The sequence below is a fragment of the Pseudomonas sp. HY2-MNA-CIBAN-0224 genome, from assembly GCF_040310285.1.
In the GTDB taxonomy this organism is placed as follows: domain Bacteria; phylum Pseudomonadota; class Gammaproteobacteria; order Pseudomonadales; family Pseudomonadaceae; genus Aquipseudomonas; species Aquipseudomonas helleri.
On sequence record NZ_JBEOPQ010000022.1, the window covers coordinates 1 to 55,961 of the forward strand.

55 protein-coding genes (1 of these 55 running past the window's edge) are annotated in these 55,961 nt (G+C 57.3%); 28 read left to right on the forward strand and 27 right to left on the reverse strand.

What is annotated here, in order from left to right; all coding sequences use genetic code 11:
• Positions 1–176: 176 nt before the first annotated feature.
• A complete protein-coding gene (gene nfuA / locus AAEZ03_RS12340; RefSeq protein WP_019409695.1) occupies positions 177–761 on the reverse strand; it encodes a Fe-S biogenesis protein NfuA in 585 nt (194 codons plus the stop codon).
• A 112-nt stretch (positions 762–873) separates the two neighbouring features.
• Positions 874–3,171, reverse strand: coding sequence for a fatty acid cis/trans isomerase (locus tag AAEZ03_RS12345; protein ID WP_314915262.1), 2,298 nt, complete (start codon positions 3,169–3,171; stop codon positions 874–876).
• A gap of 151 nt (positions 3,172–3,322) precedes the next feature.
• Here AAEZ03_RS12345 and metH point away from each other — a divergent pair, with 151 nt between their 5' ends.
• Complete coding sequence (metH, locus tag AAEZ03_RS12350) at positions 3,323–7,033, forward strand: methionine synthase (RefSeq protein WP_350578950.1); 3,711 nt, start codon at positions 3,323–3,325, stop codon at positions 7,031–7,033.
• A 122-nt stretch (positions 7,034–7,155) separates the two neighbouring features.
• Here the strand turns inward: metH and gorA are convergent, their stop codons facing one another.
• Both gorA and galU read right to left on the reverse strand, forming a co-directional pair.
• A complete protein-coding gene (gorA, locus tag AAEZ03_RS12355; protein ID WP_350578953.1) occupies positions 7,156–8,514 on the reverse strand; it encodes a glutathione-disulfide reductase in 1,359 nt (452 codons plus the stop codon).
• A 135-nt stretch (positions 8,515–8,649) separates the two neighbouring features.
• Positions 8,650–9,489, reverse strand: a complete 840-nt coding sequence (gene galU / locus AAEZ03_RS12360) for a UTP--glucose-1-phosphate uridylyltransferase GalU (protein ID WP_048373375.1) — start codon at positions 9,487–9,489, stop codon at positions 8,650–8,652.
• 283 nt (positions 9,490–9,772) lie between these two features.
• Between galU and AAEZ03_RS12365 the strand changes: the two genes are divergently transcribed.
• The gene (locus tag AAEZ03_RS12365) at positions 9,773–9,958 is read left to right on the forward strand and encodes a hypothetical protein (protein ID WP_123749316.1); all 186 of its coding nucleotides are present in this window, start codon (positions 9,773–9,775) and stop codon (positions 9,956–9,958) included.
• 38 nt (positions 9,959–9,996) lie between these two features.
• Here AAEZ03_RS12365 and AAEZ03_RS12370 read toward each other — a convergent pair whose 3' ends face one another.
• The 3 genes from AAEZ03_RS12370 to AAEZ03_RS12380 form a co-directional block, all read right to left on the reverse strand.
• Positions 9,997–10,914, reverse strand: a complete 918-nt coding sequence (locus AAEZ03_RS12370; protein ID WP_502947924.1) for a c-type cytochrome — start codon at positions 10,912–10,914, stop codon at positions 9,997–9,999.
• Between the two features lie 5 nt (positions 10,915–10,919).
• Positions 10,920–11,570: a c-type cytochrome gene (locus AAEZ03_RS12375; RefSeq protein WP_350578959.1), complete on the reverse strand. Its 651-nt coding sequence runs from the start codon at positions 11,568–11,570 to the stop codon at positions 10,920–10,922.
• Between the two features lie 184 nt (positions 11,571–11,754).
• Entirely contained in the window at positions 11,755–12,108 is a 354-nt protein-coding gene (locus AAEZ03_RS12380; RefSeq protein WP_123749319.1) for a hypothetical protein, read from the reverse strand.
• A gap of 211 nt (positions 12,109–12,319) precedes the next feature.
• Here AAEZ03_RS12380 and AAEZ03_RS12385 point away from each other — a divergent pair, with 211 nt between their 5' ends.
• From AAEZ03_RS12385 to modC, 6 genes are all read left to right on the forward strand, one after another.
• On the forward strand, positions 12,320–12,622 hold the full coding sequence (locus AAEZ03_RS12385; protein ID WP_048373382.1) for a DUF1883 domain-containing protein: 303 nt from the start codon (positions 12,320–12,322) through the stop codon (positions 12,620–12,622).
• 30 nt (positions 12,623–12,652) lie between these two features.
• Positions 12,653–12,817 (forward strand): hypothetical protein, encoded by a 165-nt coding sequence (locus tag AAEZ03_RS12390; RefSeq protein WP_088500292.1) that lies wholly within the window; start codon positions 12,653–12,655, stop codon positions 12,815–12,817.
• A gap of 5 nt (positions 12,818–12,822) precedes the next feature.
• Positions 12,823–13,479, forward strand: coding sequence for a DNA oxidative demethylase AlkB (gene alkB, locus AAEZ03_RS12395; protein WP_350578964.1), 657 nt, complete (start codon positions 12,823–12,825; stop codon positions 13,477–13,479).
• Between the two features lie 113 nt (positions 13,480–13,592).
• A complete protein-coding gene (gene modA / locus AAEZ03_RS12400; protein WP_123749321.1) occupies positions 13,593–14,360 on the forward strand; it encodes a molybdate ABC transporter substrate-binding protein in 768 nt (255 codons plus the stop codon).
• Positions 14,361–15,041, forward strand: a complete 681-nt coding sequence (modB, locus tag AAEZ03_RS12405) for a molybdate ABC transporter permease subunit (RefSeq protein ID WP_048373386.1) — start codon at positions 14,361–14,363, stop codon at positions 15,039–15,041.
• Between the two features lie 2 nt (positions 15,042–15,043).
• Entirely contained in the window at positions 15,044–16,132 is a 1,089-nt protein-coding gene (gene modC / locus AAEZ03_RS12410; RefSeq protein WP_278938751.1) for a molybdenum ABC transporter ATP-binding protein, read from the forward strand.
• Here modC and AAEZ03_RS12415 read toward each other — a convergent pair.
• Positions 16,124–17,482: a Wzz/FepE/Etk N-terminal domain-containing protein gene (locus AAEZ03_RS12415; RefSeq protein WP_278938752.1), complete on the reverse strand. Its 1,359-nt coding sequence runs from the start codon at positions 17,480–17,482 to the stop codon at positions 16,124–16,126. The genes modC and AAEZ03_RS12415 overlap by 9 nt on opposite strands.
• 295 nt (positions 17,483–17,777) lie before the next feature.
• On the opposite strand from AAEZ03_RS12415, the gene AAEZ03_RS12420 reads away from it, so the two are divergent.
• Positions 17,778–18,713 (forward strand): LysR family transcriptional regulator, encoded by a 936-nt coding sequence (locus AAEZ03_RS12420; RefSeq protein WP_123749324.1) that lies wholly within the window; start codon positions 17,778–17,780, stop codon positions 18,711–18,713.
• A gap of 57 nt (positions 18,714–18,770) precedes the next feature.
• On the opposite strand, the gene AAEZ03_RS12425 is transcribed toward AAEZ03_RS12420, so the two are convergent.
• Positions 18,771–19,253: a GNAT family N-acetyltransferase gene (locus tag AAEZ03_RS12425; RefSeq protein WP_278938753.1), complete on the reverse strand. Its 483-nt coding sequence runs from the start codon at positions 19,251–19,253 to the stop codon at positions 18,771–18,773.
• Positions 19,254–19,321: 68 nt separating this feature from the next.
• The gene (locus AAEZ03_RS12430) at positions 19,322–19,948 is read right to left on the reverse strand and encodes a helix-turn-helix transcriptional regulator (protein ID WP_218576892.1); all 627 of its coding nucleotides are present in this window, start codon (positions 19,946–19,948) and stop codon (positions 19,322–19,324) included.
• A gap of 128 nt (positions 19,949–20,076) precedes the next feature.
• On the opposite strand from AAEZ03_RS12430, the gene AAEZ03_RS12435 reads away from it, so the two are divergent.
• From AAEZ03_RS12435 to AAEZ03_RS12450, 4 genes are all read left to right on the forward strand, one after another.
• Positions 20,077–21,474, forward strand: coding sequence for an MFS transporter (locus AAEZ03_RS12435; protein ID WP_350578972.1), 1,398 nt, complete (start codon positions 20,077–20,079; stop codon positions 21,472–21,474).
• Between the two features lie 237 nt (positions 21,475–21,711).
• Positions 21,712–22,875, forward strand: a complete 1,164-nt coding sequence (locus AAEZ03_RS12440) for a GGDEF domain-containing protein (protein ID WP_123749328.1) — start codon at positions 21,712–21,714, stop codon at positions 22,873–22,875.
• A 550-nt stretch (positions 22,876–23,425) separates the two neighbouring features.
• Complete coding sequence (locus tag AAEZ03_RS12445) at positions 23,426–25,825, forward strand: membrane-bound PQQ-dependent dehydrogenase, glucose/quinate/shikimate family (RefSeq protein WP_350578976.1); 2,400 nt, start codon at positions 23,426–23,428, stop codon at positions 25,823–25,825.
• 105 nt (positions 25,826–25,930) lie between these two features.
• Positions 25,931–26,221 carry a hypothetical protein gene (locus AAEZ03_RS12450; protein ID WP_278938757.1) on the forward strand — a complete coding sequence of 97 codons (291 nt, stop codon included), beginning with the start codon at positions 25,931–25,933 and terminating at the stop codon, positions 26,219–26,221.
• A gap of 54 nt (positions 26,222–26,275) precedes the next feature.
• Here the strand turns inward: AAEZ03_RS12450 and AAEZ03_RS12455 are convergent, their stop codons facing one another.
• Positions 26,276–26,449, reverse strand: a complete 174-nt coding sequence (locus AAEZ03_RS12455) for a GrpB family protein (RefSeq protein ID WP_350579072.1) — start codon at positions 26,447–26,449, stop codon at positions 26,276–26,278.
• A 133-nt stretch (positions 26,450–26,582) separates the two neighbouring features.
• On the opposite strand from AAEZ03_RS12455, the gene AAEZ03_RS12460 reads away from it, so the two are divergent.
• Positions 26,583–26,984, forward strand: a complete 402-nt coding sequence (locus AAEZ03_RS12460; RefSeq protein ID WP_350578979.1) for a GFA family protein — start codon at positions 26,583–26,585, stop codon at positions 26,982–26,984.
• A gap of 17 nt (positions 26,985–27,001) precedes the next feature.
• Positions 27,002–28,084 carry an NAD(P)/FAD-dependent oxidoreductase gene (locus AAEZ03_RS12465; RefSeq protein WP_123749333.1) on the forward strand — a complete coding sequence of 361 codons (1,083 nt, stop codon included), beginning with the start codon at positions 27,002–27,004 and terminating at the stop codon, positions 28,082–28,084.
• Positions 28,085–28,505: 421 nt separating this feature from the next.
• Here AAEZ03_RS12465 and AAEZ03_RS12470 read toward each other — a convergent pair whose 3' ends face one another.
• On the reverse strand, positions 28,506–29,717 hold the full coding sequence (locus AAEZ03_RS12470) for a YeeE/YedE family protein (protein ID WP_278938758.1): 1,212 nt from the start codon (positions 29,715–29,717) through the stop codon (positions 28,506–28,508).
• Positions 29,718–29,944: 227 nt separating this feature from the next.
• On the opposite strand from AAEZ03_RS12470, the gene AAEZ03_RS12475 reads away from it, so the two are divergent.
• Positions 29,945–32,182: a TonB-dependent siderophore receptor gene (locus AAEZ03_RS12475; protein WP_350578984.1), complete on the forward strand. Its 2,238-nt coding sequence runs from the start codon at positions 29,945–29,947 to the stop codon at positions 32,180–32,182.
• Between the two features lie 103 nt (positions 32,183–32,285).
• On the opposite strand, the gene AAEZ03_RS12480 is transcribed toward AAEZ03_RS12475, so the two are convergent.
• On the reverse strand, positions 32,286–33,131 hold the full coding sequence (locus AAEZ03_RS12480; RefSeq protein ID WP_350578987.1) for an SDR family NAD(P)-dependent oxidoreductase: 846 nt from the start codon (positions 33,129–33,131) through the stop codon (positions 32,286–32,288).
• A 120-nt stretch (positions 33,132–33,251) separates the two neighbouring features.
• On the opposite strand from AAEZ03_RS12480, the gene AAEZ03_RS12485 reads away from it, so the two are divergent.
• Entirely contained in the window at positions 33,252–34,223 is a 972-nt protein-coding gene (locus tag AAEZ03_RS12485) for a LysR family transcriptional regulator (RefSeq protein ID WP_350578990.1), read from the forward strand.
• Here AAEZ03_RS12485 and AAEZ03_RS12490 read toward each other — a convergent pair.
• The 3 genes from AAEZ03_RS12490 to AAEZ03_RS12500 are packed head-to-tail and all read right to left on the reverse strand — an operon-like array spanning position 34,153 to position 36,496.
• Complete coding sequence (locus AAEZ03_RS12490; protein ID WP_350578992.1) at positions 34,153–35,367, reverse strand: CynX/NimT family MFS transporter; 1,215 nt, start codon at positions 35,365–35,367, stop codon at positions 34,153–34,155. The two genes, AAEZ03_RS12485 and AAEZ03_RS12490, sit on opposite strands and share 71 nt — an antisense overlap.
• Entirely contained in the window at positions 35,354–35,815 is a 462-nt protein-coding gene (locus tag AAEZ03_RS12495; protein ID WP_350578994.1) for a nucleoside deaminase, read from the reverse strand. Before AAEZ03_RS12495 ends, AAEZ03_RS12490 begins: the two co-directional genes overlap by 14 nt.
• 21 nt (positions 35,816–35,836) lie before the next feature.
• The gene (locus tag AAEZ03_RS12500) at positions 35,837–36,496 is read right to left on the reverse strand and encodes an ankyrin repeat domain-containing protein (RefSeq protein WP_502947923.1); all 660 of its coding nucleotides are present in this window, start codon (positions 36,494–36,496) and stop codon (positions 35,837–35,839) included.
• A gap of 110 nt (positions 36,497–36,606) precedes the next feature.
• On the opposite strand from AAEZ03_RS12500, the gene AAEZ03_RS12505 reads away from it, so the two are divergent.
• A complete protein-coding gene (locus AAEZ03_RS12505) occupies positions 36,607–37,464 on the forward strand; it encodes a LysR family transcriptional regulator (RefSeq protein WP_350578996.1) in 858 nt (285 codons plus the stop codon).
• Positions 37,465–37,521: 57 nt separating this feature from the next.
• Here the strand turns inward: AAEZ03_RS12505 and AAEZ03_RS12510 are convergent, their stop codons facing one another.
• From AAEZ03_RS12510 to AAEZ03_RS12530, 5 genes are all read right to left on the reverse strand, one after another.
• Complete coding sequence (locus tag AAEZ03_RS12510; protein ID WP_350578999.1) at positions 37,522–38,199, reverse strand: DUF421 domain-containing protein; 678 nt, start codon at positions 38,197–38,199, stop codon at positions 37,522–37,524.
• Between the two features lie 76 nt (positions 38,200–38,275).
• Positions 38,276–38,623, reverse strand: a complete 348-nt coding sequence (locus AAEZ03_RS12515; protein ID WP_350579002.1) for a hypothetical protein — start codon at positions 38,621–38,623, stop codon at positions 38,276–38,278.
• A gap of 278 nt (positions 38,624–38,901) precedes the next feature.
• Positions 38,902–39,063 carry a DUF2986 domain-containing protein gene (locus tag AAEZ03_RS12520; protein ID WP_082148799.1) on the reverse strand — a complete coding sequence of 54 codons (162 nt, stop codon included), beginning with the start codon at positions 39,061–39,063 and terminating at the stop codon, positions 38,902–38,904.
• 108 nt (positions 39,064–39,171) lie between these two features.
• Positions 39,172–39,528 (reverse strand): VOC family protein, encoded by a 357-nt coding sequence (locus AAEZ03_RS12525; protein WP_153434398.1) that lies wholly within the window; start codon positions 39,526–39,528, stop codon positions 39,172–39,174.
• 49 nt (positions 39,529–39,577) lie between these two features.
• Entirely contained in the window at positions 39,578–40,930 is a 1,353-nt protein-coding gene (locus tag AAEZ03_RS12530; RefSeq protein ID WP_502947925.1) for a CoA transferase, read from the reverse strand.
• Between the two features lie 108 nt (positions 40,931–41,038).
• Here AAEZ03_RS12530 and AAEZ03_RS12535 point away from each other — a divergent pair, with 108 nt between their 5' ends.
• The 6 genes from AAEZ03_RS12535 (at position 41,039) to AAEZ03_RS12560 (ending at position 46,053) form a co-directional block, all read left to right on the forward strand.
• Positions 41,039–42,193, forward strand: coding sequence for a citrate synthase (locus AAEZ03_RS12535; protein ID WP_350579008.1), 1,155 nt, complete (start codon positions 41,039–41,041; stop codon positions 42,191–42,193).
• A 201-nt stretch (positions 42,194–42,394) separates the two neighbouring features.
• A complete protein-coding gene (locus AAEZ03_RS12540; RefSeq protein WP_350579010.1) occupies positions 42,395–42,742 on the forward strand; it encodes a metalloregulator ArsR/SmtB family transcription factor in 348 nt (115 codons plus the stop codon).
• Between the two features lie 18 nt (positions 42,743–42,760).
• On the forward strand, positions 42,761–44,044 hold the full coding sequence (locus AAEZ03_RS12545) for an arsenic transporter (RefSeq protein WP_350579012.1): 1,284 nt from the start codon (positions 42,761–42,763) through the stop codon (positions 44,042–44,044).
• 27 nt (positions 44,045–44,071) lie between these two features.
• Positions 44,072–44,542, forward strand: a complete 471-nt coding sequence (locus AAEZ03_RS12550) for an arsenate reductase ArsC (RefSeq protein ID WP_350579015.1) — start codon at positions 44,072–44,074, stop codon at positions 44,540–44,542.
• Positions 44,543–44,553: 11 nt separating this feature from the next.
• Positions 44,554–45,246: an arsenical resistance protein ArsH gene (arsH, locus tag AAEZ03_RS12555; protein ID WP_350579018.1), complete on the forward strand. Its 693-nt coding sequence runs from the start codon at positions 44,554–44,556 to the stop codon at positions 45,244–45,246.
• 111 nt (positions 45,247–45,357) lie between these two features.
• Positions 45,358–46,053 (forward strand): tRNA (adenine(22)-N(1))-methyltransferase, encoded by a 696-nt coding sequence (locus AAEZ03_RS12560; RefSeq protein WP_350579021.1) that lies wholly within the window; start codon positions 45,358–45,360, stop codon positions 46,051–46,053.
• 3 nt (positions 46,054–46,056) lie between these two features.
• Here AAEZ03_RS12560 and yghU read toward each other — a convergent pair whose 3' ends face one another.
• Entirely contained in the window at positions 46,057–46,896 is an 840-nt protein-coding gene (gene yghU / locus AAEZ03_RS12565; RefSeq protein WP_350579024.1) for a glutathione-dependent disulfide-bond oxidoreductase, read from the reverse strand.
• 138 nt (positions 46,897–47,034) lie between these two features.
• Complete coding sequence (locus AAEZ03_RS12570) at positions 47,035–47,922, reverse strand: serine hydrolase domain-containing protein (protein WP_350579076.1); 888 nt, start codon at positions 47,920–47,922, stop codon at positions 47,035–47,037.
• Between the two features lie 256 nt (positions 47,923–48,178).
• On the opposite strand from AAEZ03_RS12570, the gene AAEZ03_RS12575 reads away from it, so the two are divergent.
• Positions 48,179–49,744 carry a cryptochrome/photolyase family protein gene (locus tag AAEZ03_RS12575; RefSeq protein WP_350579027.1) on the forward strand — a complete coding sequence of 522 codons (1,566 nt, stop codon included), beginning with the start codon at positions 48,179–48,181 and terminating at the stop codon, positions 49,742–49,744.
• Entirely contained in the window at positions 49,741–49,887 is a 147-nt protein-coding gene (locus AAEZ03_RS12580; RefSeq protein ID WP_350579030.1) for a DUF2256 domain-containing protein, read from the forward strand. The genes AAEZ03_RS12575 and AAEZ03_RS12580 overlap by 4 nt, the downstream gene beginning before the upstream one ends.
• A 101-nt stretch (positions 49,888–49,988) precedes the next feature.
• On the opposite strand, the gene AAEZ03_RS12585 is transcribed toward AAEZ03_RS12580, so the two are convergent.
• Complete coding sequence (locus AAEZ03_RS12585) at positions 49,989–51,659, reverse strand: M24 family metallopeptidase (RefSeq protein WP_350579033.1); 1,671 nt, start codon at positions 51,657–51,659, stop codon at positions 49,989–49,991.
• 77 nt (positions 51,660–51,736) lie between these two features.
• Between AAEZ03_RS12585 and pdxR the strand changes: the two genes are divergently transcribed.
• Entirely contained in the window at positions 51,737–53,227 is a 1,491-nt protein-coding gene (gene pdxR, locus AAEZ03_RS12590; RefSeq protein ID WP_350579036.1) for a MocR-like pyridoxine biosynthesis transcription factor PdxR, read from the forward strand.
• A 7-nt stretch (positions 53,228–53,234) separates the two neighbouring features.
• Here the strand turns inward: pdxR and AAEZ03_RS12595 are convergent, their stop codons facing one another.
• Positions 53,235–53,684: a winged helix-turn-helix transcriptional regulator gene (locus AAEZ03_RS12595; protein WP_350579039.1), complete on the reverse strand. Its 450-nt coding sequence runs from the start codon at positions 53,682–53,684 to the stop codon at positions 53,235–53,237.
• A gap of 121 nt (positions 53,685–53,805) precedes the next feature.
• On the opposite strand from AAEZ03_RS12595, the gene AAEZ03_RS12600 reads away from it, so the two are divergent.
• The gene (locus AAEZ03_RS12600) at positions 53,806–55,032 is read left to right on the forward strand and encodes an MFS transporter (RefSeq protein WP_350579042.1); all 1,227 of its coding nucleotides are present in this window, start codon (positions 53,806–53,808) and stop codon (positions 55,030–55,032) included.
• On the opposite strand, the gene AAEZ03_RS12605 is transcribed toward AAEZ03_RS12600, so the two are convergent.
• Both AAEZ03_RS12605 and AAEZ03_RS12610 read right to left on the reverse strand, forming a co-directional pair.
• On the reverse strand, positions 55,020–55,562 hold the full coding sequence (locus AAEZ03_RS12605) for a dihydrofolate reductase family protein (protein ID WP_278938782.1): 543 nt from the start codon (positions 55,560–55,562) through the stop codon (positions 55,020–55,022). The genes AAEZ03_RS12600 and AAEZ03_RS12605 overlap by 13 nt on opposite strands.
• An 85-nt stretch (positions 55,563–55,647) precedes the next feature.
• Positions 55,648–55,961: the 3' portion of a RidA family protein gene (locus tag AAEZ03_RS12610; RefSeq protein ID WP_350579045.1), read on the reverse strand. Its footprint extends 97 nt past the window's final position; the window shows 314 of its 411 coding nt (coding positions 98–411); its start codon lies off the right edge, out of view — the gene reads right to left on this strand; its stop codon occupies positions 55,648–55,650.

A 55,961-nucleotide genomic window follows, 5' to 3' on the forward strand; every position in this document is an offset into this window, starting at 1 on the left:
CCGGCAGGCGCCGTGACCGTCCAGCGGTTGTAAGAAGCGCCCACTCCTCGCGATTTTTTAAACATTAAAAGATCGCGAGGCAAGCTCGCTCCTACAAAGAAAAGGCATAAAAAAACGGTGCTCACGGGGCACCGTTTTTTTATTCACGTCGCAGCGAACACCTTGTTACTGATCACTCAGTAGTAGGCGTTTTCTTTCTGCGAGTGGTCGGTCACGTCGCGCACACCCTTAAGCTCGGGCACGCGCTCAAGCAAGGTGCGCTCAATGCCTTCGCGCAGGGTCACGTCTGCCTGGCCGCAGCCCTGGCAGCCACCACCGAACTTGAGCACGGCAATACCGTCTTCAACCACTTCGATCAGGCTGACCTGGCCACCGTGGCTCGCCAAACCGGGATTGATCTCGGTTTGCAGGTAGTAGTTGATACGCTCGTTGATCGGGCTATCAGCGTTAACCATCGGCACTTTGGCGTTCGGCGCCTTGATGGTCAGTTGGCCACCCATGCGGTCTGTGGCGTAGTCCACCACCGCATCTTCAAGGAACGCTTCGCTGAACGAATCGATCCAGGCCGTGAAACTCTTCAGGCCAATGGCAGTATCTTCAGGCTTCACTTCATTGGGCTTGCAGTAGGCTATACAGGTTTCAGCGTACTGGGTGCCCGGCTGGGTGATAAAGACGCGGATGCCGATACCCGGGGTGTTCTGCTTGGACAGCAGATCAGCCAAGTAATCGTGGGCGGCGTCGGTAATCGTTATGGCGCTCATGGAATCTCCTCGCAGACATGGGGGGCAGTTTACGCCAATCGGCGCGCCTGACAAAGTCCTAGTGTTTTTGTCAGGCAATCTGCCCTCTCTTGTTAAATTATTACCGGCCGCATTACAGGTTTTCGTAGCGATTCATGTCCAAAACACCCGCTTCAACCGGATCGGTCTCATTGATGTACTCGCCAATATCATGGAAGTACTGCCAAAACTGCGGGTTGCTGCGGCGAACGCCCCAACGCTCGACGATGGCCTCAAAGGTTTTCTGATCTTTGGATTGCTCCATGGCTTCAACAAACGCCTCAACATCAGCCGCCGGAATGTTGAACATGAAGTTCGGGTAACTGCTGAGCACTCCCGGGAAAATAGTCAGCGTGTCCAGCCCGGGTTGCAGGCGGTAGGCCTCGCCGAGCATAAAGGCCACGTTGCTGTGGGCGCGGTTGCGCAACATGCTGTACATCTCGCGGTCACCGTTGTTGCCTTCAATGCGCAGCATGGTCGCTTCTGGCAATTGATTGATGACCGCCAGCCCCGCTGCCGGACGCGCAGTCAAGCGGCTGAGTGATTGCTCGGCGAACTGGAACTCCTGTGCAATATCAGGTCGCGAGCAATAAGCGCCGGTGCAACGGTTGATCGGATCCGGGTTGGCATTCAAGGTGCCAGCGCGGTCAATCAACTTGAGAGCAAAGTCACGCTTTGGATCAGTCGGGTCGAGGATCATGCCGGTTGGCGTGCTGGTGTCGATTTTTTCGTAATCCAGCCACATCTTGATCTTGCCGCTGTTCTGGTACCAGTCACTGAGAATGCTGGCGCGCGAGTCTGCCGGCATCAGGCGCAAAAAGTTGGCCTCAGCACCGTTACGGATCAAGTCAAAGTACAACCGCGTCTGAGCCTGATGCGAGACGTTGCCGAACACATCAAAATTGACCGCCAATTGATAGTAGGTGCGCTCCAGTAACGGGAAGTCGAACAACCACATTGTCTGCGGCACTTCACCGATCAAGCCCTTGGTGACACTGGCGCTGTCAAAGTGCCGGAAGATCGTCAGCAGCGCATTGTCATTGCCCGCCCACAGGGTTGCCCAGCTGGGAGGTGGCATGTCAGCGTAAGCATCTTGACGCAGTTTTACGTATTCATTGCGCTTGTCACGGAAGCTGTGCCACAGCGAAAGAACACTGCCGACGTCATCGTTCTGCCCCGGCATCGCCAGCAACGGCGTTGCTTCGCCCCGATAGGCCGCATCGGTGATATAGCGGTCATGGGCAGGCTCCTGGAACAGCGCCCAGAAGTTGTCACGGATCACGTCCGTGGCAATTTGCCCGCGGCACACCGGCCCGCGAATAAAGGTGCGCACAAAGTACTCGGCGTTATCGAGCATGAACTGATAACGCGCCACGGCCGGGATCGCTTCAAAGGTTTCAAACGGGTTGGCGCGGCTGCGCGGCCCGTAACCCGGCAGCGAAGTGGCATGCCAGTCGCCGCTATAAAACAGCTGCTTGACCCGCTCAAGTTTTTGCTTGCCCATCGGGTAAGTGATGTGGGTTTTGTGCACGATCACGCCTTGTACCGGCATTAACCGGTAATAGAACGTGGTGCCCGGATCATCATTTGGACGGCGGGTGGCGATCAGGTCAATCGGTTGGCCGCTCGGCGTGCGCGAACGCACCCACTGGAAGAAATGCCCTGGCACGCCGTTGTCAAAATACGTATGGGCGAGGAACAAGTGTTCGAACAGCCAGCGCCCGACCAACGCCTCTGTTGAGCCCGGACGATTGAGCAGCGCTTCCCATTCGGCAATCTGCGCCGCTTCACCTGCGCTTGGCTTGATAGCGTGCTGGTCAACCGGTGCGCCTTGCTTGAGCCAGGTCTGCACGGTTTGGTATTGCTTGTCGGTGAGGCCGGTGACGGCCAGGGGCATGCCTTCTTTAGGGTGTTTTTGGGCGTAGGCATCGAACTCGCCCGGCGCGGGGCATGAGTTATCTCGGTTCAGCCCCAGGACGATTTCTTCTGGCAACTTGGCATTGGGCGTCAGCGGGGTGTTATGGCCCAGCTCAAGCATCCGCTCCATCAAGGCCGCTTGCGCGCCTTGCGCATCGAGCACCGAGTAAAAACCTTTGCGGCGCCACTCATCCGGGCCGCTGGCATCGTAGAAAATCCGCGTGGGTGCAACCGGTGTAGTGCGGTCCCCTTTATAGACAGGCACTTTACTGGCGCCACGGGTTGCCCCCTCGGCACTGCCCAGGTTGAGCTGGCAGGCTGCGTCGTTGCACGCATGGCAGGCAACGCATTTTTCGGTAAGGATCGGCTGTATGTCCCGTGTGTAGGATATAGCCGGACTCGCCAGCGGGGCTTGTCCCAGCGCTGTACTACACACCACCAGCGTCACGGCGCCGGTGAGTAGGCGAAAAAACATGTGCCATTGTCCTGATATTGAAATGTCGCGATTCTACCCGTGCTACACGCCTTTCAACATGAGCTGAATTCATGCAAATCTTCCGGCGCTCAAATTAGGCGCAGGTTTGTTATGATTTGCCATCTTTTGCATGGCTCTAACAGGTAGTCCTATGTCTGACCGCAGCGCTCGTATTCAAGCACTTCAGCAAGCCCTCAAAGAGCGCATTCTGATTCTCGATGGCGGCATGGGTACTATGATCCAAAGCTACCGCCTTGAGGAACACGACTATCGTGGCACGCGTTTTGCCGATTGGCCGAGCGACGTCAAAGGCAACAACGACCTTTTGGTCATCACTCGCCCGGATGTCATTGGCTCGATTGAAAAAGCCTACCTGGATGCCGGTGCCGACATTCTCGAAACCAACACCTTTAACGCCACTCAGGTTTCCCAAGCCGACTACGGCATGCAGGCCCTCGCCTACGAGCTAAACGTAGAAGGTGCCCGGCTTGCGCGCAAGGTGGCCGACGCCAAGACCCTCGAAACCCCGGACAAACCGCGTTTCGTTGCGGGCGTGCTCGGCCCGACCAGCCGTACCTGTTCGCTGTCGCCAGACGTCAACAACCCCGGCTACCGCAACGTTACCTTCGATGAACTGGTGGAAAACTATACCGAGGCTACCAAGGGCCTGATCGAAGGCGGCGCCGACCTGATCCTGATCGAGACCATTTTCGACACCTTGAATGCCAAGGCCGCGATCTTCGCCGTGCAAGGCGTGTTCGAAGAGCTGGGCTTTGAGCTACCGATCATGATCTCCGGCACCATTACCGATGCTTCCGGGCGCACGCTGTCGGGCCAGACCACCGAAGCGTTCTGGAACTCTGTGAGCCATGCCAAGCCGATTTCGGTGGGCTTGAACTGCGCACTGGGCGCCAGCGAACTGCGCCCTTACCTCGAAGAGTTGTCGAACAAAGCCGACACCCACGTCTCGGCTCACCCCAACGCGGGTTTGCCAAACGAATTCGGCGAGTACGATGAACTGCCGGCACAAACCGCCAAGGTGATTGAAGAGTTCGCCCAAAGCGGCTTTTTGAACATTGTCGGCGGCTGCTGCGGTACCACGCCGGGCCACATCCAGGCCATCGCCAATGCTGTGGCCGGTTACGCGCCGCGCCAGATCCCGGACATCCCGAAGGCTTGCCGCCTGTCAGGCCTTGAGCCGTTCACCATTGATCGCAGTTCGTTGTTCGTCAACGTCGGCGAACGTACCAACATCACCGGTTCTGCGCGCTTTGCCCGCCTGATCCGCGAAGAGAACTACACCGAGGCGCTGGAAGTCGCCCTGCAACAAGTTGAAGCCGGTGCGCAGATCATCGACATCAACATGGATGAAGGCATGCTGGATTCGAAGAAGGCGATGATCACCTTCCTCAATCTGATTGCCGGCGAGCCGGATATCTCCCGCGTTCCGATCATGATCGACTCCTCCAAGTGGGACGTGATCGAAGCGGGCCTCAAGTGCATTCAGGGCAAAGGCATCGTCAACTCGATCAGCATGAAAGAAGGCGTCGAGCAGTTCATCCACCATGCCAAACTGTGCAAGCGCTACGGCGCGGCAGTGGTGGTGATGGCATTTGACGAAGCGGGCCAAGCTGATACCGAAGCACGCAAAAAAGAGATCTGCAAACGCTCCTACGACATTCTGGTCAATGAAGTCGGCTTCCCGCCACAAGACATCATCTTCGACCCGAACATCTTCGCCGTGGCCACCGGTATTGAAGAACACAACAACTATGCGGTGGACTTCATCAACGCCTGCGCCTACATCTGCGACGAACTGCCGTATGCCCTGACCTCGGGCGGTGTGTCCAACGTGTCGTTCTCGTTCCGTGGCAACAACCCGGTGCGCGAGGCGATCCACTCGGTGTTCCTGCTGTACGCCATTCGCAGCGGCCTGACCATGGGTATCGTTAACGCCGGGCAACTGGAGATCTACGACCAGATCCCAGTTGAACTGCGCGATGCCGTCGAAGACGTGGTGCTCAACCGCACCCCGGAGGCCACGGACAACCTGTTGGCGATTGCCGACCAGTACAAAGGCGATGGCAGCGTCAAGGAGGCCGAGACCGAAGAATGGCGCAACTGGGACGTCAACAAGCGTCTGGAGCACGCACTGGTCAAGGGCATCACCACCCACATCGTCGAAGACACCGAAGAATCGCGCCTGTCCTTCAGCCGCCCGATTGAAGTGATTGAAGGCCCGCTGATGTCGGGCATGAACATCGTCGGCGACCTGTTTGGCGCGGGCAAAATGTTCTTGCCGCAGGTAGTGAAGTCCGCCCGCGTGATGAAACAGGCGGTGGCCCACCTGATTCCGTTTATCGAACTGGAAAAAGGCGACAAGCCCGAAGCCAAAGGCAAGATTCTGATGGCCACGGTGAAAGGCGATGTGCATGACATCGGCAAGAACATCGTGGGTGTGGTGCTGGGTTGTAACGGATACGACATCGTTGACCTGGGCGTTATGGTGCCTGCGGAAAAAATCCTGCAAGTGGCCAAAGAACAGAAATGCGACATCATCGGCTTGTCCGGCTTGATTACCCCATCGCTGGATGAAATGGTGCACGTGGCCCGTGAAATGCAGCGCCAGGACTTCCATCTGCCGCTGATGATCGGCGGTGCCACGACCTCCAAGGCGCACACTGCGGTCAAGATCGAACCCAAGTATCAAAATGATGCCGTGGTTTACGTCACCGACGCCTCACGGGCCGTGGGCGTGGCTACCCAACTGCTGTCCAAGGAACTCAAGGCCGGTTTTGTCGAGAAAACCCGCGAAGAATACGTTGAGGTGCGCGAACGTACGGCAAACCGCAGCGCCCGCACTGAACGCTTGAGCTATGCCGCATCGATTGCCAAGAAGCCGCAGTTCGACTGGGCCACCTACCAGCCGGTGAAACCGACGTTCACGGGCGCCAAGGTGCTGGACAATATCGACCTCAAAGTACTGGCTGAGTACATCGACTGGACGCCGTTCTTTATCTCTTGGGACCTGGCCGGCAAGTTCCCGCGCATCCTCGACGACGAAGTGGTCGGCGAAGCGGCAAGAGCGTTGTACGCCGACGCGCAAGAGATGCTGAAAAAGCTGATTGATGAAAAGCTGATCAGTGCGCGGGCGGTCTTTGGTTTCTGGCCTGCCAACCAGGTTAACGATGACGATCTGGAGCTCTACGGTGACGACGGCAAGCCTTTGGCCAAGCTGCATCACCTGCGCCAACAAATCATCAAGACCGATGGCAAACCAAACTTCTCGCTGGCCGACTTTGTTGCGCCAAAAGACAGCGGTGTGATCGACTACGTGGGCGGCTTTATCACCACCGCGGGGATCGGCGCCGAAGAAGTGGCCAAGGCCTACCAGGATGCTGGCGACGACTACAACTCGATCATGGTCAAGGCCCTGGCCGACCGTTTGGCCGAGGCCTGCGCCGAGTGGCTGCACCAACAAGTACGGACAAACTACTGGGGCTATGCCAAGGATGAGCACCTGGACAACGAGGCCTTGATCAAAGAGCAGTACAGCGGCATCCGCCCTGCTCCTGGATACCCGGCGTGCCCGGACCACACTGAAAAAGCGACGTTGTTTGCCTTGCTGGACCCTGAAGCACAAGAAATGCGTGCAGGCCAGAGCGGCGTGTTCCTGACCGAGCACTACGCAATGTTCCCGGCAGCAGCGGTGAGCGGCTGGTACTTCGCGCACCCGCAAGCGCAGTACTTTGCTGTAGGTAAAGTCGATAAGGACCAGATCGACAGCTACACCGCGCGTAAAGGTCAGGACCTGAACGTGACCGAACGCTGGCTGGCACCTAACCTCGGCTACGACAACTAAGTGACAGACCTTCTGTAGCCGCTGCCGCAGGCTGCGATAAGGGCCGCAGGACCTTCGCTTTTATTCAAAAGCGGGGTCGCTGCGCAACCCATCGCAGCCTGCGGCAGCGGCTACAGGGTTGCTTACCGTTTAACCGGCGTGCGCATGGTGACGAATTCTTCAGCCGCCGTCGGGTGGACGCCGATGGTTTCGTCAAAATGCTGTTTGGTTGCACCGGCTTTCAAGGCAATCGCCAATCCCTGCACGATCTCCCCCGCCTCCGGGCCTACCATGTGGCAGCCCAGCACTTTATCGGTGTCGGCATCGACCACCAGTTTCATAAACGTACGTTCCTGACACTCGGTCAGGGTCAGTTTCATTGGGCGGAAGCTGCTCTCGAATATCTGCACCTTGTGCCCGTCTTCGATGGCCTGCTCTTCGCTCAGCCCCACCGTACCGATGTTCGGCAAGCTGAACACCGCTGTCGGGATCATGCGGTAATCCACGGGGCGATACTGCTCAGGCTTGAACAGACGACGCGCAACCGCCATGCCTTCGGCCAGGGCCACTGGCGTGAGTTGCACACGGCCAATTACGTCACCAATCGCCAGAATCGACGGCTCGGTGCTTTGGTACAGATCATCGACTTGCACAAAGCCGCGCTTGTCGAGTTTGACCCCGGTATTTTCCAGCCCGAGGTTGTCGAGCATCGGGCGCCGCCCCGTCGCATAGAACACGCAATCGGCTTCCAGCTCACGGCCGTCTTTGAGGGTGGCCTTGAGGCTGCCATCTGCCTGTTTGTCGATGCGTGCAATGTCTGCGTTGAACTGCACGTCCATCCCGCGCTTGGTCAGCTCTTCATGCAGGTGTTTGCGCACAGCGCCGTCAAAGCCACGCAGGAACATGTCGCCGCGGTACAACAACGAGGTCTGGGCGCCCAGGCCGTGGAAGATCCCGGCGAACTCCACGGCGATGTAGCCGCCGCCCACCACCAGCACGCGCTTGGGCAGTTCTTTAAGGAAGAACGCTTCGTTGGAGCTGATTGCCAGCTCATGCCCCGGAATCTCCGGGATCTGCGGCCAGCCGCCCGTTGCGATCAGGATATGTTTGGCCGTATGACGCTGGCCATTGACTTCAACCTCGTTGGGCCCGGTCAGTTTGGCGTGACCTTCCATCAGGGTGACGCCACTGTTGACCAGCAGGTTGCGGTAAATACCGTTGAGGCGGTGGATTTCGCGATCTTTGTTGGCGATCAGGGTCGCCCAGTCAAAATTCGCTTCACCCAGGCTCCAGCCAAAGCCGGAGGCTTGCTCGAAGTCTTCGGCGAAGTGCGCACCGTACACCAGCAGCTTTTTCGGCACGCAGCCCACGTTCACGCAGGTACCGCCCAGATAACGGCTTTCTGCTACCGCCACTTTGGCCCCAAAACCCGCAGCAAAGCGCGCAGCACGCACACCACCGGAACCCGCACCAATTACAAACAAATCAAATTCGTAGGCCATTTCTCTCTCCTAGGCAGGCCATCAGCATAATCGCTCCAACGCGATTGACCAGCGCCGACGGTTAACGCGAGGCAAATAAACGACAAAGCCACCCGAAGGTGGCTTTGTCTTGCAACGTTCTACATGAAGGCTCTGTTAGTAAGCCTTGCCGGTTTTGTAGAAGTTTTCGAAGCAGAAGTTGGTTGCTTCGATGTAGCCTTCAGCACCACCGCAGTCGAAACGCTTGCCTTTGAATTTGTAGGCAATCACGCAACCGTTTTGCGCCTGTTTCATCAGGGCGTCGGTGATCTGGATCTCGCCACCTTTACCCGGCTCGGTCTGCTTGATCAGGTCGAAGATGTCCGGAGTCAGGATGTAGCGGCCGATGATGGCCAGGTTCGATGGCGCGTCTTCCGGTGCTGGTTTTTCAACCATGTTGCGCACGCGGTACAGGTCATCACCAATCAGGTCGCCAGCGATTACGCCGTACTTGTTGGTTTCTTGCGGGTCAACTTCCTGGATCGCGATGATGGTGCAACGGTACTGATTGTACAGTTTGACCATCTGCGTCAGTACGCCGTCGCCTTCCAGGTTTACGCACAGGTCATCTGCCAGTACCACGGCAAACGGCTCGTCGCCGATCAGCGGGCGGCCAGTCAAAATGGCGTGGCCCAGGCCTTTCATTTCGGTTTGACGGGTGTACGAGAACGAACACTGATCCAGCAGGCGACGGATGCCTACCAGGTATTTTTCTTTGTCAGTGCCCTTGATCTGGTTTTCCAGCTCATAGCTGATGTCGAAGTGGTCTTCCAGTGCGCGTTTGCCACGTCCTGTGACGATAGAAATTTCATTCAAGCCAGCGTCCAGTGCTTCTTCAACCCCGTACTGGATCAGTGGCTTGTTCACCACCGGCAGCATTTCTTTTGGCATGGCCTTGGTCGCTGGCAAAAAGCGAGTGCCGTAACCGGCTGCTGGGAACAAGCATTTCTTGATCATATGAGTCCTTAAAAGGGCTGTACGTTCGAATTTTGGCGCAGTCTAATCAGGCGGCATCGACGTTACAATGCCCCGAATAGCAAACTGATGCCAACCTAGATGAATTTTTAGCCAACAAGTTCATTAATTACTTATTTTTCAACTACTCATCGACTGAGTGAAGCGGTTAACACGTTGGCATCTGCTACAGGCAGATTGCGGCCAAACGCCATATCACGAGGCCAACGTCCTCGATTGGCGGTATTATTGCCGCCGTTTTCGATTCTTAAAGGTCTCAGCTTCGATGTCAGCCACAAAAAGCGTCAACGGTTACCTGATAAAAAATGTCAGTTCAAAAGAATGGTGGATGATCGCTCCATCAGGTGAACCCGTCGCGGGCCCATTCCCCTCGGAAAAAGCCGCGATCGAGGTTGCCGAAGTCTTTGAAGACCTCGCCGGGCCAGCGCCACGAGGCCGCAGCAAGGATTGAGCATAGATGCTTCTGCCGCCTGAGGGCGGCAGCCTTGTTTACTGGGTACCGACACCTATCAACACGCCATTAATGGTCTGCCCGTAAGCATTCACACCATCATTAGCGTGGTACTTAAGGCGGGTTTTCTCGACCGAGCCTTCAACCAGACGCGGATCCTGCGGCCGCTCATGGGTATTGATGTAGGCAGCCACATCCCACGCTTGTTCATCGCTCAAACTGTTGGCCTTGCCCAGTGGCATGTTGTGTTTGATAAATGAGGCGGCGGTGTTGATCCGGTGCATACCGGCCCCCCAGTTGTAAGACTCCTTGCCCCACAGCGGCGGCATCACGTAATCAGCGCCAACCTTCTGCCCCTGGCCATTATCGCCATGACAGAGCGCACACTGGTCCTTGTAGACCGCTGCGCCGCGTGCCAGATCGTAGCCCCCGGCGGGCTGCGCGACATCCGGATAACCACGCCCCGGCAACTCGACACCCACCGGGGCTTTGGTCGATAACCAGTAGGCATACACCGACAATGCGGTGATCTCACGACTGTCGGCCGCTGGGGGCGTGCCGCCATTCATGCTGAACTGAAAACAGCCCTGCAAGCGCTCGGCAAAGGTGTTGACCTTGTCGTTCTTCTTTCGATAGGCCGGGTACATCGGGTAAGCGCCCCATAGCGGCGCAGAGTTGGCCATGCGGCCCTGCTCCAGGTGGCAGTTGGTACAGTTCAAGCCATTGCCCACGAACTGCGGGGCTTGACGCTTGGTATCGACAAACAGGGCATAACCGTCTTTAACCATTTTTCCGTAAGCGTTATCCGGCAGTTCGCTTTCCAGCGGCGGCTGGAAGTACTCCGGGCCGTGGCCACTCACCGGTGGGGTTTTGATCTGGCTCTGATCGTCCATGGCGATCGTCGTGGCCAGGGCGACAGGGCTTAACAGCATCGACAGCGCGCAAGCAGGCATCATGCGTTTCATGGCGTGACCTCCTTGTGGCCTACGGTTGAGAAATACTCGGCCACGGCTTTGACTTCGTCTTCACTCATGGCCTTGGCGATATGGCCCATCAAGTCGTTGGGGTCATTCTGGCGCGAGCCATCGCGCCAGGCATTCAACTGCGCCACCAGGTACATCGCAGGCTGATTGGCCAGTGGCGGGAAAGCACTGCCCACCCCTGCCCCGCCCGGCCCATGACAACTCACGCACTCAGGGATTTGCCTATTCCAGGCACCACGCAATGCCAGTGTTTCCCCCACGCCTTCAGGCATGCTGCTGCGGTTGATCGGCGGGACCGGCGGCGCCGGCATAGCAGCAATTGCCTGGGTGACCGAAGCAATTTCATCGTCAGTCAAGGCCTTGGCCAGCGGCTGCATCACTGGACTGACCCGTTTGCCAGTTTGGAAGTCGTGCAACTGTTTGCTCAGGTAGTCAGCAGAAATACCGGCTAATCGCGGAAAACCTGCAGGTGCCAGCCCCATACCATCTGCGCCGTGGCAAGCCACACACGCCAGGGCGCCGGGCTGTGCCCCGCCCTGCAGATAAATGTTGGCAGAGGTTTGCGCCTGTACGCTGTTGAGCGTGAGCAGCACCATGGCGCCCAACAGCGTTCGGTTAAGTGGAATCATGACCAGCTCCATTATTGTTATAAGTTTAGGCCTAAAAAATATAAGCCTTATGGAGCGTAGGGGAATTCCTACTGAGTCACAACTAACCGGCAAAAGAACCCGGCAAACAGGCATAAAAAAACCTGACGCTGCCTTGAGCCGCTGCCAGGTTTTACGAGGAACGCGGGCCGTTCAGGTGCCTGCGTTATTCTCCAGAAATACAATGCGTGGCTGACTGACGGATGTCCCCCGGGCGAACCGGCACATTGGACATGCTTTCATATAGCTTGATGCTGCTGCCGCCTGAACGCTCTTCGATATCAATGACCGCCGTTGGATTGGAGGTCAGCTTTTGCGGCACGATAACCCTCAGCCCATCTTTGTGCGGCTCGATCTGTGGGTCGTTTCGAGTTTTGGACAACTGTTGCACCAGGCATTGGGCATAGGCATCCGGTTTTTTGCCTGAAATAACATTCAGAGTAGGAATCGTGTGCTCGATATCCGTCACTGAAGCACAGCCACCCAACGCCAGCATCGCCACCAAAACGCCCCACTTCATACAATTCCTCCGTTAAAGACCCTAAGACAGTAAATCTTTAACTTTGCTCCCTGATGTCAGGGAATAAGTTTTCAACAGTGGCCAATTATCTGCCTTTTACGTCAGACTCGCCTGAACCACGGCATAATAAGCGCCTTTAGACCCAAGCTTGGACTAAAGCACGTGCTATCGTGCTGATTTTTTTGGCAAAAGCCCCCTTTTTGGAGCCCACATGAAGTTCATTCACCAGCGCGAGCACCTTAACGAAGACGACATTGTCGTTATCGAGTGTTCCCAGCCCTGTAATATCCGCCTGATGAGCGATGCACACTTTCGCAGTTTCAAGAATGGCGGGCGCCACTCTTATCACGGCGGCGCTTTCAAAGACTTCCCGGCTCGCATCACCGCGCCAAGCACCGGTTTCTGGAACATTACTATCGATACGGTAACCACCCGTGCCATCAGCGTGACCCGCAAGCCTTCGTTTAAGCCTACGATCAAGATCGTACGTCGCTCAACCTCCAAGCTGCGCTAAGCCTGACACCTCTAATAGACAGGAAATACTGTGGACACCGTTAAATACGTCATCAAGTACAAGCTCAGCGACGAACGCCGCTTTGACTTTGCCCAGCTCAAAACTGGCAGCGAAGAAGAAGCACGCGAAGCGCTGAAAAAGCTCCACGGTGATACCGAGGTATTTACCGACATCAAGGTCAGCAAGGCGCTCTAAGCCTGATGACGTTCGACCTGTTTGGCGAAGAAGACCTGCAGCAGCCCGCCCGGATTGAACGCATCGGGGCTCAGGCGTTTGTACTTCGCGGGTTCGCCCTGCCGTGGGTCGAGGCACTGTTAAGCGCTCTTGAGGGCGTGTTGCAGCAATCGCCCTTCAGGCACATGCAAACCCCCGGCGGTTTTACCATGTCGGCCCGTTTGAGCAGTTGCGGTGATTTGGGCTGGACCTCGGACAGCCACGGCTACCGCTACAGCCCTGTTGACCCCGTCAGCGCGACAGCCTGGCCGCTGATGCCAGAGGCCTTTTTCGACATCGCCGCTGGCGCTGCAAGCGCGGCTGGTTTTGCAGGTTTTGTACCTGATGCAGGGCTGATTAATACCTATAGTCCCGGCGCAAAAATGTCCCTGCATCAGGACAAAAACGAACGTTCTTACGATGCCCCTATCGTCTCGATTTCTCTGGGCCTGCCTGCGATCTTCCAATTTGGCGGTTTTCAGCGCAGTGACCCGGCGCAGCGGATCTCTCTGTTACATGGCGATGTGGTGGTGTGGGGCGGCGTTGATCGCTTGCGTTTCCATGGCGTACTGCCGATAAAACCGGGCAACCATCCAGAGTTGGGCGAGCAGCGCATCAATATCACCCTGCGCAAGGCAGGCTGAGGCATAGCACAGGGCTATATATTTTTTTATATACCGTCTATCTTCCTCTAGCCCGCCCAAAACCGACCCAACAATCCGGGCAGCTCACGCTTCTAAAGGAATGGAGTTACGCCATGAATCTTCGCGCTCGACACTTTGCTCCCTCCGCGCTTGCGGCACTGATTGGATGTTTCGCGTTTACTTCAGCGCAGGCCGATGACGTTCAGGTAGCCGTCGCGGCCAACTTCACCGCGCCGATTCAGGCCATCGCCAAAGACTTTGAAAAAGACACCGGGCACAAAGTGATCGCTGCTTATGGCGCCACAGGCCAGTTCTACACCCAGATCAAAAATGGCGCCCCGTTTGAAGTCTTCCTGGCAGCCGATGACAGCACGCCAGAAAAACTCGAAAAAGAAGGCGATATCATCCCAGGCTCACGCTTTACCTACGCCATCGGCACGCTGGCGCTGTGGTCAGCCAAAGACGACTACATCAACGGCACTGACGAAGTGCTGAAGCAAAACCAGTTCAAACACCTGTCTATCGCCAACCCTAAAGCAGCCCCTTACGGCCTCGCGGCGACGCAAGTGCTGGCAAAATTGGGACTGACTGACGCAGTAAAAGGCAAGATTGTTGAAGGTCAGAACATCACCCAGGCCTATCAATTCGTCTCGACGGGCAATGCCGAGCTGGGTTTTGTCGCCCTGTCGCAGATTTATAAAGATGGCAAAGTCAGTGAAGGTTCCGCCTGGCTGGTGCCAGAAGCCTTGCACGATCCGATCAAACAGGACGCGGTGATCCTGAAAAAGGGTGAGAACAATCCCGCAGCCAAAGCCCTGGCTGAATACCTGAAAGGCCCTAAAGCGGCGGCCATTATCAAATCCTACGGTTATCAGCTGTAAATGCCGCTCTCGAGTGCTGACTTTGCGGCCATCTGGCTGACCCTGAAGCTGGCGTCACTGACCACGGTCATTCTGCTGCTGGTCGGCACTCCGATCGCCCTGTGGCTCGCGCATACCCGCTCACGGCTGCGCGGCCCTATTGGCGCTATCGTGGCCTTGCCGCTGGTGTTGCCGCCCACCGTCATCGGTTTTTATCTGTTACTGGCGATGGGCCCACATGGCTATGTCGGGCAGCTCACCCAGGCCATGGGGCTGGGAACGCTGACCTTCAGTTTTGCCGGGCTGGTGATCGGCTCAGTGATTTATTCGATGCCCTTTGTCGTTCAGCCTTTGCAGAACGCATTCACTGCCATTGGTCCCCGACCACTGGAAGTTGCCGCCACGTTGCGGGCCAATCCATGGGATTGTTTTTTCACCGTGGTGCTACCGCTCGCACGCCCCGGCTTTATCACTGCGGCGATTCTGGGCTTTGCTCACACGGTCGGTGAATTTGGGGTGGTGCTAATGATTGGCGGCAATATCCCGGAAAAAACCCGCGTGGTTTCCGTGCAAATCTACGACCACGTTGAAGCACTGGAATATGCCCAGGCGCACTGGTTGGCAGGCGCCATGGTGGTGTTTTCATTTCTGGTGCTGTTGGCACTGTACTCAAGTCGTAAATCTCAAAGCACCTGGAGTTGAACATGAGTTCGCACATCACTGTTCGGCTGCAGCTCAGCTATTCCGGTTTTTCGCTGGACCTGGACGTGCAGTTGCCCGGTAAAGGGGTGACGGCTTTGTTTGGTCACTCGGGGTCTGGCAAAACCACCTGCCTGCGCTGTATCGCGGGTCTGGAGCGTGCTGAACACGCCTTCGTGCAGATCAATGATGAAGTCTGGCAAGACAGCCACAACAAGCTGTTTGTCCCGGTTCATAAGCGTTCATTGGGGTATATCTTTCAAGAGGCCAGCCTGTTCCCGCACCTCTCGGTGCGCGCCAACCTAGAATTCGGCCTGCGCCGTATCCCGCGCCAGGCACAGCGAGTAGAACTGGCCCATGCGGCCGACCTGCTGGGCATCACTCATCTGCTGGATCGTGCCCCCAATCACTTGTCGGGCGGCGAGCGTCAGCGGGTCGGTATTGCCCGCGCCCTGTTGACCAGTCCCAAACTGTTGCTGATGGACGAGCCGCTCGCCGCACTCGACAGCCAGCGCAAGGCCGAGATCCTGCCCTACCTTGAGCGCCTGCATGCCGAACTGGATATACCGGTGCTGTATGTGAGCCACTCACAGGACGAAGTCGCGCGTCTGGCTGACCACATTGTGCTTCTGAGCGAAGGCAAAGCTCTGGCCAGCGGGCCTATCGGTGAGATTCTGGCCAGACTTGATCTACCGCTGTCTCAAGGTGATGACGCAGGCGTGGTGATCGAAGGAACGGTGTGTGCTTACGATGCGCAGTATCAATTGCTGACCCTGCAACTGCCAAACAGTACTCAATGCTTGCGCGTTGCCCATGCGCCACTGGGGGTAGGTCAGGCCTTACGGGTAAAGGTGCAAGCCCGCGACATCAGCCTGAGCCTCAATCGCAGTGAACACAGCAGTATCCTCAATAGCCTGCAAGCCACTGTCATCAGCGAAACAGCGGCAGACAATCAAGCCCATGTGCTGGTGCGTGTGGACATCGACGGCAGCGCCCTGCTGGCCCGTATTACCCGCTATTCACGTGACCAGCTTGACCTGCAGCCGGGGCAAAGCATCTGGCTGCAGATCAAATCTGTTGCGGTTTTAGCTTGACTGCTTGAGCTCTTCACGGCGGCGGACATTGAAGTAACGCACCGTGGTAATACCCAAGCCCAACAAACCACCGAGGAATAAGCCCAGTAAAATGGTCAGGGCTTTTTTCGGTTTGAGTGCGCTGACAGGCGTCTGAGCCTTACGGTCGATACTGACCAGACCCAAGGTGCTCATGTCGGTATTCAAGTTGCCGAGGCGGACGATCTCTGCACGCAAAGGCTCGATATTTTTAAGGTAAACATCTTCATTGGCGCGCTTGCCGAGTAGTTCAACCTCGCGATTGACCTCCAGCAATTTCAGCTGTTTATCGATCTCCAGAACCCTTCGATCTGTAAAGTCATCGGAAGTCCGCTTGAGCAACACCGCGCGCTCAGCTTGCAGGGCTTGAGTACCCAAAAAGTACAGCGGCGTATCCTGGGAGGTGATGTCCGTGCGGATCACCCGTGACCCGCCGGTAGCACTCTCGCCCATGGCATAAGGTGTGGTCGGCCGGGAAATGCCCAACGTAGTGGCAATGCTAATGGCTTCATTTAGCTGATCAATACGCGCTTCACGCATAGCCTTGAGTTGCAGGCGCAGGGCCTGCAATTCGTCCTTCAGAGTAGCGCGCTTTAACTCATCGTCTTCTTCAAGCGTTGCAATCTTGGCTTCTTTATCTGACTGGTAGCCCAATCGCGCGGCACTGATCTTTTCTCTCAGCTCTTTCTGACGGTTATTAATAATAGTCTTGAGATCAGAAGTGATTTGCGCACGCTGAATATCGATTGCGTAGGCAACAAACCCATTGATGATATCGACGCCCAGGACCGACTTGGGATAGGTCAGCTCAAGCTTGATGGACGGGCTCAAGGCATCAGCGTTTTTAACGCCGACTTGAGTCAGGTTGATCGAGTCCCGGTTAAACACCTCAAAACTTTGTTCAAGCGTCATGCCGTCTTTTTCAAGCGGCTTGAACAAATCCTTGTGGCTGCGGAAGAAGCTCAGGCGCGTTTCATAGGAATCCAGTGCCGCACCGACTTTCAACAGCGCTTCATTCGGTGGGAGCTTGTAGACCTCTGAGCGGTTCAAGGCATCCAGTTCATTAATTTCTGCTGGGCGCAGCACTGTGCTTGCCTGATAAATCGGCTGCACAACCAAGACATAACCCAGTGCAATGGCGCCAGCAATTGCTGAAGTAGTCGCAATAAACTTCTTTTGATGCCAAAAAAAAGAGAACAGGTCGACCAAGTCAATGTCGGGGCTGGAGGCTTTAGGCCGCAGATGTTCGGTGTTTTTCAAAAATAGGCGCCTTGTGAGTAGTACATCTAGGTCCGCTGGCCTCTTCGAACGAGGCATGAAAGAGCTGACCAAAACAGGGTAAACGTCTGACAGATACTTGTACGAAAAGATCCCAATCCATAAGAATCAAGCACATACGATGACAAAATCAAGTAACTCGAAACCACAGACTGCGTACTTTTTGTAGCGATGGCTCATAGCTTTTTGTTTTATAAGCAATTTTTTTACGTCAAAAAAGGAATATTCCTACAGTGCACAACGATTTGTCATCTAAAACCTGTGAACACACCAACACGGTATCTTTCAGCGCTCTGTGTAATGATTGCCATCACCAAAAAGCACGCCTACGTGTGGGGTTACAAGAAGCATGGATATTTTTCAGGCGATGCGAGTGTTCGTTCGCGTAGTCGAGACAGGCAGTTTTACCGCAGCGGCTCAGGCGCTGGGCTATTCAACCGCGCAAACCTCTCGTTTGCTGTCTGAACTGGAATCTTCACTACAAGCACGTTTGTTGCAGCGCAGCACCCGTCGCCTGGCCCTGACCGAAGTCGGCATGCGCTATCTGGAACGTTGTCGGCTGATTCTCGGAGAAATTGAAGACGCCAATGCTGAAGCCGGAGGGGCGCACCTGATACCTCGTGGCCATTTGCGCGTGCAATCCACCACGGGCATCGGGATTCAGTTGCTGGCCCCCTTGGTCGCCAGGTACGCCGAGCTGTACCCGCAGGTGAATGTCGACTTGACCCTGTCGCAACGCCAGCCCGATCTGTTTGAGGAAGGCCACGACGTGGTCATTACCTTGTCAGCTCAGTTGCCCGATTCCGAGTTGGTGGGCCAGGAGTTGGGGCGCATTTACAGCGTGCTCAGTGCAGCCCCTTCCTACCTGGAAAAACAGGGTATCCCGCAAACCCCGGAACAACTGAGCGAGCATCGCTGCCTGCACCTTGTCGACCCTTTGTTCACCGACAGCTGGACGTTCCGTGATGAACAGGGTGAGCGTTCGATTCGTCCGGGTGAAGTGTTTCGGGTCAACGTTGCCGAGGCCATGGCCAAAGCTGCCGAAGCGGGGCTGGGTGTCTGTCTGATGCCGGACTACGTGAGCGTGGCGTCCTACCTCAGCGGCTCATTGGTCCGCCTGCTGCCGCATTACCGCCTGCATGAAAAAAGCATCTATGCGCTCTACCCTTCGCGCCGCTTTCTGGATGCGAAAGTTAAAACGTGGGTCGAGTTCTTGAAAAAAGAAATCCCGAAGATGCTGCAAGAACACCAGGCCATCGTCGATGACCCGGCGCATTGGGCTTGAGCCCCCTTCACATTAACGCCGGAAACACCGCTGCGCAGGCTCGTCAGGGATTTACGGTTATCCACGTTGCTGACTGGCCGCCAGCAAGTTTTTTTCAAAGTAGACGCGGTCAAAACCAGCTTCTGAGCGACGTCCGACTTCTACGTACCCTAGCCGCGGGTAGATTGCCAAATTGGCGGTCATTTTGGCATTGGTATACAGGCTCACGCTGCCAAGCCCTTGGCTTAACGCCGTCGCTTCGCAAAATTGCACCAGCGCCTTGCCGATCCCCTTACCCTGCCCCGCTGTTGAAACCGCAACGTTTTCAAGAAACATGTGCTGATCAACGGAAAAGAACACTATGAATCCTTGAAAATCGCCTTGTCCATTCACGCAAACATGCACCTGCCTCTCTGCAATCTGCGCGGCAAAATCAGCCAACATCGGCGCAGGTTTGCGTCCTATGTTAGCCACATATTGCGAATAGGCCTGTTCGGCACAGGCGCGAATTGCAGCTTCGTCGCTGGCAAGCGCTGGTCGGATGAGTTGGGGTGGGGTCATGGCAAATCCTTCAAATTGATTAAACCAAATCAGTTAAAAGCACCCACGTTACCTGTGCCGAGTGTCTTTCATACAATGCGATAAGCACAACGCCTTGCCCCCAGCTGGATGTGCTCCACGCGCTCAACTTTCGCCTGTAGCACCTGCTCGAACACCTGCAATTCTGCCCGGCAAAACCCTTGGCATGCGGTGGCGGCCGCGCAGATCGGGCAGTGGTTTTCAACCAATATCAGGGCGCCATCCGGTTGCTCGCTACATTGGGCCATGTAGCCTTCGCGGCTGCGTAACTGTGCCAGTCGTTCTACCCGCGCTTTAAGGCCCACCACACCTTGCATTTCGCGCTCATACAGCGCCTGCGTCTGACGCTCACGGACATCGATCAAACGCTCAATCGCGTCTTCACCAAAGGTTTCGCGCACGGTCTGCAACAGCTGCACCGTCAGTTCTGAATGCGTATCCGGAAAACGCGCATGCCCCGCTGCGGTCAAGTGCCAGACCTGCGTCGGGCGCCCGACACCGCGCACCTCTGCCTTGGCCTCTGCCAAACCGCTGGCCGCCAGCTTGACCAATTGTTGTCGTGCCGCCTCCCCGGTGGTGCCCAAATACTCGCCCGCATCACTGGCCAGTTGTGGCCCGCGTGTTTTGAGCAGATGTAAAAGGCGATCCGCCGGAGATGACGACGCCGAATATTCCAAGTCATTTCTTGACAAAATAAAGAGCCCCACAGCAATATTCAAAGCAATTGCTTGGCAAATTAACCCAACCCTACGTTTCATGCAATTCGCCGAGCGTTCACAGGCAGTCGCCGTACAAGGAAACATCCATGCAAGCCCAAGACAGCAGTTGGGGAGAATTACTCCTCGGCAAGAACGCCACCCGCTCCATCGCCCTCTCGGGTGGCATTGCGCTCTATGCCACCAACACTTATATCGCCACGACGATTTTGCCCTCGGTGGTCGCCGAAATCGGCGGGTTGGAACTCTATGCCTGGAGCACCACGCTGTACGTGGTGGCGTCTATCCTGGGCTCTGCACTGACGTCCAAATTGCTCCAGCACACCGGCCCGCGCCTGGCGTATACCCTCGCCACCTTGATATTTATGGTCGGCGTGCTGATCTGCGCATTGGCGCCGAGCATGCCGGTGATGCTCGCGGGGCGCTTGATTCAAGGACTGGGCGGTGGCGTGCTGCTGGCCTTGTGTTACTCGATGATTCAACTGGTGTTTGAAGAGCGTCTGTGGCCGCGGGCCATGGCACTGGTGTCGGGTATGTGGGGTGTCGCGACCTTGGTCGGGCCTGCGGTGGGGGGTGTATTTGCCGAAATGGATGCCTGGCGCATGGCCTTTGGCGTGATGGTTCCGGTGAGTCTTGCCTATATCGCCTTGACTCACCGCGCCTTGCCGCCCCGCGACAGTGAAGCCGTTGCGTCTACGCGCCTGCCGGTTGTGCAACTGGTGCTGCTGGCCGCTGCCGTGCTGGCGGTGTGTGCAGGCAGTGTCTCGTCGCTGCCAAGCTGGAACGTGCTGGGTATCGCCGTCTGCGCGGTACTGGTATTCATGCTGATCCGTTACGAATCCAGCGCCTCGGTACGCCTGCTGCCCAAAGACGCGTTCAGGTTCAGTACCCCGCTTTGCGCGCTTTACGCGACCACTTGCCTGCTGGTGATCGGGATGAGCAGCGAGATTTTCATGCCGTATTTTCTGCAGCACTTGCATGGTCAGTCGCCGTTGGCTGCCGGCTACATGACAGCGTTGATGGCGGCGGGCTGGACCGTCTCGGAAATCCTCAGCTCCGGCTGGACAGGTCGAGGCCCACAGCGCGCCATCCTTGCGGGGCCGCTATTTATCGTGATTGGCCTGGTGATGCTGGCAATTACCACGCCCATGGCGAGCTTGGGTGAATGGATGCAACTGGCGCCGATCTGTCTCGGACTGTTCCTGGTGGGATTTGGCATCGGCCTGGGCTGGCCGCACCTGCTGACGCGTATCTTGCAGGTGGCGTCGGAACAAGACAAAGACACTGCTGCAGCCTCGATCACCACATTGCAATTATTCGCCATGGCCATGGGCGCTGCATTGGCCGGGGTGATTTCCAACGTAGCGGGCATTAATGACGCGACGGGCAATACCGGCATCGCCAATGCGGCACTGTGGTTGTTCGGACTGTTTACCGTGGCACCAGTGTTGGCGCTGGTTATGGCGCGGCGGGCTGTTCGCAGTTGATGGATGCTTAAAAAATCGTTCAGATCTGCAGGAGGGCCCTGCACGGGTAGCATTGTTTTGTGGGAGCGGGCTTGCTCGCGATGGGGTCGACAAGGTGTCACAGATACACCGAGTTGCCTGCATCGCGAGCAAGCCCGCTCCCACAGGGGGATGAAGTGCGTCCAGCAGTCTGCGAAAAGTCACTAAATACGCATACAATTGCCAGCACCTCCGCACTTAAGGCAAGCCGGTCAATTCATGGCGCTCGACCCTCTCACGTTATTGACCCTGACCATCGCGCTGGCCGCTGCCGCCGCACTCTATCTGGCCATTGAATGGCGCAGCGTGCGCGAATCCTCGCTGCTGTTGTGGAGTGCAGGTTTTGCCACCATCGCCATAGGCTCATCCCTGGCGCTGTTACGCAGTATCGGACTGCTGCTCATCGGTATCTGGTTCGCCAACGGCTTGCTGGTGGTGGCCCACTGGTTGTTTCTGCTGGGTGTTGCGCGCTTCACACAAGTGCGTTTGTCGCGCAGTTGGTACCTTATTTTTGCGATCTGGCCCGTACTGTTGCTCATCCCGAATGAGCCGTCATGGTCCAGAGTCATGTTGCTGGTCAATTCGCTGTTGGTCGCGCTCCTGGCACTCAAGGCCAGCTGGTTGTTGCGCCCCCACGGCAAGTCGTTGAGCGTGGGCGCCGTGCAGTTACGTTATGTACTGCTGATTCACGGGGTGTTTTATCTCATCAAAGCGCTGATCGCAGTGCTTCCGGGCGAGTTTATTGATTTGGCCGCGTTTCGCGGCGAGATCATTCAGATCTCGTTGGTAGAAGGCGCAATGGCAATCATGCTGATCGCCTTGTCGATGACCGGAACCGAACGCTACCGGCGCGAAAAACAGATCGCCCGCCTCGCCGCCCGCGATCCATTGACCGCCCTGTACAACCGCCGCGCCCTCGAAATGCGCGCGCCGCCCTTACTGAACGGGGTATCAGCCGCACGACCTGGTGCATTGCTGCTGATCGACATCGACAACTTCAAACTGATCAACGACCTGTTTGGCCATACAGCAGGCGACCGGCTATTGATCTCCCTGAGCGAAATGATTCGTGCGGTACTGCCCAAAGACGCACTGGCAGCCCGGCTGGGCGGCGATGAATTCGTGATCCTGTTGAGCAACGCCTCAAGCGAGCGCATTGAAGCACTGGCCAGCGCCCTGCGCGAACCGTTTTACCTCGCCACCTCACAAACCTTCGTCACCCCACAAGCGGTGACACTGAGTATTGGCGCAGAACTCTTCGACCGCCCTCCTGCCAGCCTCAGCCAGTTGATCGAACTGGGCGACGCCGCGCTCTACGCCTCCAAACGCGGGGGTCGTAACAGTTTGCGTTTGGTGGACAGGACCTTGGCTAATCAATTGTGAATAAACAACCTGAATACTGGCCTGTGCTCTCGAGACTTTACGTTTCGAATTGACACTGACTTCAGATTTTCCGAGTAGAAGATATCACTGGCGAGGAAGTCTGAAGTCAAATGTTTGCCAATGACTTGCGAAAAATCCTGCCCCTTAAAATCATTCACCAAATGGTAAATATCCAACACTGTTCTTCCGGCGCTTTCATATAACAGCGCTAATCACCTTTATTAAAATGCCACTGACTACTCACAGCCCCCTCAAGCCCGCGCAGTTGTGGGCAGCAATCGTCCCCCGCCGCTGAAGATTATTACTGTTTTATCAACAATGTTTCTCCTGCCTTTGGATTTATCCAAAACAGCTCGTGTATACACTGACACGACAATGCCTGAAAAACCTCTCATGCACGCTCCAGAGCCCTCTGCTCACGCCTGGCCCTTTAAAAGGGGCAATAAATTTTCGGCCCTGCTGTTCGTATACAACAGGTCAGTGTTCTCTTACCCAATCGAGCATTCAATCAATGACGAATGACAAATCACCTCACACAGCAGGACGCTCAATGAGCAATATAGCGAGGGTATTGTTTTCCCTTCTTGTATTTGTCGTGGCGTTAGCGTTGATTTATGGCGGGATCAAACTAGTTTCATTGGGCGGGTCAAGTTATTACTTGATTGCCGGATTGGCTTATTTGCTGCTCGCGGCCCTCTTCGTACTGCGAAAACGCATCGGCGTCAGCCTCTCAGTTGCGATATTTCTGGCTACTTGTGTCTGGGCCTTTTATGAAGTCGGACAGTTCAGCTACTGGGAACTGCTGCCACGTCTGGTCGTTCCAGCGATAATCCTGACCCTCAGTTTGTGGGTAGGAGCAGCCTTGCCGAACACCTCGCTGAGTACCCGACGCCTGGCTAACCGCTTTGGTTTTGCTGTATTCCTGGGACTGATCGCAACATTCATTGCCGCGTTTTATCCCCATGGCGTTTTTTCCAACCCAGACGCGGCCACCGACAACCCAATGGCCGAAGAGCCCTCCAGTGGCCCTGACAATTGGGAGTTTTTCGGACGCAATGCTTCGGGAACACGTTTTGCCCCATACACCCAAATCACCCCGGACAACGTCAAGGACCTGCAGGTCGCCTGGACCTACAGAACTGGCCGTCGTACTACGGGCGCCGGTGCCGGGGTAGACGAAAATACCCCTTTGCAAATTGGTAACGTTTTGTACTCGTGCACCCCGGAGAACCTGATCACCGCCCTGAACGGTGATACCGGGACCCCGATCTGGAAGTTTGACCCGCATGCCAAGAGCGAAGAGCACGTAACGTGCCGGGGTGTGGGCTATTACGATATTGATAAAGACGACAGCCTGAGTGCTGAGATCAAGGCCTCACACAGCAATGACCAACAGTGCCGCCAGCGGATTCTAGTGTCATCGGTGGATGCACGTCTGTTTGCGCTTGATGCCCATACCGGCACTCTTTGCCCGAGTTTTGGTGACAACGGTTATGTCGATCTCAAAAAAGGCATGGGTCCCACTGAACACAGCAAGCGCTATCACCCGACTTCGCTGCCAGTGGTCATGGGGCACCTGACTGTAGTCGGGGGCTGGGTACGTGACATTGTTGAGGGTGAGCCTTCCGGTGCCGTTCGCGCATTCGACGTACTGACAGGGGCTTTAGTGTGGGCTTGGGATGTCGGCGCACCCGACAGCCAAGATATCGCGGCAAACGATCATCAATTCACTCTGGAAACACCTAACGTCTGGACCGTTCCGACCTACGACAAAGAACTGAACCTGGTTTACTTACCGACCGGCAACGGCCCACCCGACTACTGGGGTGGCGATCGCAATCAGGTTAAAGAAAAGTTTGGTTCAGCCGTTGTGGCAGTCGATGCATCCACGGGTAAAGCCAGATGGGTGTACCAGACCGTTCACCACGATGTCTGGGATTATGACTTGCCGTCTCAGCCTGTGCTCTATGACATCAAGAATGCTCAAGGTGAGAAGACACCGGTCTTGATACAGACCACCAAGACCGGGAATATTTTTGTACTCGATCGCCGTACCGGCAAGCCGGTAACAGACGTTGAAGAGCGCGCAGTACCTACCACTTCAGCTGCAGAAGGCGAGCATCTGTCGCCGACCCAACCGTTCTCGGTAGGGATGCCGACCATTGGTGCTGAACCGCTGACCGAAAAGTCCATGTGGGGGGTGTCTACTTTCGACCAACTGTACTGCCGGATCATGTTCAAGGACTCTGTGTACTTGGGCCCATTTACACCTCCCAGTGAAAAACCTTATATCGAGTGGCCAGGCCTGCTGGGCGGCATGAACTGGGGCGGTATTTCGATCGACGAAAACACCGGCATCATGTACGTCAATGACATGCGCATGCCGCTGCGCATGTCACTGGTCACCAAGGAAAACACCAAAAAATTCAAAGTCTCGACCGATGAAGTGCCTGGTTTTATGGGGACCATTCGCCCGCAAGTAGCCGGTATTTATGGCGGCGTGAAAATCGACATTTTGCAATCGCCGCTGGGCGTACCGTGCAATACCCCACCCTTCGGCAGCATGAGCGCCATTAACCTCAACAACCAGAAATTACTTTGGCAGGTGCCTCTGGGCACTGTCCAGGACACCGGCCCGCTAGGGATCAAAACGCACCTGCAGATTCCACTGGGCATGCCGACACTCGGTGGTCCAACCTCAACGGCATCAGGCCTGGTGTTTTTCGCCGGGACTCAGGACTACTACCTGCGGGCACTTGATTCGGCCACGGGCAAGGAAGTCTGGAAAGCCCGTCTACCGGTTGGCGCTGTCGCTGCGCCCCTAATCTACAAGTCGCCGACAAACGGGAAGCAATACGTGGTCATCTCAGCCGGTGGCATGAGCCACTCACCGGATGTCGGTGACTACATCATTGCTTATGCCTTGCCGGACAGCATCACCCAGAAATAGCACCTGGATTATTGTCACCTGAACATGGCCCGCCAGCTCTTGTCTGGCGGGCTTTTTTGTCACCAGCGGTATACCGTGTATATCCACTTTCTAAGGGCGTCATTGATGACAATCACTAAGAGCTGGCGGGCCGTGGCCGAGCGTGCATCGGACGACCTGTTCGCATGGTCGTCTTTTGTCGCGCAAACCGAATTTTTGTGGCAAAACACTGCGTTGGTTGAGGACGGCGATGCCTGGCAACGCGTCTGGTTTGAACTGGAAATCTTGAACGGGCTTGCACTGGCAGAATGGGATGATCAGGGACGGCCTGATGATTGGTCAAACAACTGGGCTGCCGGGTATCGACAAGAGGCTGCGGCCCTGACAACTGAGTTGGTAAGCTTGCTCGCACCCTAAACGCCACTCAGGGCGTTACGACTAACCGTCCCCCATACACGCCTGAAGCTAGCCTTATTCATACAGATGCGGCTCAAGCCAGGCATCTATATGAGGCGCTTTATGCGAGAGGTATTCGCCAATCCCTCCCCGATTGTTGGCCTCCAACTGTGGCTTTACATCCTGATATTGCTGGCGGATGTTGTCGTTTACTAGCAACAGGTCGCGAAAGCGCAGCATGCGGTCTATCTGCGAATGAAGAGGCCAACCATTTTATGGCGCTGAAGTGGCTGAATTATGACGGCGTGCGGCGCAGTAACCATTGAGATGCGCGCCCGCCCGCGTTTAGAGTGACGCTCTCCTCGTCTGGAAGTGTGCGCCAATGGATAACCTCTTGCTCGGCAGTTGCTTGTGCGGCGCTGTCCACTATCAAACGTCTACGCCGCCCAAGGTGGTTTCACACTGTCATTGCAGCCAATGCCGCAAAGCCCACGGGGCCGCCTTTGCCAGTTTTTTTAATGTGCTGCGTAGCGATCTTGAGTTGACCCGCGGTGCTGAACGTCTCAAGTCGTTTGAGTCTTCAGAGTCGGTCTTGCGTCAGTTCTGCGGCGAGTGCGGTTCATCCTTATTTTGGTCAACGTCAAAAGGGCCCTACGCCGACTGGATCTCTATCGCCATGGGCACTCTCGACACACCCGTCACTGGCGCTAAACAAAAGCATATCTGTGTGGCGTCAAAGGCCACATGGCATGACATTACCGATCATTGGCCGCAACACCCGTAACAGACAAGGAAGATCTTATGGCATTAACACCTGACAAGCATATTGTGGTTATCGGTGCCGGGATCGTCGGCGCCTCGATGGCCTACCACCTGACTGACAAAGGGGCGAAGGTCACTGTTGTCGAGGCCGCAGAGATTGCGTCAGGGGTTACCGCAACCTCGTTCGCCTGGATCAACACCACGCATGGCGAACCGGACCCGATAGCGCAACTGCGCCGCGAAGCCATCAAGGAATACCACCGCCTTGAAGCGCAACTGCCAGCGCTGAACATACGCTGGACGGGCGCTTTGTCGTATGGCGAGGGGCTGAGTGAAGTGTCGCCTGCTCCCGCTCAGTTGCTGGATCGTTCACAAATTCTCGCCCTTGAACCGAACATCAAGCACCCACCACAACAAGCAATGTACGTGGTGCAAGAGGGCGCACTGGACGCTGTCGCAGCCACCCACGCAATGATGGCAGGCGCTCAGGCAAACGGGGCAACAGTGCTCACGCAAACCCGTGTGCTGGGCTTTAAAACCCTGCACGGCTCAGTGACAGCGATTGAAACTTCAAACGGCATGTTAGTGGCTGATACCGTGGTATTGGCAGCCGGGACCGGCATTGCCGAGCTGACTCAGATGCTCAACCGCCCCCTCCCGGTGCAAGCCTCCCCTTGCATTTTTATCCGCTACCCGGCACAGCCCGGCCTGGTGCAGACAATCATTTCCAACTCAGCGATAGAAGTCAGACAAGCCGCGGATGGAACGTTGCTGGCGGCTGAAGATTATCTGGACGACAGCGCCGAGAATCAGCCCTCCGCCGTGGCGCAGCGAACCGCCAGGACCATCGAAAGCGAGCTTGAAGGCGCAGTTTTATCAGAGCCTCAGTTGGCGAGTGTAGGTCTCAGGCCAATAGCATCCGATCGCCTGCCCATCATCGGGTATTTGCCCAGCGTCAGCGGTGTGTACGTGTGCAGCCTGCACCCCGGTGTCGCACTGGCGGCCATAGTCGGCCGTCTGGTGAGTGAAGAAATTCTAGATGCCAAGTTGAGCGATGCGCTCAAAGCATGTCGGCCTGACCGGTTCTGTCTGGACACGCCTCCCCGGCACGAGCGACCGTGATCTTCGACGCGGCGCCGTCGCGCGCAGCAAACAGGCCACCGAATATCTTCAGCATCCCCCGATCGGTTCCCTCTCCTACGGGAGAGGGCTAGGGTGAGGGTTGCTCTTGATTTGAGTACATATCCATTGCTGCGGTAACGGCCACTTAGGGTTCCACCCTTACGGGGCGTCACTTTGAAAGCGCAAAGTAACCAAACGCTTTTTGCCCCACCCCCTCGGTGCCTCGCTGTGGTTCGGCATGCCCTCACCACAGGGCCCTGCTCCGTGGGCACGCCTCGATCGGCCAGCGTGGTTTAACGGGGCCTCTCAGATCAAAAGCCAGATCAAAATCAACAGCTCGCTCCTACAGGGACTTAACAATCAATGACTTATTTTGTGTTTGATAAGAGGGTCGAATTGACTACATAGATGCGAGTCAAACTCAGCAACCGCTCAACGCCACCTGCGGACGCTCGCCGACGAAGAAAAACGGCCGTAGGCGCACGCCCACACTGTTGCCCAGAAAAGCTGCTACCAGCCACACCCAGCCATGCAGACTGCCTGAGGCAATGCCGCTGAAGTACGCACCGATGTTGCAGCCATACGCCAGACGCGAGCCGTAGCCGAGCAGCAGACCACCTATCACCGCCGCCAGCAGCGAACGGGCGGGAATTTTCAGGCTCGGGGCAAAGCGACCGGCCAGCCCCGCTGCCAGCAACGCGCCGAGGATGATGCCGATGTCCATGACACTGGTGATGTCTTCCCACACCGGTGCCGCCAGCGCCTTGGCATTGCTCGGCACTTGCCAGAAGCCCCAACTACTGACATCCACGCCCAGCCCGCTCACCGCCTTGGCGCCCCACAGAGCGAACGCTGAGGTGATGCCCCACGGGCGGCCGGCCAAAGCCAGCGTGGCGTAATTGAGCAAGGCCAGGCCAATCGCGCCCCAGACCAATGGCCATGGCCCGCGCAGAAAGCGGCGCAGCCCTTGGTGTTCGCTGGTCACACCCGCTTCAAGCTGCCCGTGACGGGCTTTTTCGAGACGCACGGTAACCGCCGTAATCACCCCGAAAATAGCCAGGCTCAGCAGCAGCGCTGGCACGACCCCCAAACTTTTGACGATGGAGGTGGCCGGCAGCGAAGGCAGGGCAAACCACCAGTCGGCGTGATGGGTGGCGATGACCGAGCCACAGATGAAAAAGAGCAGTGTCACCAGCATTCGCGCATTACCACCGCCGACTGTGAACAAGGTGCCGGAGGCGCAGCCGCCCCCCAACTGCATGCCGATGCCGAAAATAAACGCACCGAACACTACAGATACACCCACTGGCGCGACCAGCCCGACCACGGGCTGACCGAACAGCGTGCCGGAGCCCAGTGCCGGGAAAAACAGCAGTACGGCCACCGACAGCATGATCATTTGCGCGCGCAAGCCGGCACCGCGCCGGTCATTGATAAACACCCGCCAGGCCGAGGTAAAGCCAAAAGCCGCGTGATACAGCGTTAAACCCAGTGCAGCGCCCACCACCAGCAATAACACTTGGCGTGAACCCACCGTGTTTTGCAGGAACGCTGCGCCCAGCAACAGCAAGATAAAAGCCACCAGCGGCGCAAACGACTTGCGCTCCGGTGCGATAGACAGAGAACGGCTCATTAAGAATCTCGGTTTGTTTGTTTTGAAGATGTGCGAAGGCGGCCAGTATAAACCGTGAACGTATGTGCACTGTTGTTGATTGACGGGTTGCACGTAGCCTTCTTCCTAGAGGGTGCTTGTGCGAAAAGTCTCTATTTAGCCAACACACTGAAAATGGCCTAACTATCTCCTTTGTCATTCGTTTGAAGCACTGACAACTTCAAAAATCTGACAAGGAATCAGTTGCAATGCGTGCTCCCCTCACCCGTTCCGTCACGTTAGCCCTCGGCTTTATCAGCAGTTCGCACTTGCTGGCCGACTCTGAGGCCCTGGATGACGTCGAGACGAAACCTGCCGGCATGCTACTCGCAAGCACCCGCATCAGCGCCCAAGGACTGGGTTCGACGACTGAAGACACAGGTTCCTATACCACCGGCTCGACCAACACCGCGACCAAACTCAACTTGAGCATTCGCGAAACGCCACAGTCGATCTCGGTGGTTACCCGCCAGGAAATGAATGACTTCAACCTCAATACGCTCACTGAAGCCATGCGTCATACCACCGGCGTGGTGGTGCAACACAACGACTCGGACCGGGTCAGCTATTCGTCACGCGGTTATACCATCAATAATTTCCAGATTGACGGGATGCTCAACACCTTCAGTTACATGAAGACTGACGCCGATACCATCATCTACGACCGCATTGAAGTGGTCCGCGGCGCCACCGGCCTGACCACCGGCGCAGGCGACCCGTCGGGCACCATCAACATGATCCGCAAACGCCCGACCCACGAACTGGCGGCCACGGCCGGAGTCAGCGGCGGCAGCTATGACGACTACTACAGTTACGTCGATGTGGGGGGACCGCTGGGGTTCGACGGGCGTTTGCGCGGCCGTACCGTACTGGCCTACCGAGACAGCAAGTCGTTTCGCGATAATTACGCGCTAAAGCGCGAAGTGGCTTACGGCATTCTGGAGGCCGACCTCACCGACGACACCACCGTGGCCGTCGGTTACGACTATCAGGACAAGCAGGTTCGCGGCTCCTCCTGGGGCACCACGCCCTATTGGACCGGCACTGGCGAAAAGGCCAACCTGGGGCGTTCGACCAATTATGCGACGCCCTGGAGCTCCTGGCCGAAGAAGGACAAAACCGCCTTCGCCACCCTCGACCAGCAGTTATTCGATAACTGGCGCCTGAAAGCCGCTTATACCCACCGCTCCAGCGACTCCGAAGGCAAGGTGTATTACGCCGGTGGCGGCTTCCCAAACGCAGATGGCACCGGCATGTCGGCCTATAGCAGCCACTTTGCCGGTGACGAAACCATGACGGCGATCGACGTTAACCTCTCGGGCACTTACGCCCTGCTGGGGCGGGATCATGAATTGATGGTCGGTTACGGCGAAGCCAAGTACGACAACACCTCGCCGCTCTTCATTGATTTAAACCCTGAGGACTACGGCAGGGTGCCTGACTGGGGTGATATGGGCGCTATCCCGAAATACCGCGACCTTGACAGCGGTATCGACAGCAAACACAGCACCGTCAAACAGAAGTCCGGTTACCTGGCCACGCGCTTTAGCCTCACCGATCAGTGGCACGCCGTGCTCGGCACACGTTACGGCAGTTGGAAAAGCTCAGACGTTGACCGCGAATTCGACGATAAGGCACTTGGCGGTGTCAGCTACGATAAAGTCGTGCAGACCCACAACGACATGATCACTCCCTATGCCGGCTTACTGTATGACTTCACTGAAGAGCTTACGGCCTATGTCAGCTACACCGACATTTTCAAGCCATCTACCGATAAAGATGTCAGTGGCTCGTACCTCAAGCCGGTAGTCGGCAGCGTCTATGAGCTCGGGCTCAAAGGCAGTTTTCTGGAGGAACGCTTGAACCTGTCGAGTGCGGTGTTCTGGAGCAAGCAGGATAACGTGCCGGAAATCGACAGCTCCGTACCGCGCGGCCCGAACGGTGAAAACTATTACACTTCCGGGGGCAAGGGTAACAAAGTCAAAGGCTTTGAAGTTGAGCTGGCCGGTGAAGTGATGCGCGGCTGGAACATGATAGCGGGCTACACCTATACCCACTCACTTAACGCCGACGGCAAGCGCATCAATACGGCCTCACCGTTGAACCTGGTCAAGGTATCGACTACCTACAAACTGCCGGGTGAATGGAGCGCGATGACCGTGGGGGCTGCCGTTAACTGGCAGAGCGATATCTACCGTGCCGCGCGTCGCCCCGACGGGACGACAAATGTAGACGGCTACCCGAACACCATCAAGGAAAACATTACCCAGAAGTCCTACACCCTCCTCGACCTGATGGCACGCTACGAGTTTGATACCCATGTTTCGGCAACGTTGAACGTCAAAAACGTGCTGGACCAGAAGTACTACGACAATGTCGGCTTCTATAACGGCGTGTTCTGGGGCGAGCCAAGGACCGTCAGCCTGGGCCTGGAGTGGAAGTTGTAACACCACCGACCCACCTGTAGGAGCGAGCTTGCCTCGCGATCTTTTGATCTGTTGAACAAGACGTAAGATAAAAGATCGCGAGACAAGCTCGCTCCTACTCGAATCAACATTCTTTGATCTGTTCCCACAACTGCGCCACCTGCTCGGCACTACTGGCCTTGACCCGTGCCAGGTCGACGGGATAGTCAACGCCGGGGTTTTCAACGAAACGGGTGGCGGTGAATTGACCATTGCTGGCCCGTACGATGTAGCCGGTGTCGCGGCACTGCTGCGAAGCCAGAAACACCACGCCGGGTGTGACCCACTCCGGTTTGAGGTTGACCGGTGCTTCGGTCACGCCCCACATTCTGGTTTTTGCCACCGGCGATACAGCGTTAACCAAAATCCCGTCGACCATTCCCTCCATGCTCAGAGCATTCATGATGCCCAGTTGCGCCATCTTGCCTGCCGCGTAGGCCACCAGCCCCGGCTGTGCATAGGGCTGGTACATGGCCCGGTCCGACGTGGTCAGGACAACCCGCGCGGCTGGCGATTGCCGCAGGTGTTGCCAAGCATGTTTGCACAGCCAGACAGGCGCGTAGACATTGATATCCAGTGCCCGCTCGATAAAAGCCACCTCGGCCTCTTCTATCCGCTGATAACCGACCCAACCCGCGTTGTGAATCACGATATCCAGTTGCCCAAACGCGCCGACCGCCGCCGCGACCAATTGCTCGCACCCGCGCTCGCTGGCAAGCTCGGCGTGGTGACCCAGCACGCTGTAGCCTTCGGACGCAAGCGCACGTGCCGCCTCGTGGGCAATCGAGGCATCGGCACCTTCGCCCAGCGTATCCGCGCCAATATCGCTGATCACCACATTGGCGCCCAACCTTGCCAGCTCGCGGGCGTAGCTCAGCCCCAGGCCTTGGCCAGCGCCCGTTACAATTGCGGTTTTGCCTGCAAAGTCCACAGTTGATTCCTCTTGATGACTGCCCTCACCTTAACCCCTCGTTTCAGGCATGTTTAATACTGTTCAAGCGCGATGTTGATACGCTGCGCCTATCACAGTTCAAAGGAAGGAACGGACACGATGATCGAGACCCGTCTGCTCAAGCAGTTCATTGCCGTTGCCGAAGAATTGCACTTCCACAACGCCGCCAAGCGCCTGCACATGGCGCAGCCTGCGCTCAGCCAGGCGATTAACCGCCTGGAAGACAAACTGGGAATCAGCCTGCTGACGCGCAGTAAACGCGAAGTGCGACTGACGCCTGCGGGCAGCGCCTTTCTGGACACTGCCTACAGCACCCTCAACACACTGGAGTCCGGTGTGGAGCATGCGCGCTTAGTGGCACAAGGCATCGCTGGCAAACTCACGATCACCACCGTGTCCATCGCCCACTACACGCCGCTGCTCAATGCACTACGAGCGTTTCGCGATACCTTCCCCAACGTTCAGTTGACCCTCAAGGAGATGCCCTCAGCCAGCCAGGCCCAAGCTATCTCGCACGCTGAAGCGGACATCGCCTTTATGCGTAAACTGCCCTTTGACACGCCCAATTTGCAGTCGCGCTTGCTGTTTGAAGAGGCAATCGTCATGGCCATGCCCGCCGATCACGCCAAAGCCCATGCCGCTGACATCGACCTGCGTGACTTAGCAGATGAAGGGTTTGTCTTCACCCCTGAAGTGCTGGGCAGCGGTTATCACCGACAACTGATTGCCCTGTGCGAAGCTGCGGGTTTTTACCCGAAGGTGGTACAGGAAGCGGCACAACTCCACACCGTGATCGGCCTGGTTGCCTGTGGCTTTGGTGTGGCGTTGGTGCCGGCCTCCATTGCTCGGTCGTTTACACAGGACAATGTGGTGTTTCGGCGCATTTTGCCGGTGGCGGAATCAGGCAACCCCGCCGTTGGCCTCTATGTGGGCTGGCATACCCACAACGTTTCACCGCTGGTTGAGCGTTTTATGTCGATATTGGATCTGAATGTAGCGCTCAGGGATGTATCGACAGTACCGGGGAGCCATGCGATTCAGCGAACGTTTCCCGATAACTCGCCGGGCTGAAAATGCGGGTTAACAGCAGCATCGCCACAACCCCGACAATCAACACCCACCAGGCGCTGACAAAGTTGCCCGTGAGTTCACGCAACCAGCCGGTCAACCAAGGCGAAATGGCATTGATGAGAAATCCCACCCCTTGCACAAACGCCGCCAACTGCCCGGCTGCGCGAGGTTCCCGGCAATGGTCGAGGGTCAGGATCAGGCTGAGTGCAAAACAAGCGCCCAGACCAAAGCCGATCAATGCCACCCAGAGGTGCGGCGACTCAAGCGGCCACATCACCAGGCCGAAAAACCCAAATGCCTGAGCAGCAAGGCTTAAGGCCAAAAACGGGCGCCTGTCGCGACTGCGCTGCGCCAGAGCAGGCATCACCAAAGCGGCCAGCACCTGAAACACTGTCATGAACGCCAGCAGCGAACCGCTTTGGGTCGCGCTCCAGTCCATTTGCAGGTAATACACCGGTAGCCAGGCAACCATGCTCATGTAACCGCAATTTACCAGCCCGAAGTACAGCGCCAACAGCCAGGCCCTGCGGTTACGCCACGGATGAGCGGATACGCCGTGAGTGCGCGCAGTCAGCCCGGCAAAGGGCAACAGCCACCACATCAATAGCGCCGCCAGCGCGGGCAACAACCATACTCCGAGCCCGGCCTGCCATTGGCTGAAATACCCGGCCACCACCGGACTGAACAACGCCGCCAAGCCACCACCGCCCATCAATGAGGCCGAATACACCCCCAAAGCCAGCGCCACTTGCCCCTGAAATTGGCGCTTGATCAGCGCCGGCACCAGTGCCTGAATCAGCGCTACACCAGCGCCACCCAGCAAGGCCGTGATGAGCAGCACTTCAGCCTGATGCCCCAGCAGGCGCCACAAGCACGCGCCCAGAATCATCAGCAGCCCCAGCGCCACGCCCCGTCGCTCGCCCAAACGGGCTTCTATGCGCACCCCGAGCAAGGCCACCAGCCCCATGCAAATCACCGGCAGGCTGGTCAGCCAGGCGCTGCTTTGGAAGCTCATGCCGGTGTCGCCACGAATCTGCATCAACAATGGGCTGATGGAACTCAAAATCGGCCGCAAGTTAAGCCCCAATGCGATGATCAGGGCCCAACTTGCCAAGCTGCGCAAACGGGTTTTAGTGAGCGGCATGGCGCGCCTGCCAGTCTTGATAGACCTCGGCCATTGCGGGCTGCGGCAGATGTTGCACGTTCAGGCGCTGCTCGCTCAAGGGCAACGCCAGTTGCTGGTAGATCGCCGCCGTAGACAAACCAAACGGTTCACCCAGTTCGTTTGCTGCGCTATACACGGCACGGCTCACACCGCACAGGTACATGGCGGCCAGGCACATCGGGCACGGCTGGCCACTGGCGTAGATCACGCACCCGTCCAGACGCGAGCCCAAATACTGGCTGGCACGGCGGATGGTCAGTAGTTCCGCGTGGGCGGTCGGGTCTTGGTCGAGATGAATTTCGTTAACCGCCTCGACAATCACTTGGCCGTCCTTGACCAGCACTGCGCCAAAGGGTCGCCCCCCCTCGGCAACGTTGATGCGTGCCAGTTCCACCGCACGTCGCAGGTAATCTTGATCGTTATTCATGAGAACTCCCGTGCAGGTCATTCACTGGGCGCCAGCGGCACGCAGCAACGTGGCCGTTGCGCTCTGACCGCGCTGCTCTGCCTGATACAACGGGCTGTTACCCTGGTTGTCCGGCAAGTTGAGGTCTGCGCCCGCCTGAATCAGCTGGGCAACAATCTGCTGATGCGCCGGGCCACCATCGGACAGCACAATGGCTTCCATCAAACAGGTCCAGCCCAGTCGATTGACGTGGTTGACGTCGACCCCTGCGGCGATCAACAAGCGCACGGTTTCAACATGGCCGCGCTCACACGCGGGAATCAACGCGGTGCCGCCATACCGGTTAGTGCTTTTCAGGTCCGCGCCATGGGCCAGCGTCAGCTTGAGGATATCGTTGTAGCCACTGGCACCCGCCAGCAAATAGGCGCTGTCGTGCATCAGGTTTTTCTGATTGACGTCGGCGCCCGCCATTATCAAGGCGCGGGCGATCTCAACGTTGTTGCGTTGGGTCGCGAGCAACAGTGCGCTACTGCCGTCCGGCGCCTGCGCCTTCAGGTCCGCATCGCCATTGATCAATTGCTGCACGTGGGCCAGCTCGCCACCGCGCACCGCATCCAACAGACTTTGCTCGTTAGCCATCACTCCTCCCATCATTAATAGCCCGGCCGCTAGAAGGCCGGATTTAAACGTCAGGCGACTCATGGTCACTTTCTCTCTGCAGATTCAATGAAGAACGAGTATGGTCAGCCAGGCAGGTATTCTGAAATTAAATATAACCATGCCTTTCAGTGGCAATTCGAATGGTGACGTGTATGTTCCATCCCGTGTTGTTGCGCAGTTTTGTTGCCGTGGTGGAGTGCGCCAATTTCACCCGGGCAGCGCAGCGGTTGCATTTGACTCAGTCCACGGTCAGCCAGCAGATTCGTCGCCTTGAAGACAACCTTGGCTGCACGCTGCTCGATCGCGATCAACGCCACGTTATTGCCACGGCTGAGGGCGAGCGTTTGCTGGCCTATGCGCGGCGCATTCTGACGCTCCATGAAGAAGCCCGAGAGGCCATGTTCAACCAACAAAGCGAAGGCGTATTGCGTTTGGGGGTGCCGGAAGATTTCGCCGCAGACCGTTTGATGCCGTTGCTGTCGAGCTTCGGCCTGGAGCATCCGGGTGTGCGTCTGGAGGTCACCAGCGGCTTGGGCCCCGACTTGCAGCGGCTGTTTCGCCGGGGTGAGTTTGAGGTGTTGCTGGTCAAGCAGATGGGCCAAAACGATGATTGCCTGGCGAGTTGGCCAGAACCTTTGTGCTGGGTCGACAGCCGCTCCCAGCCTGCGCTGGGGCGCGATCCGTTGCCGCTGGTGACCTTCCCCGCAGGCGGCTTGTACCGCAATGAAATGCTGAACCACCTGGAAATGGGCGGCTGGCACTGGCGAATCAGTTATTCAAGCGCCAGCCTGGCCAGTGTTTGCTCGGCAGTAGCTGCGGGTTTGGGCGTCAGTTTGCTACCACGGCGGGTCATCACCGCAGGCCATCAAGTGCTCGACGCCAGTAGCGGCCTGCCGGATATCCAGGGCGTGTATTTGGCGCTCTATGCCCAAGGCGGGCTGAGCTACGCAGGCAAAGTGTTGCAGGAACAGTTGCTTAATCTGTGCGCGAGTTTGGGGCAGACAGGGTGACAGCAGGCTCGGGCTATTAAGGCGACCCTTCGGCTCGCATCGCAGCCTCGTACCTCGTCAGCGACTACAGGCCGGCTGGGGGGCGGGGCTTATCACGCTGCCATCGCGAGCGGTGATGCATAATTCCCCGCGCCAAAACTCAGCGAGAAATACTTCTTCGGTTTCAAGCCCCAGTGCTTTGATTTTGCTGTCCAGCCATTGCGGATCATGGCCAATGGACGTCAGCTGATCGAGTCGCGCCTCGCCGTTAAACATGACAATCACCGATGGCATGTCGCGTTCATCGCAAATGACCGTCAACTCGCCACCCGGCTCAATTTGCGCGTAGTAGACCTGCTGGAAAGCACACGCCCCCTGAGCATGTAACTGCGAGGCTAGCCGCAAGATGTCTATCTTGTGTTTATTATCGACCAGATTTTCAACAATGAACTTTCCGTTCTTGATGATCGGTATAGGGCTACCGATCGCAAAACCACGCAGCACCTGGATATGTTTAGTGGCGGTATTCAGTATGTAGATCAACAACACACCTAATAACAGCACCAGCAAATACTGTTTAAAAGGAATGGTGTCACTGTAAATAACACCTCCAATAATACCGCCCAGAATAAAGTTGCCAATCAGGTCAATCGCTGTCATTTGCGACAGTTGGGTTCTGCCTGACATATACATGTGAGTTGCAATTATTGCGAACCCCGCCACGAATTTCGCCAGTACCCATGCGTAATACTCCATACCGCTCCCTTATCAATCCCGTTGCGCAATGTCCAATGGGCACCAGCGTAGCAGGTTTGAAATCCACGAGACAAAATCAATAGCCTTGCGCCTGCCGGGCATCCTTACAGGCCGTGAGTTGGTAATTAATCAGGCTGTACAACGTATGGGTATCCGAGGACTGCACCGTGTGTGTCTCGGCGTAATCCACTTGTATGGCATCCAGCTTGGCTTTGTTTTCAGACATCTGCACGATGCAGCGATTGACGTTATCAGAGAGCAGAGGCTGTGAACTCGAAATATCAACGTATTCCAGAGTCCGCGTGGCAATCACTTGTTTAATTGCCTGGACTTTTTCCCGTGCGACTTTATCTCTATCTGCCTCGCACCCGGCCAATACTAAAACTGACAAAAACCCTACTGCACAATGCTTGATCACCGTCATACCCTGAATTCCTTAAGGGAGCAGATCTTCACTTTTTGTACCGCATAAACCGCCACGCCGGGTGTAAATACCCTCAAAACTTGCGCTTACTGCCTCAATTTAGAGCACCTAGATGACACTATTGCCTTCATTCGACCTTAACCACGCTCATTCAGAACCTTGGTATGCAGGTATTTGTCGCAAGACCCGGCATATAGCGCCGGGCCATGCAAACAAAAAGCAAAGGCTGTGCCACTCAACCGCCCCTCTACAGCGGGGGTGTGACTGAGCGCTATCAATCAGCTTTCAGATACAACGGTTGAGGCCTCTGCCGATTCAGTCGCCAACTTCAATCGATCAGCCTTGCTAACGTAAGTGGACTTTTTTTTTGGTGCCAATTTGGCACTGGCCTTCTTGGCATGCGCCTTTAAAAGCTGCTGGATCTTTTTACGACGATTCATCTTGGGTCACTCGGTTTGTAAGCGCTTGAATCATATCAGTTAAAAGACGCAGGCCGGTCACCCGAACACGTACTGCCAAAGTAGGCGAGTAGACCGCGAGAGTGAAATCTACTCCTGGCGCGTCCAAACCGCCAGTTCATAACCGTCAGGATCGACAAAATGAAAGCGGCGCCCACCGGGGAAAGAAAAGGTCTCACGGCTGATCACGGCGCCCAAGCTTTTGATGCGTGCCTGAGTGCCCTCAAGATCGTCGGCGTACACAATCACTAATGGGCCGCCAGGCCGCACCGGTTCACCCGTGGTGAAACCACCCGTCAAGCGGCCATCAGTGAACTCTGTGTACGCAGGACCGTAATCGACGAATGTCCAGCCGAATGCACTGCCATAGAAGGCTTTGCTCCGGCTGATATCACCCACATTGAATTCGATATTGTCGATCTGCCGATCGTTGCCGTTAGCACTCATGTGAACCTCCCGCCTGTCGTGAAAAGAGGTTCATCATAGTGTTATTTGGCTACCACTGCGCAGTGTCAGAGCCGAGTTCATGGGCCGGTAATGCCCACCAGGCCGGGCAGCCTGCGATCTGAACAGGCCATTGGATGCGTTGCGCCTCGCCCCAGGCGGTGTGCTCGATGGCCGAGTCTTTATCGGCATCGGTTTCCTCTGCGAAGGCTGGCTCAGTGGTGTGTGAACGATGCTCTTGCAACAACTGCGCGGTCCGCGCCAAGGACAACCGGGCTTGTAGTACCGTACCCGATTGCAGCCGCTCGGTAATCCCGATAATGGCGGCAGCAGCCATCAGGTAACCCGTCGCGTGATCCAGTGCCTGAACAGGCAATGGCACCGGTTTATCCACTTGCTCGTGGTGCATCCCGGTATCGGCAATGCCACTGCTCATTTGTACCAGGCTGTCAAAACCGCGCCGATTGCGCCACGGCCCGGTCCAGCCATAGGCATTGAGGCTGATGTCGATCAGCCGCGGGTTGATCTGCTGCCTGACCGCGTTGCCCAGCCCGAGGTTTTCCAGGGCATCGGCGCGGTAACCGTGGACCATCACATCGGCCGACGCCAGCAACGTTTTGACGGTTGCCAAAGCAACTGGATCGCGCAAGTCGAGCCGTACCAGGCGTTTGCCCGGCGTCACCTCCGGCACGATGCCGGGTTCATTCCAGTCCGGCGAGTCGATACGCAACACCTGTGCGCCATAAGCCGCCAGGCACCGTGTAGCGATAGGCCCGGCCAGCACCCGGGTCAGATCCAGCACTTTGATACCCGCAAGCGGGCGTGAAGGATTAACGGGTTGCACCGGGGTACTTGGCAGGGCTCGGCGCTGCAGGTGAACCAACGGCTCTTGCGCGACCGCACGACCTTGCGGATGCAGTGCCCATTGCCCGGACGCGTTCATGTGCGCCGCGCAGCCTCCAGCCTGCACGATTGCCGTTTCAAGCGCTTGCGTAGTCCATTGCGCTACGGCCTTGGCCATGGAGGCTTTATCGACTTGCGCACCCAACACCCGCTCTGCAGCCAAACGGTGATGCGGGGCATTGGTGTGCAAACGAATCCAGCCATCTTTGGCCTTGTAGTCACCTGCAACGGGGTCCCATATGGCTGGGGTTTGCCAACCCAACGGACGCAATGATGTCCCAAACCAGATCGAGGCCAGCCGCCGGTCGACCTGCACCGCTTCAATCGGCTTGCCACTGTCCAACGCACGCAGCCTGGCAATCGACAAGGCCACGGCGGCCATGGATGCACTGGCCAGCTCGGTCACCGGGTAAGCCGACGGTAAGGCGCCAGCGGTGGTTAGGGTGACACGGCTGCAATCATCGAGATCGCCGCCCAATGCGGTCCATACAGCATGAAACATGTCGGGCTTGGTCATGGACTGTGGTCTCACGTGACGTTGATGCAAGCGACTATAGGCGCGCTAAGATTGACGTCAATCTTGATGTAAATGATCAATATGAGGTGCTCAATGGCATGGTTGACCGCGCAGCAAGCGCTGGCTTTATTGCAGGTGCAGCCACAAACGCTGTACGCCAATGTCAGTCGCGGGCGGATCCGCGCCAAGCCTGATCCAACGGATTCCCGGCGCAGCCTGTATCAGGCTGAAGACGTCAAACGCATGGCTGCTCGGCAGACCGGACGGCGCAGTGTGGCGGCGGTGGCCGCGCAGGCGATTGCCTGGGGCGAACCGGTGTTGTCATCGTCGATTTCAACCGTGGACAACAACCGCTTGTGGTATCGCGGCCAAGAGGCGGTCACCCTCTCACACACGCAGTCGCTGGAACACATCGCGTGCCTGTTGTGGCAAGTGCCAGCGGTGAGCTTCACGGCACCGGCACACCAGGCTGACGCTCACCCGCGTCTGACCTCCCCTTTGGCCCGCGCCATGCAAGTGCTGGTTCCCCGCATCGATAGCGCACTGCCGTCGCGCGGACGTGCTGCAGCCGTGCTGGTGGAGGAAGCCATGGGCCTGATTAACATCATCAGCGCTGCCATGCTGGAAGACTCCGTCACAGCAAACATGCCCCTGCATCGTCGTCTCGCCCAGGCTTGGAACGTACCTGACGCGGAAGACGTCCTGCGCCGCACTCTGGTACTGCTTGCCGACCATGAACTCAACGCTTCGGCATTTGCAGTGCGCGTAGCAATATCGACCGGTGCATCCATACCCGCCAGCCTGCTGGCGGGCTTAAGTGCATTGACCGGGCCGCTGCATGGCTCCGCCGTCAAAGGCGTGCGCGCATTAAAGACCCGCGCCGAACAACACGGTGTGGTTGAAAGCGTGCGCGATCATTTACAGCGCGGTGACACACTGCCCGCCTTTGGCCACCCGCTTTACCCCCATGGCGATGCGCGTGCAGCAGCCCTGATGCAGCAGTTCACGTTGACACCGGTGTATCAGGCCATCAGCGAAGCCGGTGAAGACATCTCAGGAGAAAAACCCAATATCGACTTTGTGTTATCGGCATTGGCCGACACCTATGCCTTGCCACCTGACGCGCCCGTCATCCTCTTTGCCCTGGCGCGCTCCGTCGGCTGGGTGGCGCATGCGCTGGAACAAAAAGCCACAGGCCAACTGATTCGGCCCCGCGCGAACTATGTGGGTGAAGCGGTGCAGGCTTGAGACCTCACCCCCCGTTTTCTTGTAGTCGCTGACGAGGTACGAGGCTGCGATGCGGGCCGCAAGGCCGCCACCCGGGGTCGCTGCGCAACCCATCGCAGCCTCGTACCTCGACAGCGACTACAGGTGTCTATTAAATTCAGGCTTGCTTGAAACATATGGATAAACGTATATTCGGATAAACGTATATATAGAGACAAACCCATGCTCAATCCAGCCGCCATTTTCAAATGCCTGGCCGACGAAACCCGGGCCAGAGCCACCTTGCTGATCACCCGTGAAGGCGAGCTATGCGTGTGCGAGCTGGTCTGTGCTCTGGACGAAAGCCAGCCGAAAATATCCCGGCACCTCGCACAATTGCGCAGTTGCGGGTTGCTGCTTGATCGTCGCCAGGGTCAATGGGTGTATTACCGCTTGAACCCTGAACTCCCCGCCTGGGTGCGCGAAGTACTGGAAACCACCCTGACTGCCAACTCCGAGTGGCTTGCGTCAAACACTCGCCGCCTCAGCACCATGGATGGCCGCCCTCTCAACACAACAGAGTGCTGCTGATCAAAGGACGAGACGCTTATGCTCACCGCCTCCGCCATTTTTTTGTTCACCCTGGTCTTGGTCATCTGGCAACCCAGAGGTCTGGGCATCGGCTGGAGTGCCACATTGGGCGCTGCGCTGGCCCTGATTACAGGGGTTGTGAAGCTGGATGATATCCCTCTGGTCTGGGGCATTATCTGGAACGCCACGGCCACCTTTATCGCGGTCATTATCATCAGTCTGCTACTGGATGAAGCCGGCTTTTTTCAGTGGGCGGCACTGCATGTAGCGCGTCTGGCCAAAGGCAAGGGCCGGCGCCTTTTTGCCTTTACCGTGCTGTTGGGTGCTGCCGTGTCGGCCCTGTTTGCCAATGACGGCGCGGCCCTTATCCTCACGCCCATAGTGATGTCGATACTGCTCGCCTTACGCTTTTCGCCCGCCTCTACCCTGGCGTTTGTCATGGCCGCCGGGTTTATTGCCGATACCGCCAGCTTGCCTCTGGTGGTCTCAAACCTGGTCAACATCGTTTCGGCGGACTACTTCGGGCTGAGTTATAGCGCGTACGCCTCGATCATGGTGCCGGTGAACATGGTGGCAGTCGCCGCCACCCTCGCGGTGTTGTACGGGTTTTACCGCCGCGACATCCCGCACAGCTATTCACAGGACGACTTGCAAGAACCTCGGCAGGCCGTGCGCGACGTCATGACCTTTCGCGCAGGCTGGGGCGTGCTGATTCTGTTGCTGGCTGGCCTGTTTGTACTGGAACCCATGGGCATTCCCATCAGCGCCATTGCTGCGGTGTGCGCCGTTATTTTGCTGGCGGTCGCTGCCCGTGGGCGCATCATTTCGACCCGCCGCGTGGTTCGCGAAGCCCCTTGGCAAATCGTTCTTTTCTCGCTGGGTATGTACCTGGTGGTCTACGGGTTGAAAAACGCTGGCCTGACACACTACCTGACCCTGGCCCTTAATTATCTGCTCGACTCAAATCTGTGGCTGGTCACGCTGGGCACGGGGTTTCTCTCGGCATTTCTGTCATCCGCCATGAACAACTTACCTGCCGTATTGATTGGCGCCCTGTCGATCCACGCCAGTGAGGCCAGCGGTGTCATGCGTGAAGCCATGATCTATGCCAACGTCATCGGCGCCGATCTGGGCCCGAAAATAACCCCTATCGGCAGCCTGGCAACCCTGTTGTGGCTGCACGTTTTGCAGCGCAAAGGCATGCGCATCACCTGGGGTTACTACTTCAAGACAGGCGTGATTCTGACCCTGCCGATTCTGTTCATCACCTTGTCGGCCCTTGCCTTGCGCCTGAGCCTTTAACCCTCTGCCCAACCAGTGAGCAACTTTATGCGGATCCTGTTTATGTGCACGGCCAACAGCTGTCGGAGCATTTTGTCCGAGGCCATGTTTAACCACCTCGCCCCTGGAGGCGTTCAAGCCTTCAGTGCCGGGAGCTTTCCCAAGGGCCAGGTTCTGCCGCGCAGTTTGAGCACACTGCAACAAGCGGGTATCAGCATCGCGGGCTTGAGCAGCAAGGGCAATGAAGCCTTCGAAAGCAACCCGCCCGACATCGTGATTACCGTCTGCGACAAAGCAGCGGGCGAAGCCTGCCCTGTGTACTTTGGCCCGGCGATCAAAGCCCACTGGGGGCTTGAGGATCCATCAGAAGTGGTTGGCGATGAAGCAGCAATTTCAGCGGCTTTCCACGCGACCCTGGCACTTATTGAAAAACGTTGCCGCGCCCTGCTGGCCCTGCCTCTTGACCAACTGGACAGTGCCAGCCTGAAGCAGCACCTGGACCGCATCAGCACCCTCTAACCGGAGCTCCCATGACCGATCAACTGCCTAATCTCGACATATCATTGGCCACCGGCACGCTGGTAAATGCCGACGTTCATAAACCCCGGATCCTGCTGTTATACGGTTCAACCCGCGAACGTTCGTTCAGCCGACTATTGGTTGAAGAAGCCGCCAGATTGCTTGAGCACTTCGGCGCCGAAACACGGATTTTCAACCCCAGCGGGTTGCCTTTGCCGGACGACGCCCCCGTCGATCACCCGAAAGTGCAGGAACTACTAGCACTGATGCAGTGGTCTGAAGGCCAGGTCTGGTGTTCCCCGGAACGCCATGGCGCCATGTCTGCGGTGTTCAAGGCGCAAATTGACTGGGTGCCACTGGCCTTGGGAGCCGTACGCCCCACCCAGGGTAAAACCCTGGCGGTGATGCAGGTTTGTGGCGGCTCGCAATCCTTCAACGTGGTTAACCAACTGCGAGTTTTGGGGCGCTGGATGCGGATGTTCACGATCCCGAACCAGTCGTCAGTCCCCAAGGCCTACCTTGAGTTTGATCAACACAACCGTATGCAACCCTCTGCCCTGTATGACCGGGTGGTGGACGTGATGGAAGAACTGGTCAGGTTCACGCTGCTGGTCAGAGACCGCCCTGACCTGGTTGACCGCTACTCGGAGCGCAAGGAATCAGCTGAAGCACTCACTCAACGGGTTAATCAACGCTCCATTTAGTCGTCAGCGCCACACCGCAGACCCGATATGCCAAAATCGCCCTTTTGCCCAGAACGAGCGTTTGATGGACTCACATGAGTGCCGCGCATTCGGGCTGACAAGGAACCGCAGTTGAACGAACACACATTGTCCACGCGCTTGGAGCGGGTGGCGGCGCACGTGCCCACAGGGGCGCGATTGGCAGATATTGGCTCGGATCATGGTTATCTGCCGGTGGCACTCGTACACCGTGGCACCCTCTGCGCGGCAGTCGCAGGTGAAGTGGCCTTAACGCCCTTCCATGCCGCACAACGTACCGTGCGCGAGAACCAGCTTGAACAGCAGATTACGGTGCGCCTGGCCAACGGCCTGGCAGCCATTGAACCGTCCGACGGCATCACTGCCATCAGCCTGTGCGGCATGGGTGGCGAGACCATTCGCGACATTCTCGACAGCGGCAAGGCGCACCTGCATGGTAAGGAACGCTTGATCCTGCAACCCAATGGCGGCGAACAACCACTGCGCCAGTGGTTGATGAACAACCACTACCGCATCGTCGCTGAAGAGGTGCTGCAAGAAAACCGCTTTTACTACGAAATCATCGTTGCTGAACGCAGCGGCCCCGTGACCTACAGCGCCGAAGCACTGTATTTCGGGCCGCTGCACTTAGAGGCCCGTAGCCCGGTATTCCTGGCCAAGTGGCAGCGCATCCTGGGCGAGCGGCAAAAAACCTTGAGCCAGCTCACCCGTGCACGACACACCATCCCCGAGCACAAACGGCAAGACCTCGCCCAACAGATACGCTGGATCACTGAATTGCTGGCCTGACTATTAATCCAGGTCAGCCGCCTCATGCCGCTCAGGCACCTGGCTGGCCTCATCGCCCCACGTCCGGTTAACCCGCAGACCGCGAATCACCGCCGGGCGCTTGGCAATTTCTTCAGCCCAGCGCTGCACATGGGTGTATTCGTGGGCCGACAGGAACTCAGCCGCCGAGTACACCGTGTTGCGCACCAGTTGACCGTACCAGGACCAGACCGCGATATCGGCGATGGTATAGGTGTCGCCCGCCAGATACGGGCTTTCAGCCAGACGACGATCCAGCACATCCAGTTGCCGCTTGACCTCCATGGTGAAGCGGTTGATCGGGTACTCGAGCTTTTCGGGCGCATACGCATAGAAATGTCCAAAACCGCCGCCCAGATAAGGCGCAGCACCCATCTGCCAAAACAGCCAGTTGAGGGTTTCGGTACGCCCGGCCAGATCAGTCGGGATAAACGCGCCGAACTTCTGCGCGAGATACAGCAGGATCGAACCCGACTCAAACACCCGAATGGCAGGCTCTACGCTACGGTCCAGCAAGGCTGGAATCTTGGAGTTCGGGTTGACCGCGACAAACCCGCTGGAGAACTGATCCCCCTCGCCGATACGGATCAACCAGGCATCGTACTCAGCCCCGGAATGCCCCGATGCCAGCAACTCCTCCAGCAGAATCGTCACCTTCACCCCATTGGGCGTGGCCAGCGAATACAACTGCAATGGATGCTTGCCGACCGGCAGTTCCTTGTCATGCGTAGGCCCGGCAACCGGGCGATTGATACTCGCGAAATGGCCGCCAGACGGAGCGGTGTTTGTCCAGACTTTAGGCGGAACGTACGGTGTATTGCTCAAGAGACAGACCTCATCGGTAGAGTGCTGAGAAGGCATGAGCCCGACTAATCATGACCGGGCCCAGTGGGCACAGCACACCATAGTCGGCAAGGGAATGCTACAGCGGCGTGTCTGGGGCGTGGGTGCAGACCCGCTCCTTCAGCTCCCCTGCCGCAAACCTTGCATCAGTTGCTCAACCACAACAGCTTCCACAGCACCCTCACTCGCGCCTTGCTCAAAAGCAGCGCAACAAGCCGCTGTGTCGCCATCGGTTATTCGGTAGACAGCAATGACACTGCCAGGCCCGCTGCCTGTGTGCCCACAGAGGGTATATCCACCCGCAATTGCTCCCTGCATCACCCCCAGGCCATAGCCCGGTGTGATCCAGGGTCGTCCGGGAATCGGGCCGCCCACTACTCGTGCTGTCTGCATGCCCTGAAGCAAGGTTGTGGGGAGCAGGTCTGTGCACAAGAGTCGATCGAGAAATAGCGCCGCTTGCGAGACAGGGCCGATCAACAGACCGTGATACACCCAGGCGGGATCATAAGTTGAGGCGCTTCCAGGAATGGAGGCTGGCAAGTCTGATCGTGACTTGGCAAAGCGAACGTTTGACAGACCCAGAGGAGCAAGCGCCCGCTGCATCACCGCGTCATCAAGCGCCAGACCCGTCAGGCGCTCAATTAGCCTGCCGATATGCCAGTAGCCCACGTTCGAATACCGCCAACCGGTTCCGGGATTGTATCGAAGTCGGGTACCGTCGAGGCGTTGCATCATTTCATCAGCAGACCAGGCTGGTTCGCCGTTGCTAACGGCTGTGTGATAGTCAACAAGTTCACCATAATCAGCCAGGCCCGCCTCATGCCGCAGTAGCTGGCGTAATGTGAACGGCTGATCAAGTATTGGCTCATCCAGGCTGACCAGCCTGTCACGTACTAACGTTAAAGCCGTCGCAGCCAGGACTGTTTTAGTAAAGCTCCACCAAGGGACCATCAGATCTGATGGGGCAGACGATTGAGGCTGACCGTTTGATATGAGTGAACTGAGCATTGGCTTCCTTGGAGGGTTGAGCGGATCGACACGATATCCCATTCACTCTTCCTGGACGTAGCCGCGCCAAGCTCGGCAACTGCTACGACGATCAATACAATCCGTAGGAGCGAGCTTGCCTCGCGATCTTTTGATCTTAAAGGCAACGCCGTCACGCCACGGTCGGCTGAGTGAGGGATGCTTTCACAATAAACTTGTACAAACTATTTGTTTTGTACAAGAATTCGCACTCACTATCCTTGAGTGCATTCTGCAGATGAGAGCCACACCGCCATCGGACCGTAACGCCAAGCCTGGCCGGTTATGCCTGGTCCTGGGCGACCAATTATCCTTCGACCTGGCCTCTCTGCAGGGGCTGGATAAAGAAAGCGATACAGTGCTGCTGGTCGAGGTGATGGAGGAAGCCAGCCATGTTCCCCATCACCCGCAAAAAATCACCCTGATTTTCAGCGCTATGCGCCACTTTGCCGAAGCCTTGCAGCAGAGGGGCATCAAGGTGCAGTACGTAAAGCTGGATGATCCGGACAATACCGGTTCAGTACCCAGTGAACTGCACCGTTGGCAGGCACTGCTTCAACCGCATGAAATCCACCTGACAGAGTGCGGCGACTGGCGTCTGGAGCAATCCGTCAAGGACTGCGGCTTGGCTGTACATTGGCATGGCGATGATCGCTTTCTGTGCTCACGTGCCGAGTTCTCTCGCTGGGCTCAGGGTAAAAAGCAGCTGCGCATGGAGTTCTTTTACCGCGAGATGCGCCGCAAGAGCCGGTTGTTGCTCAATGGTGACGGCAGCCCGGTTGGCGGCGCCTGGAACTTTGATGCCGAAAACCGCAAGGCATTGCCCAAGGGAGTCAGGCCGCCCTCGCCCGCCCGTTTTACCCCGGATGCAATCACCCGGGAGGTGCTGGCGTTAGTCGCAAAGCACTTCCCCGGTCACTATGGCGCTCTCGACACGTTCGATTATCCGGTGACTCACGCAGAAGCTCAGGCGCTTTGGGACTACTTCCTGGATTGGGGTTTGGCAGCTTTTGGCGACTATCAAGACGCCATGGCCAGCGATGAGCCTTTTCTGTTCCACGCCCGTATCAGCGCGGCGCTGAATATTGGCTTGCTGGATCTTCGCCAGCTGTGCAGCGATGTGGAGTCGGCGTACTGGGCCGGCAATATTGCGCTCAACGCCGCCGAAGGTTTTATTCGGCAATTGATCGGCTGGCGTGAGTATGTGCGGGGCGTGTACTGGCTGAAGATGCCTGACTATGCCCACGGCAATGCTTTCGGTAATACCAGGCTGTTGCCAGAGTTCTACTGGACAGGCAACACGCAGATGAACTGCATGCGCCAAGCCATCAACCAGAGCCTAGAGCACGCCTACGCTCACCACATCCAACGGCTGATGGTCACCGGCAATTTCGCCCTGCTCGCCGGGATCGCTCCAAGTGCAATCTGCGAGTGGTATCTGGCGATCTATATGGACGCCTTCGACTGGGTCGAACTGCCCAACACCCTGGGTATGGTCATGCACGCTGATGGCGGCTATCTGGGTTCCAAACCCTATTGCGCAAGCGGCCAGTACATCAAGCGCATGTCTGACTACTGCCGTGGCTGCGCTTACAAAGTGAGTGAAAGCATCACAGACGACGCCTGCCCGTTCAACGCGCTCTATTGGCACTTTTTGATGCGTCACGGCGACCGCCTGCGCGGCAATCAACGCATGGGCATGATCTACAAAAACCTCGACCGCATGCCTGAATCCAAACAGCAAGCGCTGTGGGACCGCGGCCAGTTGTTGCTCACTGCCTTGGACAACGGTGAATCGTTGTGAAAAAAAGTGAGCTGCCAGTCAAAACCTGCGCCACCTGCGGGCTGCTGTTTACCTGGCGCAAGAAATGGGCTCGCTGCTGGGAAGATGTGCGCTACTGCTCGCAGCGTTGTCGACGGAGCAAGAAGAAGCCAGATGGTCTGTGACATGCGAAAAACAGGCAGGCGCTGGCGATCTTTTGGTCTTGGGGATTCGCCGCTCACCTGAGCGGCGCTCCTGCGGCCCGCATCGCAGCTTGCGATCCTTGTCAGCGACTACGTTGCTCGCCAATCAGGATGTCTTCAAAAAACGCCCCGACCGGTTCTGTGGGGTGACACAGCTGTATTTCCAGCACCCAGACCATTTCGCTCGGGACGATCTCGATCTCTGCCAGCTTGTCTTGCCCGAACAGGGCATGGGGGAAGTCGGCAATGCGGTGTCCGGCCAGGTTGCGTTCAAGGCGCCAGCCTTGGGTATGGGCACTTTGCTCTGCGAAATCATACAGCTCGCGCCCGGTCAGCCCGCGGTGCCAGGCGTCGCGGGTTTCGTCGAACACTTGGTGCAGCGCCTTGACGCAGTCCTCATACAGCCGGTGCTCACCGAAGACAAACGTGTCGCCATAATCACCTTCATAGCCGTCCCACACCGGGCCAAGGTCGACCACCGCGATGTCGGTGGCGCGCAGCTTGCGCTGCGGGTCAATGCCTTGGCGCGGGGTGCGGATGGTGTCGTCGCCAAAACGTATATAGGTCGGGTGCCAGGTGTGGGATGCCCCCATGCTCTGCAAGGTCTGACTGGCCATATCGAGGGCTTGCGCGGTGGTCATGCCAACTTTCAATTGCTCAGCGATGGCCGCCAATGCCCGTACCGTTTGCGCACGAGCTGCGAGCATGCCATCCAGTGAGTAGCGCGGACCGACTTTTTCCAGCACCGGGTCCAATGCCTTCAATGATGAAGCTGGCGCTAATACACCGCTGGTCACGAAAGCCTCAGCGACAAATCGATGGGCCTGCACACCCGAAGCCAGGCAGGTTTCACGCACCTGATTGATCATCGCGCTATTGCCACAGGCATAGATTTGGCTATCGGCCCAATTGTGCGGTTGTGCCTGCGCGACCTGCTGTACGCGGGCGTCTGCCGACAGCACCCGATGCCATTTAAAACGTGGATGGGCGCGGCTGGCCTGTTGCAGAAATTCAGCGTCGTAGAAGTCTTCTGGCGCGGAGTTACCCCAATACAAGGTAACTTCGGCGTCACGGGCCAACGCCGTTAACAGCATCGGTTTGATGCCGGCATACCCGGTTCCGGTGGCGAACAACACAACCGGGCACTCATCCTCATGCTGCCAGGTGCACGCGCCGACAGGGCCTTCCAGGGTGAGCACATCGCCCACTTGCAGGTCAGCCAGAATACCCTCGGAAAACACGCCGCCACTGACCTGACGAATATGAAATACACACAGCCCCTGGTCCTGTGCAGGCAAATTGGCCACGGAAAAACAGCGGCTATCGCCATCATCGAGACGAAATCTGACGTACTGGCCGGCGCGTACCTCAAGGGGCTGAGCGGGCAGCAAGACCAGTTCGAAAATATCCACACTCAGTGACCGCTTGCTGATCACCCGTGCGCTGACGTCCCGCACCGGCGTGTCCAACGACCAACCGGGTATTTCCAGGCGCAGGTCGCTACAGGCATGGCTCTGACACAGCAACATCTCGTCCGCCGTCAGCGGGTAGCAAGGGGCTGGCGCGTCTGGCGCGAGGTGCTTTGCGCGGTAGTGACCTGAGACCACCTTGACCTTGCACGACCCGCAAGCGCCGCGCCTGCAAGAAAACGGCACCGCCAGACCGCTGGCCAGCATGGCGTCGAGGAGTAATTGATCGGCAGCTTGAAAGGTTTTGCCCGAGGGCAACAACTCTACAACATGGCGGTTCTGCATAAACACCTCAGGGCAATTGAGGTTCGATTGTTGCGTTAGACTAGGACCCCAAGAACCTCCAGTTTTGGATAATTCATATGGTCCAGCTTCGCAAATGGCGCCCGCTGCTCAAACTCGATGGCGCGCAGCCGCAAGCGTCATACCGAAAGATCATTGAAGGGTTAGTGAGTGCGATTGTCGAAGGCCGTCTGCGCCCCGGAACGCTGCTACCCGGTACGCGGGAAATGGCACGCCTGCTGGACGTCAATCGCAAGACGGTGATCCTCGCTTACGAAGAGGCAGTGACCAAAGGCTGGTTGGTCAGCCTTCAACGTCGCGGCACGTTCGTCAGTACACAACTGGCGCCAGGAAAGGTTGCGGCCCCCAGTGCCCCCGCGTCATTTGCCCTGGCGCTCAAGCCAACCCCGGCCGCGATCTATTTCGACCCGGGCGAGCAAGTCATCGCGCTACAACATCAGGCCGGGGCGCTGTTTTTCGATAATGGCGCCTCTGACCATCGCTTGCTGCCCCAGGCAGTGCTGCACCGTTACTACCGCAACGCTTTACGCAACAGCTTCACCACCAATACCGTACGCCATGGCAGCGAGAGCAGCAGTCAGTACCTGCGCAAAGCCTTGGCTGAAATGCTGCGCCATAATCGCGGCCTGACGGTGGACGCGCAGCAGATTTGCCTGACCCAAGGCGTGCAGATGTCGCTGTACCTGACGGCCAGCGTGATGCTAAAACCCGGCGATGTGGTGGTGGTCGAACGCTTAAGCTACCCCCCGGCCTGGGAAATTTTCCGCCAGTTGGGCGCGCGATTGGTCACCGTTGACCTGGATGACGAAGGTTGCTGTGTCGATCAGCTCGCAGACGTGTGCCGGCTGCACAGCGTGCGGATGGTCTATCTCACCCCTCACCACCAGTTCCCTACCACCGTCAGCCTGCGTGCCGGGCGTCGCCAGCAACTCCTGGAATTGGCCCGACTGCATGATTTCTGCATCATCGAAGAAGACTATGACCATGAGTACCACTTTGCCGGCCGCCCCTATTTGCCTCTTGCTAGCGACAGCGCGCAGCGGCATGTGATCTACATCGGCTCGCTGTCCAAATCGTTGGGCAGCACGTTTCGTTGCAGCTACATCGTTGCCCCGCCAAATCTCATCCAGGCCCTTGAGCGTACCGCCGCGGTGACCTTGGGCCAGGGCGATGCCGTCATGCAGCGAATGCTGGGGGACTTGATCAACGACGGCGAACTGAAGAAGCATCTGCGCCGGGTCTCCAGAGAATACCGCCAGCGCCGGGACACGCTGCTCAGTTGCCTGCGGGAAGCATTTGCCGAGCAGATATCCGTGCAGGAGCCGGAAGGAGGACTGGCGCTGTGGGTGAGGTTCGCTGACTCAATCGACGTCAACCAATTGGTGGAAAAAGCGTTGGAGCTGGATCTGGTAATACGCAACGCTCGCCAGTTTTCACCCGACGGTCACCCTGAAAACGCCTTGCGCCTGGGCTTTGCCTCGCTCAACCAGGAGGAAATCCGCAGCGCTACACAGCGCCTGGCCCAGGCGGCGCAGGCCATCAAGCGGTAAAGCGCATTTACAACACCTCTTTATCCACCCGGGTGTGCTCCGCAGCAATCACCCGACCGTCCGCCGCCACTGGCTGCATGAGCGGCAGCGGTTGCTGTGTCACGGTATCCAGCAGTCGTGAATGGGCTTCGTGCGGCTCGAACAAGTGCTGCTCCCCCCATTGGCGCAGCGCTACTACCAGGGTAAACAGGCTCTCGCCCTTGGCTGTCAGCACGTACTCCTGATACGACGTGCCATCGGATGCCGGGCGCACCTGCAAAATATCCGCTTCAACCAGCGCCTTGAGGCGCTGGGTCAGAACACTGCGGGCCACCCCCAGGCCACTTTGAAAATCGCCAAACCGGCGCACGCCATCAAAGGCGTCCCGCACGATCAACAATGACCAGCGATCTCCAATCAAGTCGACCGTTCGTACCACGGGGCAGGTTTGCGCTGAAAGGTTGCGGGTTTTGCTCATGCCGGTTCCTTGGTGTGTGTCGGACATCAGATCGAATCAAAAAAGCAGTTTTATTTTAAGACTGACAGGCCTAGAATCAAATCGGTCTTTTTTTGAGACTGGATTAACCAAAGGTTCGACTATGCCCATTGATCAATGCCTGTCCGCCCGCCCCTTGACGCCTGAACCCGCGAATACGCCCCTGCCGCGTAGCCTGGTGGGGCTATTTGCCTGCGCGAGCGGGTTGAGCGTCGCTAACGTCTATTATGCCCAACCGCTACTGGATCAAGTGGCTGCTGATTTTGCCATTAGCCAGGCTGCGGTTGGCGGTGTCATCACTGCTACACAGGTCGGTAGCGTACTCGCGTTGCTGCTGATTGTGCCGCTGGGCGACCAGATGGACCGTCGTTCCTTGATGTTGATGCAGATTGTCGCCCTGATCGGCGCACTGTTCTGTGTAGGCATGACGCACTCCCCAACGGTGATGTTAGTCAGCATGCTGGCCATCGGTCTTATGGGCACGGCCATGACCCAAGGCCTGATTGCCTATGCCGCGACGGCCTGTTTGCCGCAAGAGCGCGGGCGCGTAGTGGGGACAGTTCAAGGCGGGGTCGTTATCGGTCTGCTGCTGTCACGGCTGGCCGCCGGATTGATCGCGGACATGGCCGGTTGGCGCTGGGTGTATCTGGGCGCGGCGCTGGTGATGCTGGCGTTGGCGGTTACGCTCTGCAGATCGCTGGTTTCGCAGCGTCCTTCTACGCCTCCCATGCCCTACCCGAAGCTAGTGTTTTCAATGTTCACACTATTGAAAAACGATCGCGTCCTGCAAATCCGCGGCATGCTTGCGCTGTTTATCTTTGCGGTACTGAGCATCTTCTGGAGTGCGCTGGTTTTTCTACTGACGAGCCCGCCCTACTCCTTTTCGCATACCACCATCGGCACCTTTGGTCTGGTCGGTGTGGTCGGTGCTTTGGCGGCGGCACGTGCAGGCGTGTTGGCGGACAAAGGGCTGGGTCAATGGACCACCGGTTTATCACTGACGTTGCTGATACTGGCCTGGCTGATGCTTGCGCTCACCCCCTGGTCCATCCTGTGGCTGGTCCTTGGCGTGGTGGTGCTGGACCTTGGCGCCCAGGCCATTCATGTCACCAATCAGAGCATGATTTTCAGTACCAGCACGGGTTCACACAGCCGGGTGGTTGGCTGCTACATGCTGTTTTATGCCGTGGGCAGCGGCCTCGGCGCACTCGCCTCGACCACCCTCTACACACTGTATGGGTGGACGGGCGTTTGCGCGCTGGGCACCAGCGTCAGTCTGGCAGCGCTGGTGTTCTGGGGGCTGACGCTAAAAGGCACTCAAAGCACTTGATAGCGACTTTGCACAAAGCCGTTATCGGACATCGCCGAGTCGATCAGGAGTAGTTTCTGTTCGGTGCCCAGCGGGCCAAACAAGGGGATACCCCGGCCCAGCAACACGGGAATGCGGGTGATGACGAGCTCATTGATCAGGCCAGCCGCAAGAAAAGCCTGAACGGTCTGCCCACCGTCGATGTACACATGCTTCATACCGCGAGCCGCCAACTGCGCCACGATATCGGCCGGCTCGCCTGCCAATACTTCAACCTTGCCTTGCAAGGGTTCAGGCAGGCTCACGCCTAGACGGGAAAGCACGATGACCGCTTTATCCGCATAAGGCCACTCAGGAAATGACAGCACCTTGTCCAAGGTTTTGCGCCCCATGACCAACGCATCGATGCTACTCATAAAGTCTTCGTAGCTGAGGCCATTCAACGCAGGGCACTCATACTCAGGCGAGTGCAACCATTCAATATCGCCATCTTCGCGCGCGATAAAACCGTCTACGCTGGCGGCGATAAACACCGAGCATTTGATATCCATAACCTGCAGCTCCTTTTTTTTGGGCGCCGTTTATAGCATGAACGGCACCACGAAAGCTGCGCTGATTAGCGCGATAGCGCTGTGCTTAGTCACTCGCAGACGCTGATCGCTGCACGGCGATGCACTTGATCTCCACCAGTAAACCGGGCTTGGCCAGTTCACTGACGCCAATACAGGTCCATGCGCAAGTGTTGCGGGGGAACAGGCTGTCTTTCACCTGCCTGAACAGCGGCATGTGCTGGTTCATATCGATGTGATAGGTGGTCATTTCGACCACATCCTCAAAGCCACAGTCAGCGGCTGCGAGCACCTGGCGAAGGTTTTCCCAGGCGGCCAGAAACTGTTGTTCGGGGTCTTCTATGACCTGTAAATCAGCCGTGCGCCCGACCTGACCTGCGC

What these genes read in the sequence shown, in the direction of transcription:
- AAEZ03_RS12500 (WP_502947923.1), bottom strand. Translation starts at nt 36,496, where the DNA reads ATGAGTCGCCTGACGTTTAAATCCGGCCTTCTAGCGGCCGGGCTATTA.
- AAEZ03_RS12460 (WP_350578979.1), top strand. Translation starts at nt 26,583, where the DNA reads ATGGATAACCTCTTGCTCGGCAGTTGCTTGTGCGGCGCTGTCCACTAT.
- AAEZ03_RS12585 (WP_350579033.1), bottom strand. Translation starts at nt 51,659, where the DNA reads ATGCAGAACCGCCATGTTGTAGAGTTGTTGCCCTCGGGCAAAACCTTT.
- AAEZ03_RS12380 (WP_123749319.1), bottom strand. Translation starts at nt 12,108, where the DNA reads ATGAAGTGGGGCGTTTTGGTGGCGATGCTGGCGTTGGGTGGCTGTGCT.
- AAEZ03_RS12600 (WP_350579042.1), top strand. Translation starts at nt 53,806, where the DNA reads ATGCCCATTGATCAATGCCTGTCCGCCCGCCCCTTGACGCCTGAACCC.
- AAEZ03_RS12595 (WP_350579039.1), bottom strand. Translation starts at nt 53,684, where the DNA reads ATGAGCAAAACCCGCAACCTTTCAGCGCAAACCTGCCCCGTGGTACGA.
- AAEZ03_RS12545 (WP_350579012.1), top strand. Translation starts at nt 42,761, where the DNA reads ATGCTCACCGCCTCCGCCATTTTTTTGTTCACCCTGGTCTTGGTCATC.
- AAEZ03_RS12345 (WP_314915262.1), bottom strand. Translation starts at nt 3,171, where the DNA reads ATGTTTTTTCGCCTACTCACCGGCGCCGTGACGCTGGTGGTGTGTAGT.
- AAEZ03_RS12530 (WP_502947925.1), bottom strand. Translation starts at nt 40,930, where the DNA reads ATGTTTCATGCTGTATGGACCGCATTGGGCGGCGATCTCGATGATTGC.
- AAEZ03_RS12365 (WP_123749316.1), top strand. Translation starts at nt 9,773, where the DNA reads ATGTCAGCCACAAAAAGCGTCAACGGTTACCTGATAAAAAATGTCAGT.
- AAEZ03_RS12425 (WP_278938753.1), bottom strand. Translation starts at nt 19,253, where the DNA reads ATGACCCCACCCCAACTCATCCGACCAGCGCTTGCCAGCGACGAAGCT.
- AAEZ03_RS12440 (WP_123749328.1), top strand. Translation starts at nt 21,712, where the DNA reads ATGGCGCTCGACCCTCTCACGTTATTGACCCTGACCATCGCGCTGGCC.
- AAEZ03_RS12520 (WP_082148799.1), bottom strand. Translation starts at nt 39,063, where the DNA reads ATGAATCGTCGTAAAAAGATCCAGCAGCTTTTAAAGGCGCATGCCAAG.
- AAEZ03_RS12375 (WP_350578959.1), bottom strand. Translation starts at nt 11,570, where the DNA reads ATGATTCCACTTAACCGAACGCTGTTGGGCGCCATGGTGCTGCTCACG.
- gorA (WP_350578953.1), bottom strand. Translation starts at nt 8,514, where the DNA reads ATGGCCTACGAATTTGATTTGTTTGTAATTGGTGCGGGTTCCGGTGGT.
- AAEZ03_RS12370 (WP_502947924.1), bottom strand. Translation starts at nt 10,914, where the DNA reads ATGATGCCTGCTTGCGCGCTGTCGATGCTGTTAAGCCCTGTCGCCCTG.
- AAEZ03_RS12525 (WP_153434398.1), bottom strand. Translation starts at nt 39,528, where the DNA reads ATGAGTGCTAACGGCAACGATCGGCAGATCGACAATATCGAATTCAAT.
- AAEZ03_RS12510 (WP_350578999.1), bottom strand. Translation starts at nt 38,199, where the DNA reads ATGGAGTATTACGCATGGGTACTGGCGAAATTCGTGGCGGGGTTCGCA.
- metH (WP_350578950.1), top strand. Translation starts at nt 3,323, where the DNA reads ATGTCTGACCGCAGCGCTCGTATTCAAGCACTTCAGCAAGCCCTCAAA.
- AAEZ03_RS12495 (WP_350578994.1), bottom strand. Translation starts at nt 35,815, where the DNA reads ATGAATAACGATCAAGATTACCTGCGACGTGCGGTGGAACTGGCACGC.
- alkB (WP_350578964.1), top strand. Translation starts at nt 12,823, where the DNA reads ATGACGTTCGACCTGTTTGGCGAAGAAGACCTGCAGCAGCCCGCCCGG.
- galU (WP_048373375.1), bottom strand. Translation starts at nt 9,489, where the DNA reads ATGATCAAGAAATGCTTGTTCCCAGCAGCCGGTTACGGCACTCGCTTT.
- AAEZ03_RS12470 (WP_278938758.1), bottom strand. Translation starts at nt 29,717, where the DNA reads ATGAGCCGTTCTCTGTCTATCGCACCGGAGCGCAAGTCGTTTGCGCCG.
- AAEZ03_RS12450 (WP_278938757.1), top strand. Translation starts at nt 25,931, where the DNA reads ATGACAATCACTAAGAGCTGGCGGGCCGTGGCCGAGCGTGCATCGGAC.
- AAEZ03_RS12465 (WP_123749333.1), top strand. Translation starts at nt 27,002, where the DNA reads ATGGCATTAACACCTGACAAGCATATTGTGGTTATCGGTGCCGGGATC.
- AAEZ03_RS12515 (WP_350579002.1), bottom strand. Translation starts at nt 38,623, where the DNA reads ATGACGGTGATCAAGCATTGTGCAGTAGGGTTTTTGTCAGTTTTAGTA.
- arsH (WP_350579018.1), top strand. Translation starts at nt 44,554, where the DNA reads ATGACCGATCAACTGCCTAATCTCGACATATCATTGGCCACCGGCACG.
- AAEZ03_RS12435 (WP_350578972.1), top strand. Translation starts at nt 20,077, where the DNA reads ATGCAAGCCCAAGACAGCAGTTGGGGAGAATTACTCCTCGGCAAGAAC.
- modC (WP_278938751.1), top strand. Translation starts at nt 15,044, where the DNA reads ATGAGTTCGCACATCACTGTTCGGCTGCAGCTCAGCTATTCCGGTTTT.
- AAEZ03_RS12550 (WP_350579015.1), top strand. Translation starts at nt 44,072, where the DNA reads ATGCGGATCCTGTTTATGTGCACGGCCAACAGCTGTCGGAGCATTTTG.
- pdxR (WP_350579036.1), top strand. Translation starts at nt 51,737, where the DNA reads ATGGTCCAGCTTCGCAAATGGCGCCCGCTGCTCAAACTCGATGGCGCG.
- AAEZ03_RS12385 (WP_048373382.1), top strand. Translation starts at nt 12,320, where the DNA reads ATGAAGTTCATTCACCAGCGCGAGCACCTTAACGAAGACGACATTGTC.
- AAEZ03_RS12535 (WP_350579008.1), top strand. Translation starts at nt 41,039, where the DNA reads ATGGCATGGTTGACCGCGCAGCAAGCGCTGGCTTTATTGCAGGTGCAG.
- modB (WP_048373386.1), top strand. Translation starts at nt 14,361, where the DNA reads ATGCCGCTCTCGAGTGCTGACTTTGCGGCCATCTGGCTGACCCTGAAG.
- AAEZ03_RS12475 (WP_350578984.1), top strand. Translation starts at nt 29,945, where the DNA reads ATGCGTGCTCCCCTCACCCGTTCCGTCACGTTAGCCCTCGGCTTTATC.
- AAEZ03_RS12575 (WP_350579027.1), top strand. Translation starts at nt 48,179, where the DNA reads ATGAGAGCCACACCGCCATCGGACCGTAACGCCAAGCCTGGCCGGTTA.
- AAEZ03_RS12540 (WP_350579010.1), top strand. Translation starts at nt 42,395, where the DNA reads ATGCTCAATCCAGCCGCCATTTTCAAATGCCTGGCCGACGAAACCCGG.
- modA (WP_123749321.1), top strand. Translation starts at nt 13,593, where the DNA reads ATGAATCTTCGCGCTCGACACTTTGCTCCCTCCGCGCTTGCGGCACTG.
- AAEZ03_RS12490 (WP_350578992.1), bottom strand. Translation starts at nt 35,367, where the DNA reads ATGCCGCTCACTAAAACCCGTTTGCGCAGCTTGGCAAGTTGGGCCCTG.
- nfuA (WP_019409695.1), bottom strand. Translation starts at nt 761, where the DNA reads ATGAGCGCCATAACGATTACCGACGCCGCCCACGATTACTTGGCTGAT.
- AAEZ03_RS12505 (WP_350578996.1), top strand. Translation starts at nt 36,607, where the DNA reads ATGTTCCATCCCGTGTTGTTGCGCAGTTTTGTTGCCGTGGTGGAGTGC.
- AAEZ03_RS12445 (WP_350578976.1), top strand. Translation starts at nt 23,426, where the DNA reads ATGAGCAATATAGCGAGGGTATTGTTTTCCCTTCTTGTATTTGTCGTG.
- AAEZ03_RS12605 (WP_278938782.1), bottom strand. Translation starts at nt 55,562, where the DNA reads ATGGATATCAAATGCTCGGTGTTTATCGCCGCCAGCGTAGACGGTTTT.
- AAEZ03_RS12570 (WP_350579076.1), bottom strand. Translation starts at nt 47,922, where the DNA reads ATGCTCAGTTCACTCATATCAAACGGTCAGCCTCAATCGTCTGCCCCA.
- AAEZ03_RS12485 (WP_350578990.1), top strand. Translation starts at nt 33,252, where the DNA reads ATGATCGAGACCCGTCTGCTCAAGCAGTTCATTGCCGTTGCCGAAGAA.
- AAEZ03_RS12420 (WP_123749324.1), top strand. Translation starts at nt 17,778, where the DNA reads ATGGATATTTTTCAGGCGATGCGAGTGTTCGTTCGCGTAGTCGAGACA.